The following is a 56,753-nucleotide window of genomic DNA, read 5'->3' as shown; positions in this document are numbered from 1 at the left end:
CGGACACGCAGGTGATCGCCACCGACCGGGTGCAGAACCGGGTCATCGTGTTCGACGCCACGACCGGCGCGATCGTCCGGACCTGGGCCGTGAACCAGCCCGGCGCCGTCACGATCGATCCGAAGAGCGGCGACGTCTGGGTGGTCTCCGGTGTCACCCGCGACACCGACGACGGGCACTTCTGGCACGTGACCGCGCCCGGGCCGGCGAAGGTCCTGGGGTTCACGAACACGGGAACCGCTTTGCCGGGCACCATTTCCGGGCCGGCCGCCACCTGGATCCCGACCTCGCTGGCCGTCGACGTCAACGGCAACCTGCTGGTCGGCGACAACGGCCCGCTGCGGCAGGTACACACCTATACCGGGCTCGCCTCGCCGAAGCCGACCCTGGCCAAGAGCCTCGGCCAGCCCGGCGGCATCGGCGCCGGGACGCCGGGGCAGCCGGCGGCGGGCAAGCTGTGGGGCATCTCGGGCGTCGGCGGCGACTCGGCGGGCAACGTGTACGTCGCGATGAACGAGTTCGGCACCTGGCTGCGCAAGTACAACCCGGCCGGGGACCTGGTGTGGCAGCTGGTCGGGCAGGAGTTCGTGACGTCAGGGGACTTCGACCCGGCGTCCAAGGCACTGGACGTCTACAGTCCGCACGCGCACTACCGCATGGACTACGGCAAGGCCCCGGGCAGCGACTCGACCTGGCTCGGCTACACCCTGGACTCGGTGAAGTACCCGCAGGACCCGCGGCTGTTCATGTTCGGGCACCACCACCACACGACCTCGGCGTTCATGCGCCGCCTGAACGGCGACCTGTACATGTACACGACCGGCATGTACAGCGGCGAGCTGGTGATCCACAAGATGGAGGGCGAGATCGCCAAGCCCTCCGCCGCGATCTTCAAGGCGCACTTCACCGACTACCCGGGCTGGCCCCCCTTCCAACCCGCCGCCGGCGAGTGGATCTGGCGCGACTCCAACGGCGACGGTGCCTTCACCGCCGACGAGTACACGGTCCCCGGCACCGGAGCGAGCTCGCCGAGCAACTGCTGGGTCTGGTTCGTCGACGACAAGGGCGACGTCTGGGAGGGCGGCGACCGCGACCTGCGCCGCTACCCGCTGCAGGGCTTCGACGGCCAGGGCAACCCGATCTACACCTACACCAGCATGGTCACGATCGCACTGCCGGCGCCGTTCAAACCGGTCCGGCGCCTGTACTACGACGTGGCCACGGACGTGATGTACGTGTCCGGATACACCGCCGCGCAGCCCTTCGAGAACGCGCACTGGAAGGAGTGCGGCAAGGTCCTGGCCCGCTACGACAAGTGGAGCACCCTCAACCCGGCCACGGCCACCCCGACCTGGCAGACCCTGCTGCCCTGGGACGAGACCGTCCAACCGGTGGCCACGACCCCGGTGAGCTGGCAGCCGGCCGGCGAGTACATCTTCGTCTGCGGCATCGCCACCCGCGGCCAGGTGTGGGTGTACAAGGCCGCCGACGGATCTGCGGTCGGCACCTGGCAGCCGAGCGCGATCGTCGGACCGCCCTCGGCGTACGGCCCGACGGGCTGGGTGGACATCCCGTACGGGCTGAACGCCGCGGTGGGGGCGGACGGGACGTATCACGTGACGGTCGAGGACGATCTGAAGAACAAGATTCTGGTGTACAGCTGGAAGCCGTGATGGCGGTGGCTGTCACCGGCACGGTGACGTTGCGTTCGGCACGGAACACAGATCCGCGCGCACCTGCCGCGCCGGCTCTACCCAAGTAGCTGCCAGCTGGCAGTTCATGTGTCGCCTGAGGCATCGGGCAGGCTCGGGACGAATTCGACGGGCACGATCGGCGACGCGGCGATGGGCGACGACATGAGGCTGAAGAAGGCTTTCGACGAACCGAGCCCGCCCACCGACCTCGGCGGGATCTCGTACGAGATCTTGCCCGCGGGCACTGATGGCACGATCACGGTTGTCGTCGCCTACCCCGATGAAGGGGGGACCCATAGCCTCGCGGATCCCGTCGGTATCCGGCCGGCGAGGACAAAGCAATAAGTGCAACGCGCGCGGCGCGGCAAGCCGTCCCCGGCCTGCCGCGCCGCGCGCGCTCGTTCCCTACAGCCCTACCGCGCGTCAGGCGCCGGCGCCCGGGCCGATCTGCTTGCGGGCCTCGCCGTCGGCGATCTCGTTGCGCAGGCGCGCCATCTCGTTCTCCACGCCGGGGCCCGCGGACAGGGCTTCCAGTTCGCGGGTGATGTCGTCCTTGCCGTAGCCGGTGGGGTCGTCCAGGACGCCGGAGGCGACCAGTTCGTCCAGGGCGGCGCCGCGGGCCTGGAGCTGCGCCGTCTTGTTCTCGGCGCGCTCGATGGCCATGTTGACGTCGCCCATCTCCTCGGAGATGCCGCTGAAGGCCTCGCCGATCTGGGTCGTCGCCTGCGCCGCGGCGTAGGTGGCCTTGATGGTCTCCTTCTTGGTGCGGAAGGCGTCGACCTTCTGCTGGAGACTCTGGGAGGCGCGGACCAGCTTGTCTTCCTCGGCCTGCAGCGCGTTGTACTGCTGCGTCATGTCCTCGATCTGCTGCTGGACCGGGGCGCGGCGGACCAGGGCCTCGCGGGCCAGGTCCTCGCGGCCGACCTCCAGGGCGCGCTTGGCCTGCTCGCCGCGCTTGTCGTAGTCGGCTTGGAGCCCCTTGAGCTGGATTTCCAGGCGCTTGCGGCTGGTCGCCACCTCCGCGACACCGCGGCGCACCTTCTGCAGCAGCTCCAGCTGCTTCTCGTAGGACAGGTCGAGTTGTTCGACCGGATTCTCGCGGCGTTCAAGGGCCGCGTTGGCCTTGGCCTCGACGACCAGCTTCATCCGCTTCATGACGCCGCTCATGGACGCACCCCGCCCCCTTCGATCCGTTTCATGGGATCAACGCTTCCGTGGTGACCGTGGTTCCCAGGATAGACCGGGCGGAATCCGCTTCGGTAACGGTGGTGTGCCCGATTCCGCGCTGGGCCAGGAAGGCTCCGGCCAGCACGATGGCGCCGCCGGTGATCTGAGTGGGCGTCAGGCGCTCGCCGAGGGTGAGCCAGGCCACGACGGTCGCCGAGGCCGGCTCGACGTACGCCAGGCCGGCCGCGACCGGGGCGTTCAGCCGCTGGACCGCTGCGGCGCCGGTGAGGTAGGACAGGATCGTGCTGATCAGCACGATGAACGCGGCCAGCGTCCAGCCCGGCAGGTGGTGCGAGCCCAGCGGCACCGAGTGCCCGAGGATGTGCCAGGGCGCGGACCACGGCGCGGCCAGCGGCGTCAGCAGCACCATGCCGACCGTCATGCCGCCGGTGGTGAGCGTCAGCGGGTCGACCGCGCCGGCGAGGCGGTCGATCAGCAGGAAGTACGTCGCGTTCCCGGCGCCGGCGCCCAGGCCCGCCGCCAGGCCGACCGCGTCCAGGTGCACGCCGGACCAGATCTGCACCACGACCGCCAGCCCGGCCATCGCCACCAAGACGCCGATCGCGGACTCCCGCGACACGTGCGCGTGCCGCACCAGCTTCTCCCACCCGACCACCAACACCGGCCCGGTGAACTCCAGCAGGATCGCGATCCCGACCGGCAGCCGCGAGGCCGCCACGAAGTACAGCGCCTGGCACGCCGCGACCGCCACCAGTCCGTAGACCACGATCGGCCACTTGTGCCGGCGCATCGTCGCCAGCTGTCCCGGCCGGCGGAGCACCAGGCACAGCGCCACCAGCACCACGACCGTCCCGACCAGGCGCACCCACACCGCCTGCATCGGACTGAACCCGGCCGCGATCAGGGCTTTGGCGAACGGGCCGCCGGCCCCGAAGGCCACCGAGGAGGTCACGCCGAACAGGACGCCGGCAGTGGTGCGGTTGACGGAAGCGGTGCTGGTCACCTCGCTGATGGTAATAGGCCCTGGTGCTATCCGTCCTTGACGTCCACGACTCGAAGCCGAGTCGTGATGAGGGCTACTCCGAGCCCAGCAGATGAACCGCCTCGGCGAACGCCCCCGGCGCCTCCTGCGGCAGGTTGTGCCCGACCCCGTCCACCTTGCGGTACTCGAACCGGCCGGTGAACAGCTCCCGGTCCCCGGACTCGGCGAACCCCGGCCCGCCGACGCCGTCCGCCCCGCTCTCCAACACCACGGTCGGCACCCCGATCTCGGTACCGAAAGCGAGCCGTTCCTCGATCGCCCGGTACCGCGGATCGCCTTCCGCCAGGCCGAACCGGTGCCGGTAGGAGTGCACGACCACCCCGACGAAGTCGGGGTTGTGCAGGCTCGGCGCGCTCGCCGCGAACTCGGCCGAGGCCGCCGTCCACGTCGGCGACCACGTCCGCCACAACAGCTCGCACAGCTCCTCGCGGTTCCGCTCAAGCCCGCGCCGCCCGCGATCGCTGTGGAAGTAGTACTGATACCAGTACGTCGCCTCCCACTCCGGCTTCGACGGCTCGCCGGAGTGCGCGATGTCCTGGATGTTGTACCCGTCGACCGTGACCAGCCCGCGCACCCGTCCCGGCCACAGCGCCGCGACGATGCACGCCGCCCGGCCGCCCCAGTCGTAGCCGCCGACGATCGGCCGGTCCAGCCCCAGCGCGTCGATGAAATCGAGCAGATCCTGGCCGATGGCGCCTTGCTGCCCGGAGCGCAGATCGGTCTCGGACTGGAAGCGCGTCTTTCCGAAGCCCCTCAGATACGGCGCGTATACGGAGTAACCGCCCACCGCCACCAATTCCGCGGCGACCTTGTCATAGGCGCGGACGTCGTAAGGGAAGCCGTGGAGCAGGACAACGGGAATCCCCGTCGGATCTCCTGCGTGCTCATAGGCGATGTCGAGGACAGGCGTCGCAATGTGATCCACCGCGGTGAAGGTCATGAAGAAATCTTGGCATATTCGTTCGCATGGACTTCGAAGAACGCAGCCTCGGCGAGCACGGAATTCCGCAGTTCAGACACCAGAAACCGCTCGTTGGGCCCGTGCAGCCGGCACCGCGTCCTCAGCGGTGAGCTGCGCGATGGCCATGCGGTCGGCAACTCACACCCGGCCCCGCCGCGCCGCCTCTTGTTGGATGACTCGCGCACGCCTACGATGAGCCTCCCGAGAACATGAAGATGCTTCACATATCTGGAGCGCGCCTTGTCCATAGAGACTTCGCACGGCCCGGGCACCACGTCCTCTCCGTTCGACGCGGAGCCCACGGAGAAGGTGCGGGCGCCCTGGATCACCGGGTTCGTGTTCGCGGGGCTCGGCTGGCAGGTGGCCAGCCAGGTGCCCAGCACGTTCACGGTGCCGCAGCAGATCAAGGACATCGACCCGGCCGGGCATGTCGCGGACTTCGCGTGGGTGAACACGATCGGCACGCTGTCGATCCTGTTCCTCGGCCCGCTGTTCGGGATGCTGTCGGACCGGACGGTCTCGCGGTTCGGGCGGCGGCGGCCGTGGATCGCGCTCGGCGGTGTCGCGGCCGCGGCGGCGTTGGTCTTCAGCGGGACGCAGAACTCGATATGGGGCGTCGGTCTGGGCTACCTGCTGCAGACGGTGTTCGTGGCCGCGCTGGCGGCCGGCATGGTCACGATCGTCCCGGACCAGGTGCCCTCCGGGCAGCGCGGCGTGGTGCTCGGCTGGGGCGGGGTGCCGCAGGCCGCCGCGCTGATCATCGGCGGGGTGCTGGTCTCGCTGTCGAAGGGGTACGTCGGGCAGTACGCGGCGCTGGCCTCGCTGATGGTGTTCGTGGTGTTGTTCGCGTGGCGCGTCGGGGATCCGAAGCTGCCGCGGGAACGGCGGGAACCCTTCAGTTTCCAGGCCTATCTGGCCAACTACCGCATCCAGGTGCGGCAGTACCCCGACTTCGGCTGGGCGTTGGCGACGCGGTTCCTGATGGTGCTCGGCTACGGCCTCGGGACGCTCTACACGCCGTACTTCCTGGACGACGTCCTCGGGTTCAAGAACACGGCGGCGGACAAGAGCAACGACAGCCACCTGCTGATCGTGGTCGCGGTGAACAGCGTCTCCACGGTCGCGCTGGTCGTGATCGCCGGCTGGCTGTCGGACCGCTGGGGGCGGCGAAAGCCCTTGGTGGCGGCCGGATCGGCGGTGATGGCGGTCGCGGCGGCGATGCTCGCGGTGCACCAGACCTGGGGGATGATGCTCGCCGCGGGCGCCGTGCTCGGGCTCGGATACGGGGTCTACCTGAGCGTGGACGGCGCGCTGGTCACGCAGACCCTGCCCTCCGGCGCCGACCGGGGACGCGACATGGGGTTCGCGAACTTGATGACCATCATCCCGTTCGCGCTGGTGCCGCCGATCGCGGCTCTGCTCATCAAGTTCGCGGGCGGGTACGCTGCACTGTTCTGGGCCTCGGCCGTCGCTTCGGTCGCCGGTGCCGTGTGTATCAACAGGATTCGCGGCGTTCGCTAGAGAAACAGGTAGATCGGTACCAATGACTTCACCTTCACGGGTCCTCGTGATCGGCATCGACGGGGTGCGTCTGGACGTGCTGCGCGCCGTCTCCACCCCGCACCTCGACGCGGTCGCGGCCGCCGGGTTCCTGGCGCCGGTGCGCATCGACGACGCCACGCCGACGTGGTCCGGGCCGTGCTGGGCGACGGTCGCGACCGGCGTGTCGGCGGCGAAGCACGGCATCATGCACAACGTGTTCACCGGGCACCGGCTCGCGGACCACCCGGACTTCCTGACGCTGTCCTCGCTGGCGGGCAAGCGGACGTACCTGTCGGTCGGGAGCTGGGAGCCGCTGGCGACGGCGGCGTGCGGCGGACCGCTGTTCGCGGCGCCGGACCGGGTGACGTTCACGTCCTACGGCCTGGACTGCGACCGCGGCGACGAGGCGGCGACGGTGGACGCGGAGCGCGAACTGCTGGCGGCGGACTACGACGTGGCCTTCGTGTACCTGGGCGACGTGGACGAGACCGGACACGAACTCGGTGTCGGGGACGAGTACCGCGCGGCGGTGGAGCGTGCCGACGCGCGGCTCGGGCGGCTGGTGGCGACGGTGCGTTCGCGGCCGGGCTATGCCCAGGAGCGGTGGACCGTCATCGTGGTGACGGACCACGGCCACGTCGACGAGGGCGGCCACGGCGGCGACAGCGAGGTGGAGCGCACGGCGTGGATCGCCGCCAGCGGGCCGGGCATCGCGGCGGGGGCCGAGATGGGGACGCTGCGGCATGTGGACGTCGCGGCCCACGTGTATGAGGCGATCGGGCTCAGCGAGGAGATGGCCGGGCTTCCCTTGGAGGGGAAGCCCTTCGCGGCGGTGTGACGCGGGCCGGGGTCAGGAGGCTGCTTCAGCCTCCTGCACTTTGGCGTCCTGAACTTCGGCCTCCTGCACCTCGGCGGCCTCCACCCGCTTCGGGAACGGGATCCGCATCAGGTCCTCGGCGATGTGGATCGGACCCTCGAACTCCTCGGCGGCCTCGGCCAGGTAGCGGGCCGGCGCCTCGTCGACCGGGTAGCGCTGCGAGAAGTGCGTCAGCACCAGCTCGCGCACGCCCGCGTCGGCCGCCAGGCGCGCGGCCTGCCGGGCGGTGAGGTGGCCGAACTGGCCGGCCTGCTCCTGCTCGGAGTCCAGGAACGTGGCCTCGACGACGAGCAGGTCCACGCCGGCGGCCAGCTGCTCGGCGCCGGGGCAGCGGCGGGTGTCCATCAGGAAGGCGAAGCTCTGGCCGGGCTTGGGGACGCTGACATCGGCCAGCGTGACGTCGCCGAGCCGGCCCACGGCCCGCAGCCGCGAGATGTCCGGGCCCTTGATCCCGGCCGCCGCGAGCTTGCGCGGCAGCATCCTGACGCCGTCGGCCTCGTCGACGCGGTAGCCCTGGCAGGGGATGCCGTGGTCGAGCGGGGCGACGCTGAGGGTCAGACCGCCGCCCAGGAGATAGGAGCGCGGGCCGGTCGCGGGCTGCGTCGCGATCTTCGCGCGCGCGTGGTGCGGCGTCGCGAAACGCAGGTGCTCGAAGTACTCCTCGTGCTCGCCGGGGAAGTGGCAGACCACTTCGTGCGGCACGTCGTCCAGCGACATGCGCTGCAGGATGCCGGGCAGCCCCAGGGCGTGGTCGCCGTGGAAGTGCGTGATGCACAGGCGGGTGATCTCACTGACCGACAGGCCCGCGAACTGCATCTGACGCTGCGCGCCCTCGCCGGGATCGAACAGGAAACCCTGCTCGTCGAAGCGGAGGAAGTAGGCGTTGTGGGAGCGGTGGCGCGTCGGCACCTGCGAGGCGGTACCCAGGATGACCAGCTCGCGCATCATCGGCGCGCCTCCTGTTCGACTCCGGCGCGGACGCGGTCCCACGACCAGCCGTCCGCGAGAAGGTGGCTGACCAGACTCGCATCCAGGAGCGCCAGAACGGTGTACGCACGGAACTCCGGATCCCGGTCCTCGGTGAACAGCATGGTCAGGTGCGTCTTCCAGAACTGGTAGACGCCCAGCCGATAGCGGGCCCCCGGCGCCGCGGTCTCCGAGGCGAGCAGCAGATCCAGATGCGCCTGCAGGTAGTCGAGATAGGCGTGGACGAAGGCCACACGGCGCTCGCCGTGCGTGGCATCCGGCCCCAGCGGCGCGGGACCCGCGATCATCGCGAGCTGGAGCTTCTTCTCCTTGTCATCCAGCAGCGCGGCCACCAGCCCGCTCTTGTCCCGGAACCGACGGTAGACGGTCCCCTTGCCGACACCCGCCTCCTGCGCCACCGCATCGGTGGTGAGCGCCTCGACACCGCCATGCGTGTACAGACGCCACGCGGCCTGGAGCACCAGGGCTCTGTTGCGCGCGGCATCGGCACGCTCGCGCGGCGGATCATCGGCGAGGGGCAGATCGGGCCGAGAAGGGTCGGGCATGAATCCATTCTAGACAAACGGACCGAGGTCCGCATACTCTTGAATCAGACAAGCGGACCGCAGTCCGGATCCACTGTTTCAGGAGGCACAGCCATGACCACCCTCATCACGCGCGACGACCTGAAGGCCGCGATAGCCGACGGCACAGCCACCGTCCTCGACGCCCTCGCCGGCACCTACTGGGAGAAGCAACACCTCCCCGGCGCCATCCCCCTGCACGCCGACGACCCGGAGCAGCTGTACCGCGACCTGCTGCCAGACCGGGACGCGCTGATCGTGACCTACTGCTCGAACGCGGCCTGCCCGAACAGCGGCCAGGTGGCCGCCAGGCTGGAGCGGCTGGGGTACACGAACGTACGGAAGTACCGGGAGGGCATCGAGGACTGGACGGCGGCCGGGCTGCCGGTGGAGTCGGGGGTGGCGGGGGAGTAGGCGAGGCGAGGCCGGGCGACCAGGAAGGCGCCGAGTCGGTTGGCCATCGCGAGCGTGGGGCAGCCGGTCGGGTGACCGCCAGGCTGGCTGTTGAGAGTGAGCCGTGCAGTGGGGCCGCAGATCCACCGGCGGGGAACTGGCGCGGTGAGAGGAGAACTGGCCGGGTGATCGCCGACCCGGTTGCCCATCGCTGGCGAATTCGCAGGTCAGCGCGGCGGGCGGGAAGTCGGGTGCCGCTTTACCCTGGGCACATGATCAGGATCTGCTTCTCCGGGGTCACCGGGTGGGCCGCTTCGGCGATCGTCGCGGGGATCGAGGCGTCGGCCGATCTTGTGCTGGTCTCGGGTGTCTCGCGGTCGGGGGCGGGGAGGTCGATTGCGGAGGTGGTCGGCGGGTCGGGGTCGGGGCGGGTGTTCGCGTCTGTTGGCGAGGCGCTTGCTGCGGAGTCGGCGGATGTGGTGGTCGACTACACGAGTGCGGCTGCTGTGAGGCAGAACGCTTTCGCGGCGGTGCAGGCTGGTGCGCATGTGGTGATCGGGTCGTCGGGGTTGACGGGTGCGGACTATGTCGAGCTGGATGGGGCGGCTCGTGATCATGAGGTCGGGGTGATCGCCGCCGGGAACTTCTCGGTGATGGCCGCGGTGCTTCAGAAGGCTGCGACGCTTGCGGCCGAGCATCTGGATCGGTGGGAGATCATCGACTATGCCAGCGCGGGTAAGCCCGATGTGCCGAGTGGGACTGCGCGGGAGCTTGCCGAGACGTTGGGGGCGGTTCGGCGGCCGGTGCCTGCGGTGCCGCTCGCGGAGCTGCATGGGCCGGTCGAGGCGCGGGGTGCCGAGGTGGGTGGCGCTCGGGTTCATTCGGTGCGGTTGCCGAGTTATGTGGTCAGTACCGAGATCATCTTTGGTGGGGCCGGGGAGCGCCTCGTCATGAAGCACGACGCCGGGCCCGATCCCGCGCCCTACGTCGACGGCACCCTGCTCGCGGTGCGGCATGTCGGCGATGCGGTCGGGGTTCGGCGGGGTCTGGACACCCTGCTGTTCGGCGGTTGAGCGCTGTGGGGCCTGAGCCCGCCTGAACCTGCCTGAACCCGCCTGAACCCGCCCGAGCCCGCCTGAGCCCGCACGTCCCCGGCGGCCCGCCGCACGGGCCACCGAGGACACCGCCCGCGCCGCGCCTATCCGCGCGGGCGGTCGAGCTCGACGTTCTCGAGCACGCCGAGCGCGTCGGGCACCAGGATGGCGGCCGAGTAGTAGGCGCTCACGAGGTAGCTGATGACGGCTTTGTCGTCGATGCCCATGAAGCGGACGTTCAGGCTCGGTTCGAACTCGTCGGGCAGGCCGCTCTGGTGCAGGCCGACCACGCCCTGCTCGTCCTCGCCGGTGCGCATGGCCAGGATGGAGGTGGTGTGGCCGGCGGTGACCGGGATCTTCGAGCAGGGGTAGATCGGGACGTCGCGCCAGGCGAAGACGCGGTTGCCGTCCACGGTGCCGGAGGTGGGGTACACGCCGCGCTTGGTGCACTCGCGGCCGAAGGCGGCGATGGCTTTGGGGTGCGCCAGGAAGAACTTGGTGGAGCGGCGCATGGAGAGCAGTTCGTCCATGTCGTCGGGGGTCGGCGGGCCGCTGTGGGTGTGGATGCGCTGCTCGTTCGCGGCGTTGGGGAGCAGGCCGAACCGCGGGTTGTTCAGCAGCTCGTGCTCCTGGCGCTCCTTGAGCGCCTCGACGGTCAGCCGCAGCTGCTGTTCGGTCTGGTTCATCGGGTCGTTGTAGAGGTCTGCGACGCGGGTGTGGACGCGCAGGACGGTCTGCGCCACCGAGAGCTGGTACTCGCGGGGCTGGAGCTCGTAGTCGACGAACGTGCCCGGCAGGCCGGTCTCGCCCTCGTGGCCGGCGGCCAGGGAGATCTCCGCCTCGCCCTTCTTGTTCACCGCCTTGGCGCGGCGGGCCGTGTGCGAGGCGATCTGCGTGCGCAGTGCCTCCGAGCGGTCCAGCAGTTCCTGGAACGCGCTCAGCGGGAGCGCCAGTAGGGTGCCGGCGGTGGTGGCGCGGGCGCCGTAGGCCCAGGGGACCGAGTCCACCACGCCGCCGTCCACCGCCTCGTCGCCGAGGTGGTCGCCGCCGGCCAGGGAGCCGATGACCGTCGTCTCGCCGTATTTGCCGGTGCCGACCTTGGCGACCTTGCCGTGTCCGACGATCAGGATCTCGGTCACCGGCCGGCCGGCCTCGGCCAGTTGCTCGTCGGCGGTGAAGCGGCGCTGGGTGAAGCGGCCGGCGAGTTCCGCCAGGAGCGCGTCGTCGTCCAGGCCGCGCAGGATCGGCAGCTCGGTCAGCGTGGCGGGCAGGACCCTGATGTCCTCGCCGGTCTGGTCGAAGGCGATCCGGCCGCGCCCGACGGCGTGCGTCAGGCGCCGGTTCACGCGGTAGGTGCCGCCGGAGACCTGCACGAACGGGAGCTTGCGGAGCAGCCACCGGGAGGTGATGCCCTGCATCTGCGGGACGGTCTTGGTGGTCGTGGCCAGGTTGCGGGCGGCGGCGGTGCTCAGGCTCAGCGGGTCGTCCTGGAGGAGGTCCTGCGGCATGGGATCGGTCGGCATGCCTCCACGTAACCAATGGTCTTCTCGCGTCCGCAATATGCGGCTTTGGTACTTCCTTACTTCGAGTGATTGGCGACTGGCCGGGATTGACGCGGCGCCCCGGCGGTCGCGGCCCTTGTGGGGCCGCTGATCGCCGGGACGCCGCGCGGGAGGGGAGGGAACCGGTCAGGAAATGGCGAAGTCGTCCGCGTAGACGTCGCCCTGGCTGTACCAGCCGTGGACGAACACCGTCACGTTCCCGGTGGCGTCGGTCGTGAACGGCACCGACAGCTTGGTCCAGCCCGACGCCGAGGTCCACGCGCTGCCGCTGGCCCCGCCGCTGACGCCGACGAAGGCGTAGTTGCCCTGGACGTAGGCGGTGAGCGTGTAGGCGTGGTTCGGCGTCAGGCCCGTGACCGCCTGGTCGCACTCGCCGGTGGCGCCCGCGGTCGGCGAGATCTTCGCCGCGTGCGAGCCGGAGTGCACCGGGCTGCCCACGACCGCGTCAGTGCTCTGACACGTCCACGGGCTGAACGACCCGGTCTCGAACCCGCCGTTGACGATCGCGCCGCCGCCCCCGCCGCCGGGACCGGTGACGGTCACGGTGAAGGTGGCGCTGTGGCTTCCTGAGGCCGCAGTGCCGGTGACCGTGATCGGGTACGTCCCGGCCGGGGTGGTCGAGGCCGTGGCCACGGTGAGCGTCGACGTGCCGCCGGCGGTCACCGAGGTCGGGCTGAGGCTGACGGTGGCCCCGGAGGGGGCTCCGCTGGCGGCCAGCGCGACGCTCTGCGCCGTGCCGTTGGTGACCGCCGTGGACACCGTCGCCGTGGCGGTCGCGCCCTGAGCCAGCGTGGCCGACGTCGGCGAGACGCCCACGGAGAAGTCGTTCGTCGGCGGCGGAGGCGTGGTCCCGCCGCTGGTGAACGGTTCGAAGGTGTTGCTGAAGTACCAGGTGCTCTGCGCGATGCCCGAGCAGGTGTCCGAGCCGCCGGTGCCCACGCAGCCGCCGTTGTCACGCTGCAGCGCCCAGAACGAGATCTCCGCGATGCCCTGGGAGTTGGCCCAGCTCAGCACGGTCGGCGCGTCCGAGGTCTGGAACGTCTCGGCCGCCCCGTAGTCGTCGATGCCGGGCATCTCGGTGACGCCGATCGTCGCCCACAGCTGGGCGGCGGTCTTGCTCGGGTACAAGGTGGCGAGCTGCTTCTCAAGGCCGGTGGCGGCGGTCTTGGTGTCGTTCGCCATCTCGTGCGTCGCGCCGTCGTAGTAGTCGAAGGTCATGATGTTGACGACATCGATGCGCGCGTTGTTGGTGACCGCGTTCTTCAGCACCGCAAGGCCCGAGGAGGCCAGGCCGCTGGTGGTCGTGGGCAGGGTGTAGCTGAACTGGACGGTGCGGCCGTTGGCCGCGGCCCAGTCCTCGACCATCTTGATGGCCTTGTTGCGCCGGTCGATGCCGGCCGTGTCGGTCAGCGAGTTGTCCTCGGTGTCCAGGTCGAGCCGGGTGACGTTGTACGTCGTGATGACGTTCTCGTACGCCGCGGCGATCGAGCTCACATCGGTGCAGCTGTCGGCGATCTCGGTGCCCCCGTCGTCGGCGGCGTACCCGCCGAACGAGGGGATCACGTCGCCGCCGTTGGCCCGGATCGTGGCGATCGAGGAACCGTAGGTGGACGACGAGATCGGCGTCGAGGTGTCGCCGTCCCAGTCGACCGTGCACGAACCCTTGCTGGCGGTCTGGATGAACGCCATCGTCAGGTATTTCGCGCCGGACTGCTGGCTCAGGGTCGCCGGGTCGTCGCCGTTGTAGGCCTCGAAATAGGGCGCGAACACGTGCGCCGGGATGGGGGTGCCGGTCGACGCGGCAGGCGTCGCCGCGGCGGCATGGCTTGCGGCGCTGGACGCCAGAACGGCGCCGGCGCTCGCGGCCAGTGTCGCCGCGGCTGTTGCGAGCACGCGGAGATGACGGCCTGTCCGTTTCATGATGCTCCCAGATGGCAGGGCGTTGATCAGGACTGGATCTGTATCGAACCTAAGAGCTCGAAGAGGCGGCCGCCCTGGGGGACATCATTGGACTAGACCAGAGGTCTGTCAAGGTTCCTAACAATTCGTTTTGCCGCAACCTGGGACGCGGTGTTTTCGGGAGTTCGGCGCCTGTCCGTAAATGCACTGAATGCAATAAGCAGAGCCTTGTGTTGCCTTTGTTCCTTTCGCAGCTTTCAGGGCGACCGCAGCGCGTCGACCGCGATGCGCGCCGCGGTGCCGATGACGGCGTCGGCGGCGGGCAGGATCGCGGCGGTCGAGGCGGCGCGGGTGAAGACGGCTACCGCGTAGCGCCCGCCGTCGGGGTACTCGACGACGCCGGCCTCGGCGCGGACCGTGGGCAGGGTGGCGGTCTTCCCGCTGACCCGGACGTCGTCGAACGGGAAGCCCGACGACATGCGATGGGTCCAGGCCTGCACCCCGAGCACGGAGCGCAGTTCCCCGGCGAGCTCGCCGGCGCAGACCTCGTCGCGCCAGATGGCGGCGAACAGCTCGGCCAACTGGCGCGGGGTGGAGCGGTTGGTCTGCTCAGGATTCAGAACACTGATATCTGCCAACGCCGCGGGATCGGCGAGGTTCGGCGTGGCCAGGAGCGCGTCCCTGATGGCCGCCATGTCGTGGACGGCGATGGTGTCGGGCAGGCCGAGATCGGCCATGGCGCGGTTGACCGTGTCGAGCCCGACCTCGCGCCACAGGACGTCCGCGGCGGCGTTGTCGCTGACCGCGACGACGAGGGTGGCCAGGTCGCGCAGCGAGAGCCGGACGGCGTCGCGCATCACGGCCAGACCGGACAGGCCGGGGGTGCGTTCGGCGGCGGGGACCTCGATCTGGCGGGTGCGATCGATGCGCCCGGCGGCGGCTTCGCGATAGAGGGTGGCCAGCAGGCACACCTTGTGGAGGCTGCTGGTCGGGACGAGGTGCGTGCCCGAGACCGAGACCGAGGCGCCGGAATCGATGTCGAGGGCGTGCAGTCGGCCGGTGACGCCGGCGTCGGAGAAGGCCGCGGCGATGCGGTTCACGGCGCGGCGGCCGGCGGTGGTCGACAGGGAGAGGGATGCGGGGCCGGATGCGGGGCTGGATTCGGAGACGGATGCAGAGCCGGAAGCGGAGGCGGATGCGGGGCTGGACGCGGGGCCGGATTCGGAGGCGAATGCAGAGCCGGAACCGGAACCGGAGCCGGAAGCGGAGAAGTATTCGGTCACAGCGCGAACTCCGTCTCCGGTCGGGCGGCGCGAGGGCGTTCGGCGGGTGCCGCGTACATCCCGGCATGCGCGCGCAGCGCGGCGTCGGCGGCCTCGGCGAAGACGCGCACGGCCGGGCCGTCGTGGCCCGCGGGCCAGGCCGTGGACGTGCGCCAGGACAGGGGGCGGCCGGCCAGCGGACGCCAGGCGGTGCCGGGTTCGGGTGGCGGTGCGGGCATCAGGGCGGTCAGGTCGGCGCCGGCCATGATGAGCGCGCGGGTGAAGTCCAGGCCCTCGGCGTCGCGGATCGCGGTCGGCGTGAAACCGTGGCGGGCGCACGCGGTCAGCGTCTCGTCGTGGAGCGCCGGGCTGTTCGCGCGCGGCGGCATGGCCAGAGCGCGGCCGCTCAGGGCTCTGAGTTCCACCACCGGGCCGGCGGCCAGCGGGTCGTCGGCCCGCAGCAGCACCCCGAGCGGCTGGTGCAGCATCGGCCCGAACGCCAGCCCGGCGGCCAGACAGGGATGCCGCACGATCCCGGCGTCCAGCGTGCCGGCCGCCAGCTCCGCGGTCTGCTCGGCGGTGGCGAGTTCCCGGAGATCGAGCTCGCCGCCGGGGCTGCGTTCCTGGAACGCGGTCAGCAGCGCCGCGACCGCCGCGCCGCCGAGGTGCGGCGGCACCGCCGCGCGCAGGGTCCCCATCTCGCCGTCCTGCAGCCGCCCGACCACCGAGCGCAGCCGGTCGGCGGCGTCGAGCACCGCCTGGCTCTGGGCCAGCACCAGGCGCCCGGCCGGGGTCAGGACCGCGCCGCTGCGGCCCCGGTCGAACAACCGCACCCCGAACTCGCGCTCCAGGCGCTGGATCCGTTGCGACAGCGAGGGCTGCGCGAGCCGCAGCCGGACGGCGGCCCGCCCGAAGTGCTGTTCCTCAGCGACCACGCGGAAGTAGCGGAGGTGCGTCAAGAGGTCCATGACATCGGATCATAGTCATATCGCTATGGATGTGTTTCCCATACGACTCTTGGACAGAGTCGCGGAGGGCGCGCTTTCCTTGCGAGCTATGGCAGGCAAGCAAAAGCGGGGAAACCGCAGGACACGGACCGTCACCGCGGCGGTCGTCTCAGTCGCGGTGGTGGCGGCGGCTTCCGTGGCCTTCTGGCTGCGGTCCGACCACCACGGCGCGTCGCCGACGGCGCAGAGCCAGGCGGGCGGCTCGGCGGCGTCTTCGGACGCCGCCACCGCGACCCCGGACGCGGTGGCGAAGGACTTCTTGGCGGCCTGGGCGTCGGGGGACTACACCAAGGCCGGCTCGCTCACCGACAACGCGGCGGCCGCCGGGCCCCGGTTGCAGGCGGTTATGAAGTCGCTGAATCCCAAGTCCACACAGCTCACACTGGGATCGCAGATCCCTGCGACGGGTGCTTCGCCGGATTCGGCGACCCGGTACAACTTCAGCGTCGTGGACTCCTTCGACGGCGGGTTGCAGTGGAGCTACAACTCCATCCTCGCCGTGGCCCCGGCGGCCGGAAACGCGAACGGTCTCCTGGTCCACTGGTCCTCGGCGGTCATCCATCCGCAACTCGGCGCGCAAGCGAACCTCACGGCGACCCCGCCGCCCGCGACCGTCGTCGACGACACCGGCCTGCCGCTCCAGGCGGCGGCGCATCCCAGCCTGGCGACCGTGCTCTCGCGCATGGCGACCGCCAAACGGCCCGGCGGCGCGGCGCCGACCGCGCTCCAGATCAACTTCGTCGACATCAACACCGGCGTGCCGATCGGCGGGAGCATGCCGGTCGCGCTCGGCACGACGCCGAGCGGGGCCACGGCGCAGATCCCTTCGACGCTCGACGCCCGCGTCCAGACCGCGGCCGAGCAAGCGCTGAACGCCTACCCGAACTCGGGCATGGTGGTCATCAAGCCCAGCACCGGCGGGGTCCTGGCGATGGCCAGCAACTCCCAGACCACCGCGGGGCTGGCGTATCACGCGCTGCGCGCGCCGGGCTCGACGTTCAAGACCGTCACCACCGCGGCCCTTCTGCAGACCGGTCTCAAGCCGTCGGACTCGGCGCCGTGCCCGCCGACCTCGACGGTCGGATCGCAGACGTACCACAACGACGAAGGCCTGAAGAACGGCTACCCGAACGCGACCCTGACCGACGCCTTCGAGCAGTCCTGCAACACCTCCTACGTCGGGCTGCGCGACCGGCTGTCGGGCCTGTCCGCGCTGGAGACCGAGGCGAAGACGCAGTTCGGCCTGAACCAGCCGTGGGACATGGGCCTGGGCTCGGCGACGTACTGCACGGCGGGCACCGAGCAGGTCCCCGCGGCCGACGGGCAGGAGCGGTTCGCCGCCGAGACGTTCGGCCAGGGCGACATCACGATGTGTCCGCTGACGATGGCCTCGGTCGCCGCGACGGTGGCCAGTGGCGGGTTCAAGCAGCCGATCCTGGTCCCGGGGCAGAGCCAGGTGGCGGCGACGCCCTTGCCGGCCGCGGTTGACAAGGACCTCAAGACCCTGATGCGCGGGGTCATCACGGAGGGCACCGCCACCTCGCTGCGCGGCATCAGCCCGACGCTCGGCGCGAAGACCGGCACCGCCGAGCGTCAGAACGAGGACCCGGACAGCTGGATGATCGCGATGGATCCGCAGCATGACATCGCGGTGGCGTGCGTGGTGCTGAACGGCGGGTTCGGCAACGACAAGGCGGGACCGGCGATCAAGGCGATGTTGAACGGGATCGGGATCGGCTGAGCGGAGCGGGAGCGAACCTGACGCTAGTACGGACGCTGTCATAGGGCGGTTATCCGCCCTATGGCGGTTCGGCTTTCACGAGCGGTGAAATGCCTGGTAGCACGGTGGTTCGCGGGGTGCGTGCGTTGCGAGGATCGAGGTGTCCGAACAACGCAACGCCGCATCATAAGGAACCCTCATGCGCAGCTCCCGTCTCGTCGCCGCTTCTCTGGCCGGGGTCGCCGTTTCCGGTCTCGTTCTCTCGAACGCCGTTCCGGCCTCGGCCGTGTCCGCGACCCACAGCGCGCCGGCCCTGTCCACGTCATCGGCCCCTGCGAATGGCCGGACGCTCACCCTTCCCGCGCCGCACGGCCGCTACGCCACCGGCGAGTCGACCTTCCGGCTTGTCGACGACAAGCGCGCGGATCCCTGGGTGCCGAACCAGTCCTACCGCGAGCTGATGATCAGCGTCTTCTACCCGGCGGTGCACACGGCAGGCAAGCCGTATACGACCCAGTACCCCGCCGCGGCCGCCGCCGAGATCGGTGCCTCGCTCGACGGCGGCAACGGCCTGCCCGCAGGTCTGGTGAACTGGGCCGCGACCAAGACGCACTCGGTGCGGGACGCCGCCATGGCGCCGGGCCGTTTTCCGGTCGTCCTGTACTCGCCCGGCGCCGGGGACCCGCGCGACTCGAACATGACCCTGGTCGAGAACCTGGCTTCGCAGGGCTATGTGGTGGTCACCATCGACCACACCGGGGAAGCGCCGGCCACGGAGTTCCCCGACGGCCACGTGGTCGGCAACGGGCCGCTGCTGGCGGCTTTCGGCCAAGTCGGGGACGACCAGGCGGCGGCGACGGTCCTGCTCACCAAGGTGATGGACGTCCGGCTGGCCGACACCCGGCTCGTGCTGAACCGGCTGTCGAGCCTGCCGAACCGGCTGACCGCCGGCATGGACCTGAACGACATCGGGATGTTCGGCCACTCCGCCGGCGGGTTCGAGGCGGCGGAGACCATGTACGACGACCCGCGGGTCAAGGCCGGCGTCAACCTGGACGGCACCATGGAGTTCACCGAGAACGCCGACGGCACCCACCTGAGCGACGTCGCGCTGCACGGGCTGAAGCAGCCGCTCCTGCTGATGGGCAGCACCGGCCGCTACCCCAGCAGCATCCACGTCGAGCCGTCGTGGGCGTCGTTCTGGCAGAACCAGAAGGGGTGGAAGGCGGACATCACCCTGAACGACTCGCAGCACCAGTCGTTCACGGACGCCGAGCCCCTGCTGGCGCAGCTGGCCGGCCAGATCCCGGCCTCGACGCTGACCTACGACAACGGGACGGTCGACGCGCGGCGTGCGGTGGCCGCCGACCGCGCGCTGGTGGACTCGTTCTTCAACCGGTTCCTGAAGGGCCGCGACGACCACCTGCTGGACGGCCGGGGCGCGTCGCAGTACCCGATCACCTTCGTGCAGTAGCCCTCATCCGCGGTACGGAGGGTGCCCGCCCCAGTTCCACTTCGGCATCGGGGCGTTGTACTCCTTCACGCCGGGCTGCGAGTTGATGACGGCCAGCCGGGTGCCCCACTCGATGTAGCCGGTGAAGGCCGCGCGGAACTCGGGGTCGTCCGGGAGGCCGACCTCGTCGGCGGCGTCCATCAGGAGGCTGACCCAGCGGCGGCGCTGCTTCTCCTGGATGCCGCGGCCGAGGTGCTGCCGGATCATGTGGCGGTAGCCGCCGTGGGAGTCGGTGTAGGTGCTCGGGCCGCCGAAGACCTCGCCGAGCCAGAGCGCGACGTGCTGCGGGTGCTCCGGGTTCATGCCCGCGAACAGGGGATGGAGCAGTTCGTCCTTCAGGACCTCGCGGTAGAAGGCTTCGGTCAGCCGCAGCAGGGCCTCCTCGCCGCCGAGCCATTCGTACAAGCTCGGGACCGCACCGCCGTCGCCGCGGACGGCGGTCTGCTCGTAGGTGCGCCGGTCGGTGATGTCGCCTTCGTAGCCCTTGAGGTGGTCCTCGCGCTGTTGCTCGGGGCTCTGGGGCTTCGGCGCGTTCCAGGTGGTGCGGAAGACGTACTGGTCCGGTTCGTCGATGCCGCGGACCAGCTCGTAACCGACGCATTCCGGGGCGGCGGCCAGGGCCTCGGCAGCGTCGGCATAGGCGGCTTCGAACTCGGCGGCGCGCTCGGCGGGGATGCGGTAGCGGATGTCCTCGACGGTCATGTGATCAGTTTTCCACGGCGCCTCCTGCTGAGGGCCGATCCTGGGCGGTAATATTCGTCGCGGCGTTGTGCCTGTGACGCCCCGCCTGGTGTCCCGTCCACTGTCTCGCCGACCCCGGGGGAGCCGATGACTTCCGAGCACAGCTTCCGCCCGACGGCCGAGGACGCGCGGCTGCTGAAGCTGGCGCTGCCGGCTTTGGGGAACCTGGTCGCCGAGCCGCTGTTCCTGCTCGCCGACTCGGCGATCGTCGGGCACCTGGGGACGCCGCAGCTGGCTGGGCTGGCTGCGGCGAGCGCGCTGCTGGCGACGCTGACGTACCTGTGCGTGTTCCTCGCCTATGGGACGACGGCCTCCGTGGGGCGGCGGATCGGCGCCGGGGACCTGCCGGGGGCGGTGCGGCAGGGCGTGGACGGGATGTGGCTCGGCGTGATCCTCGGCGTGGTGCTGGGACTGGCCGGGATCGTGTTCGCCGCGCCGCTGGTGCGGCTGTTCGGGGCGTCGCCTGAGGCGGTGCCCTACGGAGTGACGTACCTGCGGATCGCCTCTATCGGGCAGCCTGCGATGCTCTTGGTTCTGGCCTCCACGGGAGTCCTGCGAGGTCTGCAGGACATTCGTACGACACTTGTAGTTGCGGCGACCGGCGCCACCATGAACGTGGTGCTGAACCTGGTGCTGGTCTATCCGGTGGGCATGGGGATCGCCGGTTCGGCGACGGGGACGGTGCTCACGCAGTACGGCATGGCGACTGCTTATGCGGTGGTCGTCTATAAGGCGGCGCGCAAATACGAGGCACCACTGCGACCGGACCGCGAGGGGATCAAGCAGGCCGCGACGGCCTCGATCCCCTTGCTGGTCCGCACGATACTGCTGCGGATCGCGCTCCTGGCCGGGACGATCCTCGCCGCGCGCTATGGGACCGAGGCGTTGGCGGCGCAACAGGTCGCGTGGTCGCTGTGGGGCTTCCTGGGGCTGGTGCTGGACGCCCTCGCCATCGCCGGACAGGCGTGGATCTCGCAGCTGCTCGGGGCCTCGGACGTGACGGGTGCGCGGCGGGCCACCCGGCGCACGATCGAGTGGGGCGTGGTGGTCGGCGTCGTGCTCGCCCTGATGGTGCTGGCGACGCGGCAGGCGTTCATCCCGCTGTTCACCGACGACCAGACGGTGCGGAACCTGCTGGAGGACGTTCTGCTGTTGGAGGCGTTGTTCCTGCCGGTCGCAGCGCCCGTGTTCGTGCTCGACGGCATCCTCATCGGGGCCGGCGACGGCCGGTTCCTGGCGTGGGCCGGGATCGCGACCACCAGCGCCTACCTGGCCGCCGCGCTCGGTTCCTACCACCTGGACCAGGGACTGCTCGGCCTGTGGTGGGCGCTCGGGGTGTTCATGCTGGCGCGGCTGATCGCGCTCGCGGCGCGGATCCGCACCGACCGCTGGATCGTGACCGGTGCCGAGCGCGGGGCGAGCGGCGAGGGGACGGATGACGCGACGGCCGCCGCGGAGGTCGCGGCGGTTACGCAGACGCCTTAGTCAGCGCCGAGGCCCGGGGTGGAAGAAGTCGGCGGAGCCGCGGTGCCACAGCATGGCGATCACGCCGAGGCCGATGAGCCAGCTCAGGACCCGGCACGTGTCGTGCTACTTCGCCCCGGGCACCTGGATCGCCTTGGCCAGCCAGGGCAACTCCTGTACGAAGGCCGCTTGCCCGAAGACCCACGAATGCTTGCCGGATCCGGTCCAGATCTGGTTCGGGACGTGGTCCTTCTTCAGCGCGGCGGACAGTTGCTGCGCGTGCTTGGGCTGCGCCGTCTCCTGGTTGCCGACCGCGAACATGCCGGAGAAGTACCTGGGCCACTTCTTGTGCTTGCTCAGGATGGTCAGCGGGTCGTCGGCGGCGTACTCGGCCGCGTCGCCGCCGTACAGGGTGGCGATGGTGGAGTTCTTGTCGCCCTTGTTGGGGCCCAGGTCGCCGCTGATGTCGAGGAAGTGGCCGAAGACGGTGGGATGGGTCAGGGCCAGGGTGATCGCGCAGGTGCCGCCCATGGACCAGCCGGCCACGGCCCACTTCGCCGGGAGGGTCGCGGTGCCGAAGGTCTTCTCGACGTAGGGCGGGATGTCCTCCACCAGGTGGTCCATGGCGTGGCCGGCGGGGCCGTTCACGCATTCGGTGTCCACCTTGAAGCCGCCGGAGGCGTCGACGAAGACCATGACCGGCGCGAAGCCGTGGTGCGCGGCGGCGTAGGCGTCGGCGGTCTTGATGGCGTTGCCGGCGCGGATCCAGTTGTCCGGCTCGGCGAACTCGCCGCCGATCATCTCCACCACCGGCAGCTTGGGCCGGTGCGTGGAGCGGAACCAGGCCGGCGGCAGGTAGACGTATTCGCTGCGGTGCTGGAAGCCGCTGGCGGTCTCCGGGATGTCCACCTCGACGATGCGGCCGGTCTTGGTGTTGCCGTGGATGGTGCCCAGCTGCGCCAGGCTGACCTGCTGCGGCAGCGCCTGGTTGGTCAGCTCGCCGTACATGTCCGCCAGCGTCGGGTAGTAGCCGAGGCTGATGTCCAGCGCGTCGCCGGCGGTGAGCAGCGCCAGCAGCATCGCCAGCGGCGCGGCCGTGCGCTGCCACCACCGCGACCCGCGCCAGCACGCCACGGCCAGCCCGGTCGCGAGGGCGAACACCGCGAGCCAGAACCAGAGCCCGAACGGCAGCGGATCCGACACCCCCATCGCCGTCCGCACCAGCACCGCGCACAGCACGCCGAACAGAACAGCTCCCCCGAGCACGATCGGCAGGCGCTTGAGCAGGAACTCCCGGTCCCGCAGCCGCGCCCGTCCGATCGTGACGACGACCAGCGCCACGGTGAGCACCCGGAGGGCCCAGGGCAGCCAGCCGTCCAGCAACGACACGTCCACGGTGCCGATCTTGGCGGGAGGCGCGTCAGCTCGCGGTAAGGGTCGCCTACGTTCCCGGGTGCGGGCCGCGACGCCGTCCGGCCCCGGCGCTGGCACAATGACCGCATGGCGGTGACCGACGAGGCGATCGAGAAGATCAAAGAGATGATCATCAAGGGCCGGCTGCGGCCCGGCGATCGCCTGCCCAAGGAGGCGGACCTGGCCGCTGAGCTGGGGCTTTCGCGCAGCTCGCTGCGGGAGGCGGTGCGGGCGCTGTCGCTGATCCACGTGCTGGACGTGCGGCAGGGCGACGGGACCTACGTCACGAGCCTGGAGCCGGCGCGGCTGCTGGAGGCGATGAGCTTTGTCGTCGACTTCCACCGGGACGACACGGTCCTGGAGTTCCTGGAGGTCCGCCGCATCCTGGAGCCGGCCGCCACCGCCATGGCCGCGCAGCGCGTCACCGACGAGGAGGTGGCCGACCTGCGCGCGCATCTGGCGCTGATCGGCAACGCCCCGACGGTGGAGGACCTGGTGCGCAACGACCTGGAGTTCCACAGCCGGATCGCGGCGTGCTCCCGGAACGTGGTGCTGGGCTCGCTGCTGGACAGCCTTTCGGGGCCGACCACGCGGGCGCGGGTCTGGCGCGGGCTGACGCAGGAGGGGGCGCTCACCCGGACGCTGATGGAGCACACGGCGATCCTGGACGCGCTGGCCGAGCGGGACTCCGAGGGCGCGCGGGCGTGGGCGACGATCCACATCGTGAGCATCGAGCAGTGGCTGCGGAACACCTTGAGCGAGAAGCGGTCGACGCAAGGGGGCTGAGGGCTGACATGGGCTTGTTCCGCCGGCGGGAGCCGCGGGTCGGGGAAGCGGTGGACCGGCCGCCGGAGCCGTGGGACGACGACCCGGAGCCCGACTATGCGGCCGGAGTCCACGAGCTGACCGTGCTCTCCGAAGGGGTCACGCTGGCCGAGCCGCTCAACTACCCGCGTGACGCGCGGCTGGTGCTCGCCGGCGCGACCGAGCCGTTCGGGCCCGGTCAGCTGCTCATGCTCGGTGGTCAGGGCTGGAGCACCTTCGAGATGGTGCAGGTCTGGGACGACGGCCAGGTTCCGCGACGGGAGTCGTGCCCGGTGTGGCGCCAACGACTCGGGAGCGCTTGCGCGTCCCATCCCGTGGGCACGCCGGTCACGCCGGTCACGCCGGTGACCGCGGAGAGCGGCCGGGTGCTGGTTCTGGTGGAACCAGAACCTGAACCAGAACCCTGACCTGGCCGCCCCGCCTAGTCTTGCGCGGCGCCGGAGGTGTAGCGCGAGACGATCAGCGCCACCAGGATCACCAGGCCGTCGAAGAACTCGATGTCGTTTGCCGACACGTGGCCGAACACCAGCACGTTCTCGATCAACTTCAGCGTCAGCACGCCGGTGAGCGCGCCGAACAGGGAGCCGCGGCCGCCGTTCATGCTCACGCCGCCGATCACCGTCGCGGCGAACACCTTGAAGATCAGGCCGGTGCCCACACTGGCCGAGGCCGCGCCGAGGCGCCCGGTGTAGAGGATGCCGGCGAAGGCGGCGAGCATCGAGCCGATGATCAGGACGATCCAGACGGTGCGCTCCACGCGGATGCCGGCCGCCTTCGCGGCGCCCGGGTTGCCGCCGATCGCGTACAGGGCGCGGCCGTGGCGATACCAGCCGAGGACGGCAATACCGACGGCGAACAGGATTCCGCAGATCCAGACCGACGCCGGTTGGCCGGCCCATTCGGTGTGGCCGAGGTAACTGAAGGAGGAGGGGACGGTGGTGATGGTCTGGCCGCCGTCGACGACGATCACCAGGCCGTGCAGCATCGTCAGCATGCCCAGGGTGACGACGAACCCGTTCAGGTTCATCTTCAGGATCAGGAAGCCGTTGATCGCCCCGACCACGGCCCCGACCAGCAGGCAGATCGGGATCGCCATCCACTCGGCGCCGAAGCCCAGGCCGTTGAAGCGGTTCCCGGACGTCGGCAGCACCATCCACAACGCGATCACCGGGGTCAGCGTCACCGTCGACTCCAGCGACAGGTCCATGCGGCCGCTGATCAGGATCACCGCTTCGGCCAGGACCAGAACGCTGAGCTCGGTCGACTGCTGGAGCATCCCCAGGAAGTTGGCCGTGGTCAGGAAGTCCGGGGACTCGATGAACCCGATCAGAATCAGCAGCGCCATCGCCGGCAGCAGCGAGAACTCGCGGAGCCAGCCGGTGCCGGGGCGGCGGAACCACGCCGCGGTCTCGGCCGGGGCGGTTTCGGCCGCGTCGGACATCGTCGTGGCCTCACTCATGGCCGGACCCTTCCATCTCGTTCAGTCCTTCGATAGCGGCGATGAGGTCGTTGTCGCCCCAGCCGGCCGGGAACTCCGCGACGACCGCGCCCTTGAACATCACCAGTACCCGGTGCGCGATCCGCAGGTCGTCCAGCTCGTCGGAGACCAGCAGGGCGCCGCAGCCCTTGTCGGCGGCCTGGCGCACGGTGCCCAGCAGCGACTCCTTCGACTTCACGTCCACGCCGGCGGTCGGCCGGATCAGCACCAGCGCTTTCGGGGAGTTCGCCAGCGCACGGCCCATCACCACCTTCTGCTGGTTGCCGCCGGACAGGGCGCCGACTGGCTGGTCGGGTCCCTCGGCCTTGACGTCCAGCCGCTCCATCAGGGCACTGCCGGCGCTGCGCAGCGAGTCATGGGTGAAGAATCCGTGGCTGCCCAGGCGATCCATGGCGGTGAGCGTGATGTTCTCCGCGATCGGCCGCATGGGGACCACCCCTTGCGCGTGCCGGTCTTCCGGGACGAAGCCGAGCCCGGCGTGCAGCGCGGCCGGCACGCTGCCGGTCCGCACCCCGCGTCCGGCGACCGTCACGGTCCCGGCGGTCGGCCGGTGCAGTCCGGCGACCGTCTCGCCGAGCGCCACGACGCCGGAGCCGCCCGCGCCGGCCAGGCCGACGATCTCGCCCTCGCCGACGGTGACCGAGAAGTCCTCGTAGGCGCCGGGCAGGGTCAGGGCCTTGATCTGCAGCGCCGGGGTCGACGTCTCGGCCGGTGGTGAGTACGTCGCGACCTCGGCGCCGAACGTGGCCCGCTCCGAGCGGTCCTCGCCGGTCATCGCCTCGATCAGGGCCTCCTTGTCCAGGCCGGCGACCGGCGCGGTGAGGATGTGCCGGGCGTCGCGGTAGACCGTGACGCTCTGGCAGACCTCGTACACCTCGGACAGATGGTGCGAGATGAACAGGAACGCGACGCCCGACTCCTGCAGGCGCCGCAGCCGGTCGAAGAGCCCTGCGATCTTCGCGCCGTCCAGCTGCGCGGTGGGCTCGTCGAGGATGATGAACTTGGCCCCGAACGACAGCGCGCGGGCGATCTCCAGCACCTGCCGCTGGTCCACGGCCAGCGTCGAGGCGGCCGCGGCCGGGTCCACGTCGATCTCGTACTCGGCCAGCAGGTCGGCCGCCCGGCCGCGCAGCGCCTTCCAGCTGATCCGGCGCAGCCCGTCGGACTGCCGGTTCAGGAACAGGTTCTCGGCCACCGACAGGGTCGGGATGATCGTCGACTTCTGATAGACGCAGGCGACCCGCGCCTGCCAGGCCGCGCGGTCGGACAGCGCCGGCGCGGCCTCGCCGTCGAACATGATCCGCCCGCCGTCCGGCCGGGCCAGCCCGGTCAGCAGCGAGACCAGCGTCGACTTGCCGGCGCCGTTGCGCCCGACGAGCGCGTGCGCCTCGCCGGGGGCCACGGAGATGTCGACGTCGATCAGCGCGCGGGTGGCGCCGAAGCTCTTGGACACGGCGATCGCCGTGGCGACGGGGCGGCCGGTGGTGCCGGCCGCCCTCAGGTCGTGCGTCGTCATCGCGGGATCACTTGCCTACCTGGTTGCCCCACAACGACGGATCGTCGACGTTCGCCGCGGTCACCAGCGGTGCCGGCAACTGGTCCTCCAGGCCGTTGGGCAGCTGGATGATCGTGGAGCCGTGGTCGGTCGGGCCGGGGGAGAAGGTCTTGCCCTCGGCGGCGGCCTGGGCGTAGAAGAGCCCGTACTTGGCGTAGAGGTCCGCCGGCTGGGAGACCGTGGCGTCGATCTGGCCGGCCTTGATGGCCTGGAACTCGGCCGGGATGCCGTCGTTGGAGACGATGAAGATGTGCTTGGGATCGGTCGGCGGGACCAGGAGGTTCTTCTGCTGGAGCAGGGACAGCGTCGGCGCCAGGAAGACGCCGCCAGCCTGCATGTAGATGCCGTTGATGGTGCCGGCGTTCAGCGCGTCCTGCAGCTTCGCGGCTGCGACGTCGCCTGCCCAGTTCGTGGCCTCGGCCTCGACCTTGATGTTCGGATAGTTCTTGCTCATGCAGTCGCCGAAGGCCTGCGAGCGGTCGCGGCCGTTGATGGAGGTCAGGTCGCCCTCGAACTCCACGACGGTGCCGGTGCCCTTGAGCTTGTCGCCGAGGAACTGGCAGGCCTTGGTGCCGTACGCCTTGTTGTCGGCGCGCACGACCATGTAGACCTTGCCCTTGTCCGGGCGGGTGTCGACGCTGACCACCGAGATGTTCTTGCTCGCCAGGTCGTCCAGGGTGCTGGCGATCGCGCCGGTGTCCTGCGGGGCCATCAGGATGACCTTGGCGCCCTGGCCCTCCAGGGCCGTGACGTTGGCGATCAGCGCGTCGATCTTGTTGTTGGAGTTCGTCGGCGGCAGGGCGTTGAGGGAGCCCGACTTGATGTCCGAGTTCACGTACTTGGCATAGCTGTTCCAGAAGTCGGAGTCCGACCTGGGGAAGTCGATGCCTATCTTCTTGCCGCCGGAGGCCGACTTGGAGCCGCCGCGCCCGCAGGCGGCGGCGCTCAGGCCGAGCGCCACGACGGCCGTGAGGGCCAGAACTGTTCTCGACGTACGGTGCAGCCTCATGTCGTCCTCGCTGGTGAGGGTGTGCGGGGGGAGAGTGTGGTCTGTATCACGTGCCGTTCAGTCATCCGATGTATAGCCGGAGGATCGAGGCCTGTAAAGACTGTGGAACGCAATCGTTACGCCGGTTTACTAGATCCAATCGAAGAAAAGGCAGGCCGACCCCGGTCCGCGGATCGAGAAGGATCTTGATTCCCTTGACGATAGATCCGATGTTTGCCTAGAGTCCCGGAGCGTGAGACTCCTCCGCTTGGGCGAGCCCGGCCGCGAGCGCCCTGTGCTGCTCGCCGCCGACGGCCGCCACTTCGACCTGACCGGTGTCATCGGCGACCTGGACCGCGCGTTCTGGCTGGAGCGGGGTGCGGACGCGGTCCGCGCCGCGGCCCAGGCCCGCACGCTGCCCGAGATCCCGGCCGCCGAGGTGGCGGGACTGCGCGTGGGCGCGGCCGTCGCGCGGCCGGGCAAGGTGGTGTGCATCGGGCTGAACTACCGCGACCACGCCGAGGAGACCGGCGCCGCGATCCCGCCGCGGCCGGTGGTCTTCATGAAGGACCCGTACACGGTCGTCGGCCCGAACGACGACATCCTCATCCCGCGCGGCTCGGTGAAGACCGACTGGGAGGTGGAGCTGGCCGTCGTGATCGGCGCGCGGGCCCGCTACCTGGACTCGCACGAGGCGGCCCTCGGCGTCATCGGCGGCTTCGCGGTCAGCAACGACGTCTCCGAGCGCGAGTTCCAGCTGGAGCGCTCGGGGCAGTGGGACCTGGGCAAGTCGTGCGAGGCGTTCAACCCGCTCGGGCCGTATCTGGTGACGGCCGAGGAGGTCGGCGACTTCCAGAAGCTGGGCCTGCGCCTGAGCGTCAACGGCGAGCAGCGGCAGGACGGCAACACCGAGAACATGATCTTCGGGGTGGCCGAGGTGATCCACTACCTGTCCCAGCACATGGTGCTGGAGCCGGGCGACGTCATCAACACCGGGACGCCGGCCGGCGTGGCGCTCGGCATGGCCGGCCAGCCCTACCTGCGGGCCGGCGACGTGGTCGAGCTGGAGATCGACGGTCTGGGGTCGCAGCGCTCGAATCTGGTCCGGGCATGAGCCGGATCGTCTCGGTCGAGACCTTCGACGTCCGCTTCCCGACCTCGCGCGAGCTCGACGGCTCGGACGCGATGAATCCGGACCCTGATTACTCCGCGGCGTACCTGATCCTGCGCACCGACGCCGAGGACGGGTTGTCCGGCCACGGCTTCACCTTCACCATCGGCCGCGGCAACGACGTGCAGGTGGCGGCGATCGAGGCGCTGCGCGAGCACGTCGTCGGGCTGGACGTCGAGGCGGTCTGCGCCGACCCGGGCATCGTCAACCGGGCCCTGATCGGCGACAGCCAGCTGCGGTGGCTGGGGCCCGAGAAGGGCGTCATGCACATGGCGATCGGCGCCGTCGTCAACGCGGTCTGGGACCTGGCGGCCAAGCGCGCCGGCGTCCCGCTGTGGAAGCTGCTGGCCGACGCGGACCCCGAATGGCTCCTCTCACAGGTCGACTTCCGTTACCTCACCGACGCTTTGACCGCCGAGGAAGCGCTGGAGTTGTTGCGGCGCGGCAAGAGTGGGGCGGCTGAGCGGGAGACACAACTGCGCGCCGAGGGCTATCCCGCCTACACGACCTCGCCGGGCTGGCTCGGCTACTCCGACGAGAAGCTGACCCGGCTGGCGCACGAGGCGGTGGCCGCCGGCTTCCGGCAGATCAAGCTGAAGGTCGGCGCGGATCTGGCCGACGACGTCCGGCGCTGCCGGGCCGCGCGCGCCGCGGTCGGCCCGGACATCCGCATGGCGATCGACGCCAACCAGCGATGGAACGTCGGCGAGGCGATCGAGTGGGTCAAGGCGCTGGCCGAGTTCGACGTGTACTGGATCGAGGAGCCGACCTCGCCGGACGACGTCCTCGGGCACGCCGCGATCCGGGCCGCCGTCGCGCCGGTGAAGGTGGCGACCGGGGAGCACGTGCAGAACCGGATCGTGTTCAAGCAGCTGCTGCAGGCCGGGGCGATCGACTTCGTGCAGCTGGACGCGGCGCGGGTCGGCGGGGTCAACGAGAACCTGGCGATCCTGTTGCTGGCGGCCAAGTTCGGGGTGCCGGTCTGTCCGCACGCCGGCGGGGTCGGCCTGTGCGAACTGGTCCAGCACCTGTCGATGTTCGACTTCGTGGCGCTGTCGGGCACGCGCCAGGACCGGGTCGTGGAGTACGTCGACCACTTGCACGAGCACTTCGTGACGCCGACGGTGGTGACCGCAGGGGCGTATCAGGCCCCGATCGTGCCGGGCTTCTGCGCCGAGATGTTTCCGGCGACGCTGGAAGCGTATTCGTTCCCCGACGGCTCGTTCTGGCGTGCGGACCGAGGAGAGGTGTGAGGCGGACATGCAGGACATGCGGGACTTCGAAGGGCTGAAGGCGGTCGTCACCGGCGGCGGCTCGGGCATCGGCGCGGCCACCGCGCGGCTGCTGGCCAACCGCGGGGCGGCGGTGGCGGTGCTGGACCTGGACCCGGCGGCGGCGGTCTCGGCCGGGCTGCACGGGTTCCGGGCGGACGTCTCCGACGACGCCTCGGTGCGCACGGCCGTCGCGGCCGCGACGGAGGCGCTCGGCGGCCTGGACGTGCTGGTGAACAACGCCGGCATCGGCGCCGCGGGCACGGTCGAGGACAACCCCGACGAGCAGTGGATGAAGGTCTACGACGTGAACGTGGTCGGCATGGTGCGGGTGACCCGTGCTTCGCTGCCGGCCCTGCGCGCGTCGCGGCACGCCGCGATCGTGAACACCTGCTCGATCGCCGCGACCGCCGGCCTGCCGCAGCGCGCGCTTTACTCGGCGACGAAGGGTGCGGTGCTCTCGCTGACTCTGGCGATGGCCGCGGACCATGTGCGCGAGGGCATCAGGGTGAACTGCGTGAACCCGGGCACCGCCGACACCCCGTGGGTCGGCCGCCTGCTGGACGCCGCGGACGACCCGGAGGCCGAGCGCGCGGCCCTGGAGGCACGGCAGCCGATGGGGCGGCTGGTGTCGGCGGACGAGGTCGCGGCGGCGATCGCGTACCTGGCCTCGCCGACGGCGGCCTCGGTGACCGGGACCGCACTCGCCGTGGACGGCGGAATGGCCGGATTGCGCCTCCGTCCCGTGGGACAGTGAAGCCATGGCAAACACCATCGGCCGGGGTGTCCGGCTGACTGATCTGGCCTTCGGCGCCGCGGCCATCGGCAACCTGTTCACCGCGGTCACGGACCAGGACGCGCGGGCGACCGTCGATGCCGCGTGGGACGCGGGCATCCGCGTGTTCGACACCGCGCCGCACTACGGGCTCGGCCTGTCGGAGCGGCGGCTCGGCGCGGCGTTGCGGGAGCGGCCGCGGGACGAGTTCGTGGTGTCGACCAAGGTCGGGCGGATCCTGGAGCCGGTGCCGGCGGCCGATCAGGTCGGCGAGGACCCGGACGGGTTCGCGGTCCCGGCGGCGTTCCGGCGGGTGTGGGACTTCTCCGGGGACGGCGTGCGCCGCTCGATCGAGGACAGTCTCGAACGCCTGGGCTTGGATCGCGTCGACAGCGTCCTGATCCACGACCCCGACCAGTACGAGGAGCAGGCCATCGGCGAGGCGTTCCCCGCCTTGGCGAAGCTGCGCTCCGAGGGCGTGATCGGCGCGATCGGCGTCGGCATGAACCAGACCCGGATTCCCCAGCGCTTCGTGCGGGACACGGACATCGACTACGTCCTGCTCGCCGGCCGCTACACGCTGCTCGACCAATCCGGTGCGGAGCTGCTCGACGAAGCGGCCGAGCGCGGTGTCGGCATCATGATCGGAGGCGTGTTCAACTCCGGCCTGCTGGTCGATCCGCAGCCCAGCTCGACCTACAACTACCTGACCGTGCCGCCGGAGATCCTGAACGCGGCGTTGCGGCTCAAGGGAATCTGCGAGCGGCACGGAGTTCCGCTGCGGGCCGCGGCGCTCCAGTTCCCGCACCGCCATCGGGCGGTGAGGTCGGTGCTGATCGGTGCGCGGTCGCCGGAGGAGGCGCGGGACTGCGTCGAGATGGCGCGGCTGCCTGTTCCCGACGCGTTGTGGGCGGAGATCTGAGATGGGGCACAGATCTGAGATGGAGCACAGATCTGAGATGGGGCACAGATCTGAGATGGGGCACAGATCTGAGATGGGGCACAGATCTGAGATGCGCATCGCCCTGTTCATCGCCTGCTACAACGACGCGCTCTTCCCCGACACCGGCAAGGCCGTCACGGCCGTGCTGGAGCGGCTCGGGCACACCGTCGAGTTCCCGATGGCGCAGACCTGCTGCGGCCAGATGCACTACAACACCGGCTATCGGCGCGAGGCGGATTCGCTGGTCGGGGCGTTCAATGACGCCTTCCGCGGCTACGACGCCGTCGTCACGCCGTCCGGCTCCTGCGGCGGCCACGTCCGGCACCACCACAAGACCGAGACCGCGCCGAACGTGTACGAGTTCTCGGAGTTCTTGGTGGACGTCCTGGGGGTGACCGACGTCGGCGCCTACTACCCGCACCGCGTCACCTACCACCCGACGTGCCACAGCCTGCGGATGCTGCGGGTCGGCGACAAGCCGCTGCGGTTGCTGCGCGCGGTCGAGGGCATCGAGCTGGTGGAGCTGCCGGAGGCGGAGTCGTGCTGCGGCTTCGGCGGGACGTTCGCGATGAAGAACTCTGAGACCTCGGTGGCGATGTTGCAGGACAAGATGGGCAACGTGCGCACGACCGGCGCGCAGACGCTGTGCGCCTCCGACAACTCCTGCCTGATGCACATCGGCGGCGGTCTGGGACGGATCAAGTCGGGTGTCAGGACCCTGCATCTGGCCGAGATCCTGGCGGCGACGCGATGAGCCGGGACGAGGTGAACGTCGTCTGGCTCGGTTCGCCGACGTTCCCCAAGGCGGCGCACGACGCGCTCCAGGACGACCAGCTGCGCCGCAATCTGAAGCACGCGACGACCACGATCCGTGACAAGCGTCTGCGGGCGGTCGCAGAGCTCGATGACTGGGAGACCCTGCGGCTCGCCGGTTCGCAGATCAAGGACCGCGTGATGCGGCACCTGGACACCTATTTGCTCCAGCTGGAGGCCTCGGTCACCGCGGCCGGCGGCGTCGTGCACTGGGCCGAGGACGCGCGCGAGGCCAACTGGATCGTCACCGAGTTGGTGCGGGCCAAGGGCGCGACCGAGGTCGTGAAGATCAAGTCGATGGCCACCCAGGAGATCGGGCTCAACGAGGCGCTCGACGACGACGGGATCGAGGCCACCGAGACCGACCTGGCCGAGCTGATCGTGCAGCTGAACCACGACCGGCCCTCGCACATCCTGGTGCCGGCGATCCACCGCAACCGCACCGAGATCCGCGACATCTTCCTCCGGGAGATGGGCAAGCACGGTGTTCCGGCGCCGGACGACCTCACCGACGAGCCGCGCGCGCTGGCCGAGGCGGCGCGCGTGCACCTGCGGGAGAAGTTCCTGCGGGCGAAGGTGGCGATCTCGGGGGCCAACTTCGCGTGTGCGGACACCGGGACCGTCGGGGTCGTGGAGTCCGAGGGCAACGGCCGTATGTGCCTGACGCTGCCGGAGACGCTGATCACGGTGATGGGGATCGAGAAGGTCCTGCCGTCGTTCACCGACCTGGAAGTGTTCCTGCAACTGCTGCCGAGATCGTCCACCGCAGAGCGTATGAACCCTTATACGTCGCTGTGGACCGGCGTCACACCGGGCGACGGCCCGCAGGAGTTCCACCTCATCCTGCTCGACAACGGCCGCACGAAGACGCTGGCCGACACCGCGGGACGGTCCGCACTGCACTGCATCCGCTGCTCGGCGTGCTTGAACGTGTGCCCGGTCTACGAGCGGACCGGCGGGCGGTCATACGGTTCGGTGTACCCGGGGCCGATCGGGGCGGTGCTGACGCCGCAGCTGGTCGGGGTCGGGACGTCGGACCACGCCGATTCGCTGCCGTTCGCCTCGACCTTGTGCGGTGCGTGTTACGACGCCTGCCCGGTGCGGATCGACATCCCCGAGATGCTGGTGCACCTGCGGGCGAAGGTCGTGGACGCGCACCGGGGCGGGGTGCCGAAGCCGGAGGCGCTGGCGATGAAGGGCGCGAAGGTGGTGTTCGGGTCGCCGCGCCGACTGGCTGTGGCCGAGCGGCTCGGGGCGATCGGCGGCCGGATCGCGGGCATCGGCGGCGGACGGTGGCTGCCGGGGCCGGCGAAGAAGTGGACGGGAGCGCGGGACGTGCCGGTTCCGGCGTGGGAGTCGTTCCGGACGTGGTGGCGGAAGGCGGGACGGGGATGAGCGCGGTGACACCGGCCGACACGGCCCAGGCGAAAGCGGCGATCCTCGGGCGCATTCGGTCTGCGTTGGGCGATGTCCCGGGCGACGAGCGTAGTGAGGATGTCGAAGTCACCCGCGACTACGTCGACAGCCATGCGACCGGCGACGTCGTCGAGTTGTTCGTGGAGCGCGTCGAGGACTACCGCGCGACGGTGATCCGCACTTCCGAGGCCGACGCGCCGGCCGAGATCGCGCGCGTTCTCAGTGGGCACGGAGTAGGCAATCTCGTTGTCCCGCCTGGCTTTCCGGACGCGTTGTCAGCTCGGTATGAAGGCTTGCGCCTGTCCGACGACCCGCCGCTGACCCCCGCGGAGCTGGACGCGTCCGACGGCGTGATCACCCTCGCGGCGCAGGGGATCGCGCTGACCGGGACCATCGTGCTCGACGCGGGGCCGGGGCAGGGGCGCCGGGCGCTCTCGCTGGTGCCCGACCTGCACGTGTGCGTCGTGCGGAGCTCACAGGTGGCCGCCGACGTGCCGGTGGCGGTGCGGGCGCTGGTGCCGGGCCGGCCGACGACGTTCATCTCCGGGCCGTCGGCGACCTCCGACATCGAGCTGGACCGGGTGGAGGGTGTGCACGGGCCGCGGACTCTGGTGGTCGTGTTGATTTCTGGGTGACTCTGTTTATTTCTGGGAATTCCGCTAGGCTAGGGATCGTCCAACCGGTCTTAGCGGAGGTCAGAGGAAACATGCGTTTGCTGGTCATTGGGGGCGCGGGGTACGTCGGGTCGGTCACCTCCGCGGTGCTCGTCGAGGCCGGCCACGACGTGACGGTGGTCGACGACCTGTCCACCGGGCACCGGGACGCGGTGCCGGCCGGGGCGGCGTTCCGGCACGCGGACGTGCTGGACCAGCGGCAGCTCGGGGACGTGCTGCGCGCCGTCACCGAGCAGGGTCCGATCGACGCGATCCTGCACTTCGCGGCGCGCTCGCTGGTCGGGGAGTCGGTGGCCGAGCCGGCCCGGTACTTCCGGCACAACATCACCACCACCGCGAACCTGCTGGAGGCGATGCGCGACCACGGCATCGGGACGATCGTCTTCTCCTCGACGGCCGCCTGCTACGGCGAGCCGGAGGCCACGCCGATCACCGAGGACATGCCGACGGTGCCGACGAACCCCTACGGGGCCTCGAAGCTGGCCGCCGACCAGATGCTGACGTTCGCCGCCCCGGCCTACGGCATCGCGGCGGTGTCGCTGCGGTACTTCAACGTCGCCGGCGCGTACGGCCCGCAGGGCGAGCGGCACGAGGTCGAGACGCACCTGATCCCGCGGCTGCTGGACGTCGCCGCCGGGAACGCGCCGGAGGCCTCGGTGTTCGGCACCGACTACCCGACGCCGGACGGGACCGCGATCCGCGACTACATCCACGTGCGGGACCTGGCCGAGGCGCACCTGCTGGCGCTGACCGCGGCCAAGAAGGGCGAGCACCTGATCTGCAACCTGGGCACCGGGACCGGCTTCTCGGTCTACGAGGTGCTCGAGGCGGTGCGCAAGGCCACCGGCGCGGAGGTGCCGGCGGCGGAGAAGCCGCGGCGCGCGGGCGACCCGGCGCGGCTGGTGGCCTCCGCGGAGCGGGCCAAGACGGTGCTGGGCTGGAACCCGGAGCGGACCGAACTGGCCGAGACGGTCGCCGACGCCTGGGCCTTCTATCGCCGTTAGAGGGTGCGCGGATTGGTGGCCGGTCTGGCGAGGCGGCGGCGCCGCCGCAGCGCACGGAAAACTCGTCGGGAACGAGGCTGGGCGTGCCGGACGACGGCCCTCAGCCCGGTGTTGGCTGTGGGCAGTCGGCTTGCCGTAAGCGCAGCGCATGGCAAGGCACCGGTGCGGCCAGGCTCGGAGCTCCGGCGATCTTCCGCCCGGCCACCGATCCGCGCACCCTCTAAGTCGCCCATATCGGCCCTTGGGCGATTTCCGGGGCTGATATCCGCAGATGTTTTTCCACGACAACAAATAAGCCGCATTCGGAAGGGGTTCCTCCGAATGCGGCTCGTTATTTCCGAGCGGATTGCTCAGACCGGGCGGACGTCCTCCGCCTGCGCGCCCTTCGGGCCCTGCGTGACTTCGAACTCGACGCGCTGGTTCTCCTCCAGCGAGCGGTAGCCGCTCGACTGGATGGCGGAGAAGTGCACGAACACGTCCGGGCCGCCCTCATCCTGCGAGATGAAGCCGTAGCCCTTCTCGCTGTTGAACCACTTGACTGTCCCCTGAGCCATCCTGCTCTCATTTCATGCTTGAAGAACCATTGTCGGCCTCGGCGGCTTGAGACGAGAAAAGCCCGGCGGAATGTGTTCCGCTGGGCCTTTAACACCGCGAACCTATGACCTTGGCTGCGAGTGTACGCGATCATTCCGGCCCCGGCGAGGGTGTGGATCACGCAATAGATCACGATGCAGCTACGACTCGATCACGTAGCGGACGCCATGAAGCGGGTTTTGCTCGCCCACCCGTTTCCCACCACCGCCCGTCGAGGAGACGCTACGCGCCGCTGTTTTGTTCATAATGCGCACGTCGAACCCCGCCATCCATGCCCCGGGCGCAGGGCGGATGCGTCTACCCTTGACATCAAGAAAGCTGGCTGTCCAAAGGAGAACCGCCCGTGTCCGCGTCGCCCAGTGTGTCCTATTCGATCACCGTCCGTCTGGAGGCTCCCTCCTACGGCAACGCGGTGAGCGGGATCACCAGGGCGGTGGAGGACGCCGGCGGTGTGGTGACCGGTCTGGACGTGTCCGGCTCGGGCCGGGACCGGCTGCGGGTCGACGTCACCATCGCCGCCAGCAGCGAGGAGCACTCCCGGGCGATCACCGAGGAGCTGGCCAAGATCGAGGGGGTCGAGGTCGGCAAGGTCTCCGACCGGACCTTCCTGATGCACCTCGGCGGCAAGATCGAGATGAGCTCCAAGGTCGCGCTGCGCAACCGCGACGAGCTGTCCATGGCCTACACCCCGGGCGTCGCGCGGGTGTCGCTGGCGCTGGCCGAGAACCCCGGGGACGCCCGGCGCCTGACCATCAAGCGCAACACCGTCGCCGTGGTCACCGACGGCTCGGCGGTGCTGGGCCTGGGCAACATCGGGCCGATCGCGGCGCTGCCGGTGATGGAGGGCAAGGCGGCGCTGTTCAAGCAGTTCGCCGGCGTCGACGCCTGGCCGCTGTGCCTGGACACCCAGGACACCGAGGAGATCATCAAGGTCGTCAAGGCGATCGCGCCGGGCTTCGCCGGGATCAATCTGGAGGACATCAGCGCGCCGCGCTGCTTCGAGATCGAGCGCCGGCTGCGCCAGGAGCTGGACATCCCGGTCTTCCACGACGACCAGCACGGCACCGCGATCGTGGTGCTGGCGGCGCTGACCAACGCGCTGAAGGTGGTCGGCAAGAAGCTCCAGGACGTGCGCATCGTCGGCTCGGGCGCCGGAGCCGCCGGCACCGCGATCCTGAAGCTGCTGATCGCCGCCGGGGCCACCGACATCACCGTGGCCGACTACCACGGCGTGGTGCACGCCGGCCGCGCCGACACCCACGGCGACGGCGACGGCGACCTGCGCTGGGTCGCCGAGCACACCAACCCCGGCAACCTCACCGGCACCCTGAAGGAGGCGCTGGCCGGCGCCGACGTCTTCATCGGCGTCTCGGCCCCGCGCATCCTGACCGGCGACGACATCGCCACCATGGCCCCCGGCGCGATCGTGTTCGCGCTGGCCAACCCCGAGCCCGAGGTGGACCCGGACGACGCGCTGGCGCACGCCGCGGTGGTGGCCACCGGCCGCAGCGACTACCCGAACCAGATCAACAACGTGCTGGCCTTCCCCGGCGTCTTCCGCGGCCTGATCGACGCGCAGTCGAACAACGTCACGCCCGAGGTGCTGGTGGCCGCCGCGCGCGCGATCGCCTCGACGGTGCCCGACAGCGACCTGAACCCCAGCTACATCGTGCCGAGCGTGTTCCACAAGGACCTGGCCAAGACGGTGGCCGAGGCCGTGGTCGCGGCGGTGAAGGGCGACCCGGCGGAGTAAGAGCGGGCAACGCGCGGCGCGGGTAACGCGGGTAGCGCGAAACGTGGTCGTGGTGCGGACGCCGGAGTAGCGTCCGCACCATGGGTACTGGGACTACGGGGACCGAACCTGCCGGACGTGCTCCGGGGCGCGCTCAGACGCTGCCGATGCAGGGCTTGGTGAACGCCTTCACACGCGCGGCCTTGAACACGCCGGGAGTGGCCAAGGGGATCGGCAAGAAGCTGATCCTGCTGTACGTCTTCGGCCGCAAGAGCGGCAAGCGGTACGCCATCCCGATCGCCTACATGGCCCACGACGGGAAGGTGCTCATCGGCACTCAGTTCGCCTGGAGCCGCAACCTGCGCACCGGCGAGCCGATCCAGGTCAGGTACAAGGGACGGCTGCGTTCGGCGGACGTCGAGGTGGTCCGGGACGCGGACCGGGTCGCCGCCCTGTACACGCTGTTGTGCAAGGACAACCACGCCTTCGCGAAGTTCCACAACATCGGCTTCGACGCCGAGGGCGAGCCGGACCCCGCGGCCGTGCGGGAGGCGGTGCGGCTGGGGGCGCGGGCGATTCTGCTGACGCCGCAGGCGGGGTGAGGCGCCGCTCCCACTGGTGAGTACGGCCGGCCTCAGCCCCGAGTACGTCAGCCCCGATTACGTCAAGCCCGAGTACGTCAAGCCCGAGTACCGCCGGACGTCAGCCCGGGATCCCCAATTCCACGTCCGCGCCCAGCGCCGAGAGCTTCGCCTCGAAGTCCTCGTAGCCGCGGCGGATCAGGCTGATGCCGTGCACCGTGGAGGTGCCCTGCGCCGCGAGCGCCGCGATCAGGTAGCTGAAGCCGGCGCGCAGGTCGGGGATGGTCAGTTCGGCGCCGTGCAGCTTGGTGGGGCCGGAGATGACTGCGGAGTGCATGAAGTTGCGCTGGCCGAAGCGGCAGGCGCTGCCGCCCAGGCACTCGCGGTAGAGCTGGATCTGCGCGCCCATGCGGTTCAGCGCCTCGGTGAAGCCCAGGCGCTGCTCGTAGACCGTCTCGTGGATGATCGACAGGCCGTGGGCCTGGGTCAGCGCCACCACCAGCGGCTGCTGCCAGTCGGTGGACAGGCCCGGGTGCACGTCCGTCTCCAGCGCCAGGGCGCGCATCTGGCCGCCGGAGTGCCAGAAGCGGATCGAGGGGGTGCCGCGGGTGTCGTCGACCTCGAAGTCTCCCCCTATGCGGCGGAAGACGTTCAGGAACGTCATCATCTCGCCCTGGGTGGCGCCGATGACGCGGATGTCGCCGCCGGTGGCCAGGGCCGCGCAGGCCCACGAGGCGGTCTCCAGGCGGTCCGGGATCGCGCGGTGGGTGAAGCCGTCGAGGCGGTCCACGCCGATGATGCGGACGACCCGGTCGTTGTGGACGGAGATTATGGCGCCCATCTTCTGCAGCACCGCGATCAGGTCCACGATCTCCGGCTCGGTGGCCGCGTTGGAGAGTTCTGTCACACCCTCGGCCAGCACCGCGGTCAGCAGCACCTGCTCGGTGGCGCCGACGCTGGGGTAGGGCAGCCGGATGTGGGTGCCGCGCAGCCGCTCGGGCGCGGTGAGGAGCAGGCCCTCGGGGCGCTTCTCGACCACCGCGCCGAAGGCGCGCAGCGCGTCCAGGTGGAAGTCGATCGGCCGGTCGCCGATCTTGCAGCCGCCCAGGTCCGGGATGAAGGCGCGGCCCAGGCGGTGCAGCAGCGGACCGCAGAACAGCACCGGGATGCGGCTGGTGCCGGCGTGCGCCTCGACGGCCGTGTCGCTGGCGGCCTCCACCGAGGCCGGGTCCAGGACCAGCGTGTCGGGGTCCTCGCCCTGGGTGACCGAGACGCCGTGCGCCTCCAGCAGCCCGGTGACGATCCGGACGTCGGAGATCTGCGGGACGTTGTGCAGCACCGACGTGCCGTGTCCGAGCAGCGCGGCCACCATCGCTTTGGGGACCAGGTTTTTGGCGCCGCGGACCCGGACCTCACCGGACAGGGCGGCGCCGCCGTGCACTGTCAGGACGTCGGAGGCGGTGCTCTGGGCCATGGTTCTCCATCAATGTGTGCGTCGGACCGCGATCCGGTGGGGCTCCGGGCGGGACGATCAGTCAGTGGCGCTTGCGCCTCCACGCGGGGCGGTGGCCGGGCGACGGGTGGGGGGCCGGTCCAGGGTACTCGAACAATGGGCGCATGCGGCCGAAGCTGGCGAAGATCGCACTTGGTGCGGGCGTGGTCCGCACCCGAAACCCGTGCCGCTTCAACGGGCTGTGCCGGTTCGAACGCTGAGGGTCGCCGACGGGTGGCGGACGCGCGGGCCTTGGGGCAAAAGGCGCCAGCGGGGGTCCGGGTGCGGGATCATGTGTGCCATGACGGACGCAGGGCGCGACGCGGGGGAGCAGGACGGCGGCAGGGCGCCGCTGGAACGGCTGACCGGCAAGCTGCTGGTGGCCACCACGGTCCTGGTCGACCCCAACTTCGACCGTACGGTGGTGCTGGTCGTCGACCACGACGACGACGGCACCCTGGGTGTGGTCCTCAACCGGGCCGGGAGCCTGGACGTCGAGGACGTGCTGGAGACCTGGGCGCCGCTGGCGGCCGAGCCCCCGACGGTGTTCCTGGGCGGCCCGGTCGCGCTGGACTCGGCGCTGGGCATCGCCTGTGTGCGCCCGGAGGCGGCCGTGCCCGGCGAGGAACCGCTGGGCTGGCGCCAGTTCTCCGGCCGCCTGGGGCTGGTGGACCTGGACGCCCCGCCGGAGGTGCTGGCCCCGGACCTGACGGCGCTGCGGATCTTCGCCGGGTACGCCGGCTGGGGCCCCGGGCAGCTGGCCGGCGAGCTCGCGCAGCGGGCCTGGTACGTGGTGGAGCCGGAGCTGGCCGACGTCTTCACCACCGAGCCGGAGGACCTGTGGCGGCGGGTGCTGCGCCGGCAGGGCGGGACCATGGCGATGGTGGCGAACTGGACCGAGGATCCTGATCTCAATTAATTGATATAGCGCCCGGAGTGCCCGCCGCCGCTCCGCCGCCGGTCCGCAGCCGGGCAGGCCCGACGCCGCCGCGCCGGGCCTGTCGCCAGTACCCGCTATTGCGACGAGGACGAGCTGAGTCCCGCCGAGATGTCCTTCAGGCTCGGGATCTCCGACCCGACCGCGCCGGTCTTGAGCAGGATGCCGTAGAGCAGCACCGCCAGCCCCAGCACCAGCGCCGCCTGCGCGAACGAGCGCGACCGCAGCTTGTTCCTGCTCGCCGTCCACAGGGCCAGCACCACCAGTGCCAGCAGCACCGCGACCAGGCCCAGGATGATCATCGCCCAGGACTGGTAGTTCACCCAGTCGCGCTGCAGGCCGAACGGGTCCTGCTTGGTGCGCGGGACGTTGTTCTTGAAGTCCGACCAGGTGCGGGCCGCGTCGTGCGCCTGGACCAGCGGGTTGACCAGCAGGAACGAGCCGGCGCCGAGGGCGGCCACGATCAGCGCCAGGAGCGAGCCGGCGTCGATGCCGGGCAGGAAGGTCGCCGCGATGCTCGTCTTCGGCGCGTTCGGGTCGATCGGCTCGCCGAGTCCGAGTTCCTCCTCGTCTGAGGGCGCGACCCAGGGGTTCTCGGCGAAGGTGCCGGTCGCCGGGGCTTCCGTGCCGGGCTCGGCGGGCGTGGCGGGCTCCGTGGCGGCGGTCGGCTCGCTCTTCGCGGCCTCGGCCGCCTCGGCTGCCCGGGACGCCTGTGCCGCCCGGCCGGCCTCGGTGGACCCCGTGGTCCGGGCGGAATCGGCCGGTCCGCCGCTCTGAGCGCCCTCGCCAGGCGGCTGGCCGGCGTTCGGGTCCGGCTGGGTGTTCGGGTTCTCGGTCACAGCATCAGTCCATTCATAACGGTTCGCACCATTGTGACCTTTTGGTCGCCGTCAACCGGCGGCGGCGCGCGGCGCCCGAAGAAGCCCCTTGTTAGCTACCCGCAGGTAAGTCATATTTGAGGAATCGTCATGTTCCACCTCCGTAGCACCCCCTCACCTGCTGGGAGCACCTGTGAACAGAACGCGGCGCAGACCTCTCATGGCCCTTTTCGCGGCCACCGCTCTGACCGGAGCCCTGGTTTCGACCTGGGGCGGTACCGCACAAGCCACCGCCTCCGCGACCCCGGCGGCCACCCACACCGGCCCCGCGGCCATCGTCGCGATGGGCGACAGCGCGATCTCCGGCGAAGGCGCCGGGACCGACACCAGCGACAACTACGTCGCCGGCACCGACGGTCCCAGCGACTACTGCCACCGCAGCACCAAGTCCGAGATCTTCGACACCGGGCTGTCCGGCCTCACGCCGTTCGACGTCGCCTGCTCCGGCGCGCAGACCGGCGACATCGCCTCGCTGCCGCAGTACTCCGCGGTCACCGGCAGTGGCGGCGGCGACTACGGCGAGGCGAAGCAGGACACGCAGCTGGCCGCGATCGCGAAGACGAACAGCGTGAAGATGGTCGTGCTGACCATCGGCGCGAACGACGACTTCGACTTCACCGGGATCATGGAGGCCTGCCTGGACCAGTACTTCCCGATCCCGCAGTCGAGCGGCTGCCGGGACACCATCGGGACCGCCGAGATCCAGCGGCGCGCCGCGGCCGTGCAGCCGAAGGTGATCGCGGCCATCCAGGACGTCCGGCAGACCATGCGCAACGCCGGGTACGCGGACTCCGACTACCAGCTGGTCTTCCAGTCGTACTTCACGCCGATCACGCCGGACCTGCGTTCGGGGATCGACAACTACGCCAGCAAGGTCTCCAACGGCTGCCCGGCCTTCACCGAGGACCTGGCCTGGGGCCACAACCTGGTGGTGCCGCTGTTCTCCGACGCGCTGCGGCACGCCGCCGAGCAGGTTCCCGGCGTGCGCTACCTGGACGAGCGGCGGGTCAGCTACGGCCACGAGGTCTGCGCGGAGTTCACGTCCTCGCCGTACGAGTACACCAACGGCGACGTCATCGACACCTCGGAGATGACCCGCAACGGCTGCGACCAGAAGGTCCTGTTCGGCGGGCTGATCTGCATGGACGAGATCCGGCAGTCCTACCACCTGCGGGTGGCCGGCTACGAGGGCGAGGGCGCGTGCCTGGGCGACTTCTACGGGACGGCGAACGCTGAGTCGTACTGCACTCTGGACCAGCAGGACGGGACGACGATCAAACCGCTGACCCCGGGACAGCCGTGGATGGACCAGGTCGACGACGGCGGGTGGTTCCAGTTGACCAGCAAGGCCAGCGGGAACGTCTGGGACTTCTCCGGCGGCGGCACCGACGGGGACTCCACCAACGGCCGGCCGCTGATCACCTACGCGGCCACCGGCGGGCTGAACCAGTCCTTCGTCACCGAGATCAAGTCCGACGGCTCCTACGAGGTCGACTTCAGCGGCAACCGGAACATGTGCCTGGACGCCACCGGCGGGCAGGCCGCGGCCGGGGTGAAGCTGGAGCAGTGGGGCTGCAACGGCGGCGCCAACCAGCACTGGTTCTTCAAGCCCGAGGGCGGCGGCTACTACGCGGTCGCCTCGGCGCAGAACCAGAACCTGGTCGCCACGATAGGTGGTTCGACCGACGGCGCCGGGAACCCGGTGATCGAGCTCCAGCCGTACACCGGCGCGTCGAACCAGCTGTGGCAGCTCAACGAGCTGGGGATCGTCTACCTGCACGGCTAGCCGGTGACCAGCGGGTAACAATCCAGTGCCGCGTCGTTCCGCTCCGCGCCTCGCGGGGGTGCGGCGCGGCATAGACTCAACAGCATGAGCACGCCGACTTTCGAACCGGACACGGTCGGCTCGACGATCGTCGAGGAACGCGTCGAGTCCGACTACCGCTACGACCCGGGCGACGAGGAGCGCTTCGCGCACTACGCCGAGCGCGACAAGATCATGGAGGCGTCCGTGTTCGGCACGCCCCTGACCGCGCTGTGCGGGAAGGTGTGGGTGCCCTCGCGGGACCCCAGCCGGTTCCCCGTGTGCCCGGAGTGCAAGGAGATCTTCGAGGGCCTGGAGCCCGGCGGCGGTGACGGCGACGCTGGGGACGGCGGGACGAGCTGACCGGGATGATGGGGCCGGACGGTTTCGGGCCGTCCGGCGACGGGGGATTCGGGGGCGGTACCGGCGGAGCCGGCGGCGCGATGCCGGCCGGCGGCCACGCGCTGCCGGTACGGACCGCCGGGAGCCCGGAGGGTGCGCTGGTCTTCGGCGGCGAGGGCGAGCGGCCCGGGTTCGAGCTGGGCGCTTTCGAGGGCGATGAGGGCGGCGAGGACGAGATAGCCGCCGGTCTGGCGCGCAGGGCTGAGCTCGGCGGCGAGGATCGGGGACAAGCTCAAGGACAGGCCCAAGGACAGGCCCGAGGACAAGCGGGCCGGCAGCAGGCCCGCGGCGCGTTCGACCGGGCCGACGCGGCCGCCCACCAAAGCGCCGCGGCACCGCCGCCGCCGATCGGCACCGGCCTGGCCGGCTCCGCCGTGGCCGCCCCGCGCTCCCTGTTCGGTCCGCTCAGCGTCGTCGAGGCCGTCCAGGTCCTGGCCGCACACCCGGACGCCGTGATCATCGCCGGCGGCACCGTGGCCATGCCCGACATCACCGCCGGCCGGCGCCATCCCGGCACCGTGCTGACCCTGCACCGCTGCGCCGAGCTGCGCGGCTGGTCGACCGGGGCCGGCGAGGTGCTCCTGCACGCCGGGCTGACGCTGGCCGAGATGCAGCAGCGCGAGCTGCGCGAGCAGGTGCCGGCGCTGAACCAGGCCGCGCGCACCATCGGGGCCCCTCACCTGCGGTCCGCCGCCACGCTCGGCGGGAACCTCGTAGTCGGTCCGGCCTCGGCCGACCTGCCGGTGGTGCTCGCCGCGCTCGGGGCGTCCGTGCTGGTGGCCTCCGCCGACGGCGTGCGGACCGTGACCGTCTCCGACTTCTACGACCGCGACGGCGTGCCGCAGCTCGGCCCCGGCGAGCTGGTCGTCGGCGCGCGGGTGCCGGTCGTGCAGGGCATGCAGGGCTTCATGAAGATCGGCGTCCGCGGCGGCATCTCGCGGGCGATCCTGTCGATCATGCTGGCCGTGGATCCGGCGCGGCGCAGCGCCACCTGCGTCGTCGGCGCGATGGCGCTGGCCGGGCTGCCGACCGGGACCGGCCGCGGCGGGCTGCCGACCCTGCTGCGCGCCGACCACGCCGACCGCTGGCTGGCCGAGCAGGTGGACTGGGACGCCGGCGCGATCGCCGACCCGACCGTCTATGAGACCTTCGGCCGCCTGGTCGCCGACTCCCTCGTCTACGGCGACGGGGGCGGCACGCTCGGCGGGGGAGGCGACCCGTATCGTCGCAAGGCCGTGGAGATCTGCGCCCGCCGGGCCCTGCTGCGCGCGCTGCCGCCGCTGGGCTGGCTGGACCAGGTCCGCGAGCTGCAGAAGCGGGCCGACTTCCAGCGCGCCAAGCAGCGGGTCGAGCGCGCCGAGCAGGCGCGGAACCAGGACCGGTAGCCGGTAGTTCAGTAATCGGGGCGGGTGCGGCAGTTCAGGGGTTCAGCAGTTCGGCAGGTTCGGCAGGTTCGGCAGTTCGGCAGGTTCAGCAGTTCGGTTGGGTGGAGGGTGCCGGTTCGGCCGGCACTGTCGGGCAAGGGGATGGACCAGTGAGCCACAGGTGAGCGAGTCGTCGGCCGAGTGGCCGGCTGTGGGCCTGACGCTGCGCGTCGACGGGCACGAATATCCGGTGCCGCAGGTGTGGATCGGCGACTCGCTGCTGGCCGTGCTGCGCGAGCGCCTGGACCTCGACGAGCCGCGCGACGGCTGCGGGGTCGGCGAATGCGGGGCCTGTCTGGTGACGCTCGACGGCCGTCCCGCGGCCGCGTGCCTGATCCCGGCGGTCGCCGCGGCCGACCGGGACGTCCGCTCGCCCCAGGACGCGGCCTTCGAGATCGCCCGCGACGCCGTCGCGGACGCCGGCGCCAGCCCCTGCGGGTTCTGCGCCCCCGCGCTCACCGTCGCGATCACCGATCTGCTGCGCCGCACCGCCGATCCCGGCCCGGCGGCGATCCGCGAGGCGCTGGCCGGCATCGTGTGCCGCTGCGCCGAGTCCGGACGCTGGATCGAGGCGGTCGCCCGGGCGAAGGAGGCCGGCATCGAGGACGCCGGCGCGCGCCCCGGACCCGGGGACTCCGGCGAGATGCCGATGCTCGTGTTCGAAGCCGGGGAGCCCGCGTGACCGAGCCGAAGTTCCCGGCGGACCTGCGGGCCGAGGGCATGCTCTGGATGGGCGCCACCCGCTCCCCGCACGCCAGCGCGGCGATCCGCGGCCTGGACATGCGGGCCGCGCGCGCCATCCCCGGCGTGCACGCCGTGCTCTCCGCCGCCGACCTGCCCGGCTACAACTTCCACGGCCCGCGCTCCATCGACCAGCCGGTGCTGGCCGCGGACGTGGCCCGGTACATCGGCGAGCCGGTCGTGGTGGTGGCCGCCGAGCATCCGGCGCTGGCGCGCGCCGCCGCCGAGAAGGTGCGCGTGGTCTGGGACCCGCTGCGGCCGCTGCACGATCCGGACCAGGCCGCCGCCGCCGCGCCGATCCACCCGGACGGCAACGTCCTGCACAGCACCACCCTGGCCTTCGGCACCGAGCCGGCGACGCTGGCCGATCCTGCCAGCGCCGCCTCCGCCGGGCGCAAAGTGATCGAGGGCGAATACGTCCTCGACGCGGTGCCGGTGCGTCCGGCCGCCCCGGCCGTGGTGATCGCGGTGCCGAACGGGGAGCGCGGCATCGAGATCTACGTGGCGACCGTGTCCCCGCGCGGCGACCGCGAGGTGGTCGCGCAGTGCCTGGGCCTGCCGGTGGAGAAGGTGCACGTCATCCCGACCCGGGTCGGCGGCGCCGACACCCACCGCGAGGACGTGGGCCTGCAGGTGCAGGCCGCGCTGCTGGCGATGGCGACCGGCCGGCCGGTGAAGGCCGTCGTGCCGCGCGACGCCCCGGCGCATCCGGGCCGCCCGGCGGCGCAGCTGCGCTACCGGCACGTGGTCGCCGACGACGGCGCCCTGGTCGCGGTCGAGGCCGACATCCTGCTCGACGGCGGCGCCTACGCCTCCACCACGATCGACATCCTCGACGAGGCCTGCCGGCTCGCGGTCGGGCCCTACCGGGTGCCGAACGTGCGGGTCACCGGCCGGGTGGTGCGCACCAACAACCCGCCGGCCGGCCGGGTGCGCGGCGGCGGCGGGGCCCTGACCTGCGCCGCGTACGAGGCGCAGATGGACGCCGCGGGCTCGGCGGTGGGCCTGGGCGGCCTGGAGGTCCGGCTTCGCAACCTGCTGCGACCCGGCGACCTTGTGCCGGACGCCGGCGACCCGCTGGGCAAGCCGGCCGCCGCGCCGGTGCCGATCCCGGACTGCCTGCACGAGGTGCTGGACACCCCGATGCCGAGCTTCCCGCCGGGACCGGACATCCGCGAGTACCCCGGGACCGTGGGCCGCACCGGGGAGCTGACCCGGATCCGGCGCGGGGTCGGGGTGGCCCTGGGCATGGCGGACCTGTCGAACCCGACGCAGCTGGGGGAGTACGCGACCGCCGTGGTGCTGGTCTCGATGTCCCCGGACGGCCCGGCCGCGACCGTGGCCTGCTCGGCCGTGGAGACCGGCTCGGGCCTGCACGACCTGATCCGGGTCTCGGTCGAGCGCACCCTGGGCATCCCGGCGGACCGGGTAGCGGTGCGGGCGCCGGAGGACCCCGGGTCGCTGCCGTCGTCCTCAGCCGTCACGCATCCGGCGTGGGTGCACGGCAGCGCGGTCGAGACCGCGGCGAAGCAGGTCCGTGCCAAGCTCTTCCAGGCGCTGGCCGAGCAGATCGGCATCGACGGCGGCCTGCTGAAGGTCGTCGACGGATACCTGGTCTCCCACGACGACGTCTTCCACCTCCCGCTGGACGACGCCTACCGGCAGTGCCTGCCGGCCGGCCGCGTGGTCCGCGGCGACGGCGAGTTCCGCATGCTCACCATGCCGACCCTGACCGGCACCTCCGACGCGGCCAGCGTCGCGGTCGGCGCGGTGCGCGCGGTGGTGGACGTGGACACCGAACTCGGTCTGGTGAACGTGGTCCAGGTGGCCATCGCGCAGGACGCGGGCCGGGTCGCGGTCCGGGAGCGGGCCGAGCACCGCGTCGCCTCCGGGGCCGTGGCCGGCGCCGGCTTCGTCTTGTCCGAGGGCGCGGACCTGCCGTTCGGCTGGGGCGAGCCCTCGGCGATGGACGCGCCGGAGGTCGTGGTCGCCGCGCTGCTGGAGACCGCCGAGGAGGCCAAGGAGGAGATCGGCCCGGACGGCCTGCCGGTCGCCGCGCCGCCGCTGGGCGGCATGAAGCCGGTCGGCGACCTGTCGGTGATGGCGACCCCGGCCGCGGTGCTGGCCGCGATCCGCGACGCCGTCGGGGATCCGCGGGAGGGTTCACCGCTTCGACTGCCGTTGCGACCCGATCGGGCGTGGTGGGTTCTTGCGTGAGGTAATCTCGGGGGTCGGTCCTTACGGATCAGACGTTCGGCGGCACAACAAGCGGGTGGAACAAGAGGAGAAACCGTGAGCATCTCGGCGGCTTCCCACCTATCCCCGTCCTACCCCGACCGGGCCGCACGCGGCACCGCGGGGCGGCTGCGGGCCTGGCAGCAGGCGGCACTGGACGAGTACATGGGGCGCGAGCCGCGGGACTTCCTGGCGGTCGCCACGCCCGGCGCCGGCAAGACCACCTTCGCGCTGCGGATCGCCACCGAGCTGCTGGACCGGCATGTGGTGAACACCATCACGATCGTGGCGCCGACCGAGCACCTGAAGACGCAGTGGGCTGAGGCGGCGCACCGGGTCGGGATAAGGATCGACCCGAACTACAGCGGTGTGACCGGCGGCACTTCGCGGGACTACCAGGGCATCGCGGTGACCTACGCCGGCGTGGCCGCGCACCCGATGCTGCACCGGAACCGCGTCGAGGGCCGCAGGACCCTGGTGATCCTGGACGAGATCCACCACGCCGGCGACTCCAAGTCCTGGGGCGAGGCGGCCTACGAGGCGTTCGAGCCGGCGACGCGGCGGCTGGCGCTGACCGGGACGCCGTTCCGGTCGGACACCAACCCGATCCCGTTCGTCACCTACGCGCCGGACAACGAGGGCGTCCGCCGCAGTATCGCGGACTACTCGTACGGCTACGGCTCGGCGCTGGCCGACGGCGTCGTGCGCCCGGTGGTGTTCATGTCCTACGCCGGCCGGATGCGCTGGCGCACCAAGGCCGGCGACGAGATCGCCATGCAGCTCAACGAGCCGATGACGAACGACGCGGTGAAGCAGGCCTGGCGCACCGCGCTGGACCCGGCCGGCGACTGGATGCCGCAGGTGCTGCGGGCCGCCGACCGGCGCCTGCGCGAGGTGCGGCGCGGCATCCCGGACGCCGGCGGTCTGGTGATCGCCACCGACCAGGGCGCGGCCCGGGCCTACGCCGACATACTCAAGGACATCACCGGCAAGCGGCCGACGGTGGTGGTCTCGGACGACCCCTCGTCGTCGTCGAAGATCAGCGAGTTCACCGACAACGACGACCGCTGGATGGTCGCGGTCCGCATGGTGTCCGAGGGCGTCGACGTCCCGCGCCTGGCGGTCGGCGTCTACGCCACCGGCATCTCCACACCGCTGTTCTTCGCCCAGGCCGTGGGCCGCTTCGTGCGCGCCCGCCGCCACGGCGAGACCGCGTCGGTCTTCGTCCCCTCGATCCCGATGCTCCTGGAGTTCGCGAACGAGATGGAGCGCCAGCGCGACCACGCTCTGGACAAGCCGACCGGCGCCACCACCACCGAGGACGTCTGGGGCGAGGAGGAGGCGCTTCTCGCCGAGGCCAACCGCACCGAGAAGGAGCAGGGCTACGAGGAGGACCTGTTCACCTTCCAGGCGCTGAACTCGGAGGCCGAGTTCGACCGGGTTCTCTACGACGGCGCCGAATTCGGCCTGCCCGCGGACCCCGGATCGCGCGAGGAAGCGGAGTACCTGGGACTCCCGGGCCTGCTCGAGCCGGAGCACATCAAGGTCCTGTTGGCCAAGCGCCAGCAGATGCACCTGAGCAGCGCCCGCAAGAAGGCACTCCTGCGCTCGCAGGCCGAGGCCATCGTCGGTGCCGAGGAGCGCCCGGTGATGACCCGCAAGCAGTTGCTGGAGCTGCGCAAGGAGCTCCAGGGTCTGGTCGGCGCCTGGCACCACAAGACCGGCAAGCCGCACGGCACGATCCACGGCGAACTGCGGCGCACATGCGGCGGCCCGGCGGTGGCCCAGGCGACGGCGACGCAGTTGCAGAAGCGGATCGACATGGTGCGGCGGTGGGCTGCCGAGGGCGGGAACTAGCCCGACACGGGATAGCCCGCCAGACTCGCGACCTTCGCCACCTTCGTGAAGTCGGCATCCGTGTTCAGCGCTCGAACCAGCTCGGCCGTCAGCGCCTCACCGGCCAGGATCGCCCGCACGGCGTCCCCGTCGATCTCCCGCTCGAAGTAGTACTCGGCGTGATCGAGGTAGGAGTGGACGCTGCCTTCGACGACGGCGTTGAACAACCACCCCGAGCCGTCGTCGGACGAGGCGTCGCCATCGAACTCGACCGGTCCGCAGTGCCAGGCGGTGTCGCCGGTCTCGCGCCAGATGCACACGGTCGCGTCGAAGAAGCCCTCGAACTGGAACTCCTCTGCCTCGGTCCAGCGGGCCAGCGCGACCGGGAGGCCGTCGAGCAGGCCGGGCCAGTGCGCGCGGGGTTCGTCGCGCCAGGGGGTCGCTTCCGACTCGTGGTCGAAGCCATAGAGGAAGACGCCGGCGGGCTCGAAGACGATGTCCCAGTGGTCGCCGCCGCCGTTGTCCATGTGGGCGAGGTCCGTTCCCTCGCGCCATCCGGCCGTGAAGTGGTGCTTCGCGTACTCGATGTCGAAGACGGCATCGAGCACGCCGAACGCGCGGCAGGCGGTTCGCAGCGCGGCGGGCTCGGGGAGTCGGGCTGTCAGGTCCTGGACGGTCACGTGCTCAGTGAACACCACGGACCCGACAGCCTCACCGCCCCACTTCACGGGCTCTCGGGCCCCCGCGGCTCGCGCAGCAGCAGCCCGAGTACGAGCCCTGCGATCGGCACCGCGCACAGTACCGTCAGCACGCCCTGCGGTCCGCGATGCTCGGCGATCAACCCGAAGACCGGTGCCATCAGCCCGCCGGCGCTGACGCCCAGGCCGAGGGTCACGCCGGCGGCGGTGCCGGGGCGGCCCGGGAGGTAGTCCTGGCCGAGTTTCACCAGGACGGCGAACGGGATGTTGAGGGCCAGGCCGGTCAGGACCGCGAAGGCCAGCGGGGCGACGGCACCCGGGCAGAAGCGCAGTGCCAGCAGCATCGGGACGGTCAGGGCGCCGCCGAGCTGTACGGTGCGCACCATGCCGATGCGGTCGGCGATGCGGCCGCCGAGCAGGGTGCCGGCGACGCCGCCGACGAGGAAGCAGGCCAGGGCCGCGCCGGCGAGGGTGCGTGAGGCGTGCAGGTGGTTGAGCCAGTAGAGCTCGATGAAGGTGTTGATGCCGAAGAACGCCGCCGAGCGGACCACCTCGATGCCGGTCAGTGCGGCGAAGGGGCCCCAGCGGTCTTGGCCGGTGGCGGCTCGCGCGTGGTGCGCCGTGCCCGCGGTGCGATTCCTGAGCAGGACCAGGGCGATCAGCCAGGCCGGCGGGATGAACAGGGCCGTCGCGCCCACGCCCCAGGCGTCCAGGGCCGGGGTCGCGAGCACCGGCGCCAGGAAGAAGCCGACGCTGCCGCCGGCGGCGAAGACGCTCATCGCCGACGCGCTGTCCCCGGCGGCCTCGCGGGCCGAGCGGCCGGCGGCCGGGTGGAACATCGCGACGCCGAGCCCTGACACCAGGATGCAGAGCCAGACCAGCGCGTACGGACCGGCCAGGCCCGACAGGCCCAGGCCGGTGCCGGCCACCGCCACGCCCACCGCCGCCATCCGCGGCAGCCGCCAGCGGTCCACCGCCAGGCCCACGGCCGGCTGGGGGAGGGCGCTGCCCAGGGTCGCGGCCAACGTGAGGCCGGAGGCGGCCAGGTAGCTGTAGTGCCGCTCCAGCACGAAGTAGGGGACGCTGGCCGGGACGAGTCCCTGGTACATGTCGTCGACGGCGTGCGCCGCGCCCCAGAGGGCCATGCGGCTGCGGACGCTGCGCGGGTTCGGGGTGCTCGGCTGGGTGCTTGGCGGGCTCGGGGCGCTCGTCCGGCTCGGGCCACTGGTCAGGCTCATGGAGTCCACCATCGTGCCGCGCACCCCTGTCCGGCTTCCGATATCCTGCCGATTGATGTCGGAAAACCGCCTGATCCTCACCGGCCCCACGCGGCACCCGCTGCTGCCCGGCGAGCAGGTGGAGCGGCACCACCACGACGTGAACCAGCTCGTCTACCCGTTGCGGGGGATGCTGGAGGTGGCGACGTCGGCCGGGGTGTGGATGGTGCCGCCGCACCGCGCCGCGTGGATCCCGGCCGCCGTCCCGCACGCGCACCGGGCCCACGGCCCCACCGAGATGCGGACCCTGATATTCCCGGCCGCGACCAACCCCCTGCATCTGGACCGCCCGACCGTCCTGGCCGTGGACCCGCTGCTGCGCGAGGTGATCGCCGCCCTCACCACCGAGGAGCCGGGGCCGCGGCAGCGCCGGAACCTGGAGCAGGTGGCGCTGGACCGGCTGCGCACCGTCGACGAACTGCCGCTGTGCCTGCCCTGGCCGCACGACGACCGCCTGGCCCGCATCGCCCGCACCCTGGCCGACGACCCGGCGGACGACCGCACCCTGGCGGCCCTGGGCCGCGAGGCCGGCGCCGCCGAACGCACCCTGAGCCGCCTGTTCCGCGCCGAGACCGGCATGACCTTCCCGCAGTGGCGCACCCAGCTGCGGCTCCAGCACGCGCTGGCGCTGCTCTCGACCGGCGAGCCGGTCACGACGGTGGCGGGCGCGTGCGGCTTCGCGACCCCGAGCGCGTTCATCGAGACCTTCCGCAAGGCCCTGGGAACGACGCCGGGCCGCTACCGCTCCGGCGCGGTTCCCCCGAACGGGCCGCATCTCCGGCCGGACCTTCTCTGATGGCACGTCAGATGCCATACTCCGCGCCATGACGCCCAAGGCACTGAAGCGCACGGCCCAGACCCTCGCCCGCCAGCCCTGGTTCGTGGCGGTCGGGAAGCACACGATCCCGCGCGTGGACCGCGTCCTGTACAAAGTCAGCCGCGGCCGCGTCGGCGCCATGAGCCCCTCCGGCCTCACCGGCCTCCTGCTCACAACCGTCGGCCGCAAAACCGGCAAGGAACGCTCCGTGCCCCTGCTCTACGTCGGACACGAGGGCAAGTACTACCTCACCGGCTCGAACTGGGGCCAGGAACACCACCCGGTGTGGACCCTGAACCTGATGGCGAACCCGGAGGCGACACTGACGGTGAAGGGCAAGAAGATCCCGGTCACCGCGCGCCTGCTGGAAGGCGAGGAGCGCACGGCGATCTGGCCGGTCCTGACCACGACCTGGCCCAACTTCGACGTCTACACCGAACGCAGCGGCCGGGAACTGCGGGTCTTCGAGCTGACACCGCGCTGAGCGGTCGCGCTGGTGGGGCGCTGCGGTTTGTTCGTGGGTGGATAGTCAAAGGCGTTTCTACGGCTTCGCGTATGGTTTGCGGGATCCGTGGGTGGCGCGGTTTGGTTGAGTGCCTCGTGTCGTGCTGGCGGCCGGCGGCCGGCGGTTGGCGTGGACACGGTCAAGGGCAGGGCCTCCGGCGGGCCTCTACAGCGGGGGTGGGGGTGCGGGCCTGCTGTTTGCTGCCGGTCCGGGAGTGGTCGCCTTGCTTTTCGTGCGTGGTGCGCGGCGTTGCCTGCTGGCGGTGTTGCTTGTGGTCGCCAGTGTTCCGGGTCCCCCGCCGCGTCGTCGCCTGAAGGAAGCAGACCGGTCCGGTGGTATCAAGTCGGATCACACGCTGCTGTGGTCCGATTTCGTCCGACTTGACACCACCGGCCCGGCCAGCTTGGCTGCGCCCGCCGACGCGGCGGGGGACCCGGAACAAAGACCCCTCTATGGGGTGCGGGATCCACCTGTCACAGGTGGTCGGCCGCGACTGGCCTGCTTGCGTGAGCACGGTGTGACACGTGGATCCTGTTTCCCATACAGGTGGGGTTGTCTCGGTTCCCTCGTCGCTGTCGGCGGGCTCTGCCAACCATTCCGGACTGACGGTGTCAAGTCGGGCGAAACTAGACCACAGCAACGGCGATCCGACTTGATACCGCCAGGCCGGGATGGTTCCGTTTACGGCGACGACAGCGACGAGGGAACCGAGACAGTGGCGACCAACACTCGGACCGCCACCTGCGCGGGGTCTGGTGATCCCTCAGAGCCGAGGCCGCTCGCCGCGTAGGCGCTGCCGGAGGCGCCTTTCAGTTCTTGACCTTGCTCTTGACTGTGGCCTGTGGCCTGTGGCAGTAAACCCGACCACCTGCCCACACCACCGCCGCCTACACCCGACCCGACCCACCACCGAACCGCGCCACCAACGGATCCGTCTTCAACCCGCGCGAAGCCGTAAGAAAACGCCTTTGCCCGTCGCCCTACTTCAAAGCCGCCGAGATCTCCGCCGCGGCCTGAATCACCCGCGGCGCGACGGCCCCGGTGTCCAACGGCGCGAACGACACCACGCCGACGCTCGCCTCCAGGCCCGGCACCTCTCGGATCGGCGCCGCGATCCCGTGGGCGCCGGCTTGCAGTTCGCCCTCGCTCGCCGTGTAGAGCATCGCAGGGTCCTTGGTCATTGAGGGCGGACGCCCGGCCGTCGACCGGCCCAGCAGGATCGCCTTGCCCGCCGCGCCCTGTGCCAGCCGGTGGCGCGATCCGACGCGGTAGGCCATGTGATAGTCGGTCCAGGTCGGTTCCACCACCGCGATCGCCAGGGCGTCCGGGCCCTCGGCGACCGTCAGGTGCGCGGTGGCGCCCACGGCCTCGGCCAGCCGGCGCAGTGGTGGGGTCGCGGCTTCGCGCAGCAGGGGGTGCACGCGTGCGGCCAGGCGCAGGACGCCCACGCCGAGGTGTACGCGGCCGTCGGGGTCGCGGCGGGCCAGGCCGTGCGCCTCCAGGGTGGCGACCAGCCGGTAGCCGGCGGTGCGGGGGGCGCCGACGCGTTCGGCCAGTTGGGCGACCGTCAGGCCGGCGGTGGCGTCGGCCAGGGCTGTGAGCACGCGGATCCCCCGGTCCAGAGTTTGGCTGGTCTCCGGTTCCGGGGCGGGATCGGTGCGGGTCATACGCGCAGCTTAGATCGTGGGTGGACCATACTCGAAGGATGGGCATCGACGAGGAACTGTTCCGGCGGCAGCGGCTCCTGCAGGGTGAGGCGGAGGCGGTCCTCGATGACCTGGATCTGGTGGCCGGGCTGGAGGCGGTCGGCGATCCGATCCGGACCGGCAGTTCCGCGCTCGGTGTGATGGTGAAGCCGGACATCGACGTGACCACCGCCTGTGCCCGCCTGGACCTGTCGGCCTTCGACGCCGTCGGGCAGCTGGCGACCAAGCTGGCGCGGCACGATCGGGTGCGGCAGGTGACCTTCCGCAACGACACCGGCGCCTGGAACACCGAGCCCGACAAGTACCCCGACGGCCTGTTCCTCCAGGTGAGCTATCGCTCGGTGCGGCCCCGGGACTGGAGTCTGGACCTGTGGTTCGTCGACCAGCCCGAGCGGCAGCCGGACCTGGCGCACCTGCGCACGCTGCTGCCGCGGCTGACCGACGAGACCCGCGAAGCCATCCTGCGCGTCAAGGAGGAGTGGACGCCGCGCCCCGAGTACGGCCGGACGGTCAATGGGACGCTGATTTATGAGGCTGTGCTTGATGGGGGAGTACGGACCCTTCCGGACTTCGCGGAGTGGCTGGAGCAGGACGCGCCCGCTTTGAAATCAGATACAGCCCGGGCCTAGGCAGCCGCGCCAGCTGCTCGCGCACCTTCCTGCCGACCCACAGCCACAGGCTCGTCGGCAGGAACACCGCGTCGCCGACCATCATCGCCGCCGAGAACATCGGCAGCCCCATCACGACCGCGATCGAGAAGTGCATCCCGACCAGCATCACCAGGCACGGGTACTTCAGCCACTTGCTGAACACGGCGAACGGGAAGGCGATCTGCACGAACACCGTCAGATACGCCACGATCGCGATCATGACGCTCTGGCCCGCGAAGAAGTCGGACAGCCCGGGCCAGGGCCGGAACCAGTCCAGTTTCAGCGTGTAGTACAGCGCTGTCCCGTTCTGCCAGTAAGAGCCCTGCGACTTGTACAGGCCGGCCGCGGCGTAGACCACGCAGGTCTGCGCGGCTATCACCAGGGCCGCGGCGTTGTGCAGGAAGGTGACGATCTCCTCGCGGGTCCGGTCGAGCTCGGCGACCGCCTGCCAGCCCGGAGTGTCCGGCCAGCCGAACTCGGGGATGCCGCGCTGCTCGCGCTTGGCGGCCTGACGCCGGCGCCGCCGCGCGTCCAGCGACCAGCGCGCGCCGCAGCGGCTGAAGGCCAGGTAGATGGCCATCAGGCCCAT

52 protein-coding genes (2 of these 52 only partly in view) are annotated in these 56,753 nt (G+C 70.8%); 30 read left to right on the top strand and 22 right to left on the bottom strand.

Going from position 1 to position 56,753, the window contains the following annotated elements; all coding sequences use genetic code 11:
- Positions 1-1,673, top strand: the 3' portion of a protein-coding gene (locus tag ABIA35_RS15990; RefSeq protein ID WP_370358378.1) for a hypothetical protein. Its footprint begins 472 nt before the window's first position; the window shows 1,673 of its 2,145 coding nt (coding positions 473-2,145); its start codon lies off the left edge, out of view; it ends in the stop codon at positions 1,671-1,673.
- 104 nt (positions 1,674-1,777) lie between these two features.
- Here the strand turns inward: ABIA35_RS15990 and ABIA35_RS15985 are convergent, their stop codons facing one another.
- From ABIA35_RS15985 to ABIA35_RS15970, 4 genes are all read right to left on the bottom strand, one after another.
- The gene (locus ABIA35_RS15985; RefSeq protein ID WP_370358377.1) at positions 1,778-1,939 is read right to left on the bottom strand and encodes a hypothetical protein; all 162 of its coding nucleotides are present in this window, start codon (positions 1,937-1,939) and stop codon (positions 1,778-1,780) included.
- A 178-nt stretch (positions 1,940-2,117) separates the two neighbouring features.
- On the bottom strand, positions 2,118-2,861 hold the full coding sequence (locus tag ABIA35_RS15980; protein WP_370339465.1) for a PspA/IM30 family protein: 744 nt from the start codon (positions 2,859-2,861) through the stop codon (positions 2,118-2,120).
- 28 nt (positions 2,862-2,889) lie between these two features.
- Positions 2,890-3,885, bottom strand: a complete 996-nt coding sequence (locus tag ABIA35_RS15975) for a DMT family transporter (RefSeq protein ID WP_370339467.1) — start codon at positions 3,883-3,885, stop codon at positions 2,890-2,892.
- Between the two features lie 73 nt (positions 3,886-3,958).
- Entirely contained in the window at positions 3,959-4,864 is a 906-nt protein-coding gene (locus ABIA35_RS15970) for an alpha/beta fold hydrolase (protein WP_370358376.1), read from the bottom strand.
- A gap of 261 nt (positions 4,865-5,125) precedes the next feature.
- On the opposite strand from ABIA35_RS15970, the gene ABIA35_RS15965 reads away from it, so the two are divergent.
- Positions 5,126-6,406, top strand: coding sequence for an MFS transporter (locus ABIA35_RS15965; RefSeq protein WP_370339471.1), 1,281 nt, complete (start codon positions 5,126-5,128; stop codon positions 6,404-6,406).
- 22 nt (positions 6,407-6,428) lie between these two features.
- Entirely contained in the window at positions 6,429-7,265 is an 837-nt protein-coding gene (locus tag ABIA35_RS15960; RefSeq protein ID WP_370339473.1) for an alkaline phosphatase family protein, read from the top strand.
- A gap of 12 nt (positions 7,266-7,277) precedes the next feature.
- On the opposite strand, the gene ABIA35_RS15955 is transcribed toward ABIA35_RS15960, so the two are convergent.
- Together ABIA35_RS15955 and ABIA35_RS15950 are read right to left on the bottom strand one after the other, a co-directional pair.
- Positions 7,278-8,252, bottom strand: a complete 975-nt coding sequence (locus ABIA35_RS15955; protein ID WP_370358375.1) for a ribonuclease Z — start codon at positions 8,250-8,252, stop codon at positions 7,278-7,280.
- Positions 8,249-8,836, bottom strand: a complete 588-nt coding sequence (locus ABIA35_RS15950) for a TetR/AcrR family transcriptional regulator (protein WP_370339477.1) — start codon at positions 8,834-8,836, stop codon at positions 8,249-8,251. The genes ABIA35_RS15955 and ABIA35_RS15950 overlap by 4 nt, the downstream gene beginning before the upstream one ends.
- 93 nt (positions 8,837-8,929) lie before the next feature.
- On the opposite strand from ABIA35_RS15950, the gene ABIA35_RS15945 reads away from it, so the two are divergent.
- Both ABIA35_RS15945 and dapB read left to right on the top strand, forming a co-directional pair.
- The gene (locus tag ABIA35_RS15945) at positions 8,930-9,268 is read left to right on the top strand and encodes a rhodanese-like domain-containing protein (protein WP_370339479.1); all 339 of its coding nucleotides are present in this window, start codon (positions 8,930-8,932) and stop codon (positions 9,266-9,268) included.
- Between the two features lie 251 nt (positions 9,269-9,519).
- On the top strand, positions 9,520-10,320 hold the full coding sequence (gene dapB, locus ABIA35_RS15940) for a 4-hydroxy-tetrahydrodipicolinate reductase (protein WP_370358374.1): 801 nt from the start codon (positions 9,520-9,522) through the stop codon (positions 10,318-10,320).
- Between the two features lie 125 nt (positions 10,321-10,445).
- On the opposite strand, the gene ABIA35_RS15935 is transcribed toward dapB, so the two are convergent.
- The 4 genes from ABIA35_RS15935 to ABIA35_RS15920 form a co-directional block, all read right to left on the bottom strand.
- Positions 10,446-11,864 (bottom strand): family 2B encapsulin nanocompartment shell protein, encoded by a 1,419-nt coding sequence (locus ABIA35_RS15935; RefSeq protein ID WP_370358373.1) that lies wholly within the window; start codon positions 11,862-11,864, stop codon positions 10,446-10,448.
- A 165-nt stretch (positions 11,865-12,029) separates the two neighbouring features.
- Positions 12,030-13,823: a glycosyl hydrolase family 18 protein gene (locus ABIA35_RS15930; RefSeq protein ID WP_370358372.1), complete on the bottom strand. Its 1,794-nt coding sequence runs from the start codon at positions 13,821-13,823 to the stop codon at positions 12,030-12,032.
- A gap of 236 nt (positions 13,824-14,059) precedes the next feature.
- Positions 14,060-14,902 carry a serine hydrolase gene (locus ABIA35_RS15925; RefSeq protein ID WP_370358371.1) on the bottom strand — a complete coding sequence of 281 codons (843 nt, stop codon included), beginning with the start codon at positions 14,900-14,902 and terminating at the stop codon, positions 14,060-14,062.
- Positions 14,903-15,081: 179 nt separating this feature from the next.
- Positions 15,082-16,032, bottom strand: coding sequence for a LysR substrate-binding domain-containing protein (locus tag ABIA35_RS15920; RefSeq protein WP_370358370.1), 951 nt, complete (start codon positions 16,030-16,032; stop codon positions 15,082-15,084).
- A gap of 88 nt (positions 16,033-16,120) precedes the next feature.
- Here ABIA35_RS15920 and ABIA35_RS15915 point away from each other — a divergent pair, with 88 nt between their 5' ends.
- Positions 16,121-17,812, top strand: coding sequence for a penicillin-binding transpeptidase domain-containing protein (locus ABIA35_RS15915; protein ID WP_370358369.1), 1,692 nt, complete (start codon positions 16,121-16,123; stop codon positions 17,810-17,812).
- A gap of 178 nt (positions 17,813-17,990) precedes the next feature.
- Positions 17,991-19,265 carry an alpha/beta hydrolase family protein gene (locus tag ABIA35_RS15910; protein ID WP_370358368.1) on the top strand — a complete coding sequence of 425 codons (1,275 nt, stop codon included), beginning with the start codon at positions 17,991-17,993 and terminating at the stop codon, positions 19,263-19,265.
- A gap of 3 nt (positions 19,266-19,268) precedes the next feature.
- Here the strand turns inward: ABIA35_RS15910 and ABIA35_RS15905 are convergent, their stop codons facing one another.
- A complete protein-coding gene (locus ABIA35_RS15905) occupies positions 19,269-20,006 on the bottom strand; it encodes a group II truncated hemoglobin (RefSeq protein WP_370358367.1) in 738 nt (245 codons plus the stop codon).
- A gap of 126 nt (positions 20,007-20,132) precedes the next feature.
- Here ABIA35_RS15905 and ABIA35_RS15900 point away from each other — a divergent pair, with 126 nt between their 5' ends.
- On the top strand, positions 20,133-21,530 hold the full coding sequence (locus ABIA35_RS15900) for an MATE family efflux transporter (RefSeq protein ID WP_370358366.1): 1,398 nt from the start codon (positions 20,133-20,135) through the stop codon (positions 21,528-21,530).
- Positions 21,531-21,635: 105 nt separating this feature from the next.
- Here the strand turns inward: ABIA35_RS15900 and ABIA35_RS15895 are convergent, their stop codons facing one another.
- Positions 21,636-22,904, bottom strand: a complete 1,269-nt coding sequence (locus tag ABIA35_RS15895) for an alpha/beta hydrolase (protein WP_370358365.1) — start codon at positions 22,902-22,904, stop codon at positions 21,636-21,638.
- 105 nt (positions 22,905-23,009) lie between these two features.
- On the opposite strand from ABIA35_RS15895, the gene ABIA35_RS15890 reads away from it, so the two are divergent.
- A complete protein-coding gene (locus ABIA35_RS15890) occupies positions 23,010-23,708 on the top strand; it encodes a FadR/GntR family transcriptional regulator (protein WP_370339499.1) in 699 nt (232 codons plus the stop codon).
- An 8-nt stretch (positions 23,709-23,716) separates the two neighbouring features.
- On the top strand, positions 23,717-24,154 hold the full coding sequence (locus tag ABIA35_RS15885) for a hypothetical protein (RefSeq protein WP_370358364.1): 438 nt from the start codon (positions 23,717-23,719) through the stop codon (positions 24,152-24,154).
- 14 nt (positions 24,155-24,168) lie between these two features.
- On the opposite strand, the gene ABIA35_RS15880 is transcribed toward ABIA35_RS15885, so the two are convergent.
- The 3 genes from ABIA35_RS15880 to ABIA35_RS15870 are packed head-to-tail and all read right to left on the bottom strand — an operon-like array spanning position 24,169 to position 27,809.
- Positions 24,169-25,206, bottom strand: a complete 1,038-nt coding sequence (locus tag ABIA35_RS15880; RefSeq protein ID WP_370339502.1) for an ABC transporter permease — start codon at positions 25,204-25,206, stop codon at positions 24,169-24,171.
- Positions 25,199-26,761, bottom strand: a complete 1,563-nt coding sequence (locus ABIA35_RS15875; protein WP_370358363.1) for a sugar ABC transporter ATP-binding protein — start codon at positions 26,759-26,761, stop codon at positions 25,199-25,201. Before ABIA35_RS15875 ends, ABIA35_RS15880 begins: the two co-directional genes overlap by 8 nt.
- Positions 26,762-26,768: 7 nt before the next feature.
- The gene (locus tag ABIA35_RS15870; RefSeq protein ID WP_370339506.1) at positions 26,769-27,809 is read right to left on the bottom strand and encodes a sugar ABC transporter substrate-binding protein; all 1,041 of its coding nucleotides are present in this window, start codon (positions 27,807-27,809) and stop codon (positions 26,769-26,771) included.
- A 232-nt stretch (positions 27,810-28,041) separates the two neighbouring features.
- On the opposite strand from ABIA35_RS15870, the gene ABIA35_RS15865 reads away from it, so the two are divergent.
- The 8 genes from ABIA35_RS15865 (at position 28,042) to galE (ending at position 35,855) form a co-directional block, all read left to right on the top strand.
- Positions 28,042-28,902, top strand: a complete 861-nt coding sequence (locus ABIA35_RS15865) for a fumarylacetoacetate hydrolase family protein (RefSeq protein ID WP_370339508.1) — start codon at positions 28,042-28,044, stop codon at positions 28,900-28,902.
- Entirely contained in the window at positions 28,899-30,212 is a 1,314-nt protein-coding gene (locus ABIA35_RS15860) for an L-fuconate dehydratase (RefSeq protein WP_370358362.1), read from the top strand. Before ABIA35_RS15865 ends, ABIA35_RS15860 begins: the two co-directional genes overlap by 4 nt.
- Positions 30,213-30,228: 16 nt before the next feature.
- A complete protein-coding gene (locus ABIA35_RS15855) occupies positions 30,229-30,987 on the top strand; it encodes an SDR family NAD(P)-dependent oxidoreductase (RefSeq protein WP_370339850.1) in 759 nt (252 codons plus the stop codon).
- A gap of 4 nt (positions 30,988-30,991) precedes the next feature.
- Positions 30,992-31,927 (top strand): aldo/keto reductase, encoded by a 936-nt coding sequence (locus ABIA35_RS15850; protein WP_370339512.1) that lies wholly within the window; start codon positions 30,992-30,994, stop codon positions 31,925-31,927.
- Between the two features lie 91 nt (positions 31,928-32,018).
- On the top strand, positions 32,019-32,702 hold the full coding sequence (locus ABIA35_RS15845; RefSeq protein ID WP_370358361.1) for a (Fe-S)-binding protein: 684 nt from the start codon (positions 32,019-32,021) through the stop codon (positions 32,700-32,702).
- Positions 32,699-34,156, top strand: a complete 1,458-nt coding sequence (locus ABIA35_RS15840; protein WP_370358360.1) for a LutB/LldF family L-lactate oxidation iron-sulfur protein — start codon at positions 32,699-32,701, stop codon at positions 34,154-34,156. Before ABIA35_RS15845 ends, ABIA35_RS15840 begins: the two co-directional genes overlap by 4 nt.
- Positions 34,153-34,812 carry a lactate utilization protein C gene (locus tag ABIA35_RS15835; protein ID WP_370358359.1) on the top strand — a complete coding sequence of 220 codons (660 nt, stop codon included), beginning with the start codon at positions 34,153-34,155 and terminating at the stop codon, positions 34,810-34,812. The genes ABIA35_RS15840 and ABIA35_RS15835 overlap by 4 nt, the downstream gene beginning before the upstream one ends.
- Positions 34,813-34,883: 71 nt before the next feature.
- A complete protein-coding gene (galE, locus tag ABIA35_RS15830) occupies positions 34,884-35,855 on the top strand; it encodes a UDP-glucose 4-epimerase GalE (RefSeq protein ID WP_370358358.1) in 972 nt (323 codons plus the stop codon).
- 350 nt (positions 35,856-36,205) lie between these two features.
- Here the strand turns inward: galE and ABIA35_RS15825 are convergent, their stop codons facing one another.
- The gene (locus ABIA35_RS15825) at positions 36,206-36,409 is read right to left on the bottom strand and encodes a cold-shock protein (protein ID WP_370339520.1); all 204 of its coding nucleotides are present in this window, start codon (positions 36,407-36,409) and stop codon (positions 36,206-36,208) included.
- 383 nt (positions 36,410-36,792) lie between these two features.
- Between ABIA35_RS15825 and ABIA35_RS15820 the strand changes: the two genes are divergently transcribed.
- A complete protein-coding gene (locus ABIA35_RS15820; RefSeq protein WP_370339522.1) occupies positions 36,793-38,202 on the top strand; it encodes an NAD-dependent malic enzyme in 1,410 nt (469 codons plus the stop codon).
- 80 nt (positions 38,203-38,282) lie between these two features.
- Positions 38,283-38,783 (top strand): nitroreductase/quinone reductase family protein, encoded by a 501-nt coding sequence (locus ABIA35_RS15815; RefSeq protein ID WP_370358357.1) that lies wholly within the window; start codon positions 38,283-38,285, stop codon positions 38,781-38,783.
- 100 nt (positions 38,784-38,883) lie between these two features.
- Here the strand turns inward: ABIA35_RS15815 and murA are convergent, their stop codons facing one another.
- Complete coding sequence (gene murA / locus ABIA35_RS15810) at positions 38,884-40,236, bottom strand: UDP-N-acetylglucosamine 1-carboxyvinyltransferase (RefSeq protein WP_370339526.1); 1,353 nt, start codon at positions 40,234-40,236, stop codon at positions 38,884-38,886.
- Between the two features lie 319 nt (positions 40,237-40,555).
- Here murA and ABIA35_RS15805 point away from each other — a divergent pair, with 319 nt between their 5' ends.
- Entirely contained in the window at positions 40,556-41,173 is a 618-nt protein-coding gene (locus ABIA35_RS15805; protein WP_370339528.1) for a YqgE/AlgH family protein, read from the top strand.
- Positions 41,174-41,268: 95 nt separating this feature from the next.
- Here ABIA35_RS15805 and ABIA35_RS15800 read toward each other — a convergent pair whose 3' ends face one another.
- Complete coding sequence (locus tag ABIA35_RS15800) at positions 41,269-42,030, bottom strand: hypothetical protein (RefSeq protein WP_370339530.1); 762 nt, start codon at positions 42,028-42,030, stop codon at positions 41,269-41,271.
- Between the two features lie 199 nt (positions 42,031-42,229).
- On the opposite strand from ABIA35_RS15800, the gene ABIA35_RS15795 reads away from it, so the two are divergent.
- The 6 genes from ABIA35_RS15795 (at position 42,230) to ABIA35_RS15770 (ending at position 50,532) form a co-directional block, all read left to right on the top strand.
- Positions 42,230-43,855 carry an RICIN domain-containing protein gene (locus ABIA35_RS15795; protein ID WP_370358356.1) on the top strand — a complete coding sequence of 542 codons (1,626 nt, stop codon included), beginning with the start codon at positions 42,230-42,232 and terminating at the stop codon, positions 43,853-43,855.
- A gap of 84 nt (positions 43,856-43,939) precedes the next feature.
- Positions 43,940-44,236: a DUF3039 domain-containing protein gene (locus tag ABIA35_RS15790; protein ID WP_370339534.1), complete on the top strand. Its 297-nt coding sequence runs from the start codon at positions 43,940-43,942 to the stop codon at positions 44,234-44,236.
- Between the two features lie 5 nt (positions 44,237-44,241).
- Entirely contained in the window at positions 44,242-45,660 is a 1,419-nt protein-coding gene (locus ABIA35_RS15785; RefSeq protein WP_370358355.1) for a xanthine dehydrogenase family protein subunit M, read from the top strand.
- Positions 45,661-45,820: 160 nt separating this feature from the next.
- Entirely contained in the window at positions 45,821-46,381 is a 561-nt protein-coding gene (locus ABIA35_RS15780) for a (2Fe-2S)-binding protein (protein ID WP_370358354.1), read from the top strand.
- Positions 46,378-48,657: a xanthine dehydrogenase family protein molybdopterin-binding subunit gene (locus ABIA35_RS15775; RefSeq protein WP_370358353.1), complete on the top strand. Its 2,280-nt coding sequence runs from the start codon at positions 46,378-46,380 to the stop codon at positions 48,655-48,657. Before ABIA35_RS15780 ends, ABIA35_RS15775 begins: the two co-directional genes overlap by 4 nt.
- A gap of 75 nt (positions 48,658-48,732) precedes the next feature.
- Positions 48,733-50,532, top strand: coding sequence for a DEAD/DEAH box helicase (locus tag ABIA35_RS15770; RefSeq protein ID WP_370358352.1), 1,800 nt, complete (start codon positions 48,733-48,735; stop codon positions 50,530-50,532).
- Here the strand turns inward: ABIA35_RS15770 and ABIA35_RS15765 are convergent.
- Together ABIA35_RS15765 and ABIA35_RS15760 are read right to left on the bottom strand one after the other, a co-directional pair.
- On the bottom strand, positions 50,529-51,191 hold the full coding sequence (locus ABIA35_RS15765; RefSeq protein WP_370358351.1) for a hypothetical protein: 663 nt from the start codon (positions 51,189-51,191) through the stop codon (positions 50,529-50,531). The two genes, ABIA35_RS15770 and ABIA35_RS15765, sit on opposite strands and share 4 nt — an antisense overlap.
- A gap of 44 nt (positions 51,192-51,235) precedes the next feature.
- Positions 51,236-52,447: an MFS transporter gene (locus tag ABIA35_RS15760; RefSeq protein WP_370339545.1), complete on the bottom strand. Its 1,212-nt coding sequence runs from the start codon at positions 52,445-52,447 to the stop codon at positions 51,236-51,238.
- A gap of 55 nt (positions 52,448-52,502) precedes the next feature.
- On the opposite strand from ABIA35_RS15760, the gene ABIA35_RS15755 reads away from it, so the two are divergent.
- The gene (locus ABIA35_RS15755) at positions 52,503-53,282 is read left to right on the top strand and encodes a helix-turn-helix transcriptional regulator (RefSeq protein ID WP_370358350.1); all 780 of its coding nucleotides are present in this window, start codon (positions 52,503-52,505) and stop codon (positions 53,280-53,282) included.
- Between the two features lie 28 nt (positions 53,283-53,310).
- The gene (locus ABIA35_RS15750) at positions 53,311-53,787 is read left to right on the top strand and encodes a nitroreductase family deazaflavin-dependent oxidoreductase (RefSeq protein ID WP_370358349.1); all 477 of its coding nucleotides are present in this window, start codon (positions 53,311-53,313) and stop codon (positions 53,785-53,787) included.
- Positions 53,788-54,788: 1,001 nt separating this feature from the next.
- Here ABIA35_RS15750 and ABIA35_RS15745 read toward each other — a convergent pair.
- Positions 54,789-55,475: an IclR family transcriptional regulator gene (locus ABIA35_RS15745; protein WP_370339551.1), complete on the bottom strand. Its 687-nt coding sequence runs from the start codon at positions 55,473-55,475 to the stop codon at positions 54,789-54,791.
- A gap of 38 nt (positions 55,476-55,513) precedes the next feature.
- On the opposite strand from ABIA35_RS15745, the gene ABIA35_RS15740 reads away from it, so the two are divergent.
- Entirely contained in the window at positions 55,514-56,143 is a 630-nt protein-coding gene (locus ABIA35_RS15740; protein WP_370339553.1) for a hypothetical protein, read from the top strand.
- Here the strand turns inward: ABIA35_RS15740 and ABIA35_RS15735 are convergent.
- Positions 56,025-56,753, bottom strand: the 3' portion of a protein-coding gene (locus ABIA35_RS15735) for an HTTM domain-containing protein (protein ID WP_370339555.1). Its footprint extends 648 nt past the window's final position; the window shows 729 of its 1,377 coding nt (coding positions 649-1,377); the start codon falls outside the window, past its right edge; the stop codon is at positions 56,025-56,027. The genes ABIA35_RS15740 and ABIA35_RS15735 overlap by 119 nt on opposite strands.

Origin of the sequence: Catenulispora sp. MAP12-49, from assembly GCF_041262705.1 — a bacterium.
Classification (GTDB): Bacteria; Actinomycetota; Actinomycetes; order Streptomycetales; family Catenulisporaceae; genus Catenulispora.
This window is presented reverse-complemented; position numbering and strand designations above follow the sequence as displayed.

Coding starts and splice junctions, on each gene's coding strand:
- ABIA35_RS15915 (WP_370358369.1), top strand. CDS start 16,121: ATGGCAGGCAAGCAAAAGCGGGGAAACCGCAGGACACGGACCGTCACC.
- ABIA35_RS15740 (WP_370339553.1), top strand. CDS start 55,514: ATGGGCATCGACGAGGAACTGTTCCGGCGGCAGCGGCTCCTGCAGGGT.
- ABIA35_RS15960 (WP_370339473.1), top strand. CDS start 6,429: ATGACTTCACCTTCACGGGTCCTCGTGATCGGCATCGACGGGGTGCGT.
- ABIA35_RS15745 (WP_370339551.1), bottom strand. CDS start 55,475: ATGACCCGCACCGATCCCGCCCCGGAACCGGAGACCAGCCAAACTCTG.
- dapB (WP_370358374.1), top strand. CDS start 9,520: ATGATCAGGATCTGCTTCTCCGGGGTCACCGGGTGGGCCGCTTCGGCG.
- ABIA35_RS15855 (WP_370339850.1), top strand. CDS start 30,229: ATGCGGGACTTCGAAGGGCTGAAGGCGGTCGTCACCGGCGGCGGCTCG.
- ABIA35_RS15870 (WP_370339506.1), bottom strand. CDS start 27,809: ATGAGGCTGCACCGTACGTCGAGAACAGTTCTGGCCCTCACGGCCGTC.
- murA (WP_370339526.1), bottom strand. CDS start 40,236: ATGGCCCAGAGCACCGCCTCCGACGTCCTGACAGTGCACGGCGGCGCC.
- ABIA35_RS15755 (WP_370358350.1), top strand. CDS start 52,503: ATGTCGGAAAACCGCCTGATCCTCACCGGCCCCACGCGGCACCCGCTG.
- ABIA35_RS15885 (WP_370358364.1), top strand. CDS start 23,717: ATGGGCTTGTTCCGCCGGCGGGAGCCGCGGGTCGGGGAAGCGGTGGAC.
- ABIA35_RS15910 (WP_370358368.1), top strand. CDS start 17,991: ATGCGCAGCTCCCGTCTCGTCGCCGCTTCTCTGGCCGGGGTCGCCGTT.
- ABIA35_RS15955 (WP_370358375.1), bottom strand. CDS start 8,252: ATGATGCGCGAGCTGGTCATCCTGGGTACCGCCTCGCAGGTGCCGACG.
- ABIA35_RS15980 (WP_370339465.1), bottom strand. CDS start 2,861: ATGAGCGGCGTCATGAAGCGGATGAAGCTGGTCGTCGAGGCCAAGGCC.
- ABIA35_RS15795 (WP_370358356.1), top strand. CDS start 42,230: ATGGCCCTTTTCGCGGCCACCGCTCTGACCGGAGCCCTGGTTTCGACC.
- ABIA35_RS15930 (WP_370358372.1), bottom strand. CDS start 13,823: ATGAAACGGACAGGCCGTCATCTCCGCGTGCTCGCAACAGCCGCGGCG.
- ABIA35_RS15785 (WP_370358355.1), top strand. CDS start 44,242: ATGATGGGGCCGGACGGTTTCGGGCCGTCCGGCGACGGGGGATTCGGG.
- ABIA35_RS15880 (WP_370339502.1), bottom strand. CDS start 25,206: ATGAGTGAGGCCACGACGATGTCCGACGCGGCCGAAACCGCCCCGGCC.
- ABIA35_RS15850 (WP_370339512.1), top strand. CDS start 30,992: ATGGCAAACACCATCGGCCGGGGTGTCCGGCTGACTGATCTGGCCTTC.
- ABIA35_RS15920 (WP_370358370.1), bottom strand. CDS start 16,032: ATGGACCTCTTGACGCACCTCCGCTACTTCCGCGTGGTCGCTGAGGAA.
- galE (WP_370358358.1), top strand. CDS start 34,884: ATGCGTTTGCTGGTCATTGGGGGCGCGGGGTACGTCGGGTCGGTCACC.
- ABIA35_RS15890 (WP_370339499.1), top strand. CDS start 23,010: ATGGCGGTGACCGACGAGGCGATCGAGAAGATCAAAGAGATGATCATC.
- ABIA35_RS15875 (WP_370358363.1), bottom strand. CDS start 26,761: ATGACGACGCACGACCTGAGGGCGGCCGGCACCACCGGCCGCCCCGTC.
- ABIA35_RS15950 (WP_370339477.1), bottom strand. CDS start 8,836: ATGCCCGACCCTTCTCGGCCCGATCTGCCCCTCGCCGATGATCCGCCG.
- ABIA35_RS15790 (WP_370339534.1), top strand. CDS start 43,940: ATGAGCACGCCGACTTTCGAACCGGACACGGTCGGCTCGACGATCGTC.
- ABIA35_RS15840 (WP_370358360.1), top strand. CDS start 32,699: ATGAGCCGGGACGAGGTGAACGTCGTCTGGCTCGGTTCGCCGACGTTC.
- ABIA35_RS15760 (WP_370339545.1), bottom strand. CDS start 52,447: ATGAGCCTGACCAGTGGCCCGAGCCGGACGAGCGCCCCGAGCCCGCCA.
- ABIA35_RS15860 (WP_370358362.1), top strand. CDS start 28,899: ATGAGCCGGATCGTCTCGGTCGAGACCTTCGACGTCCGCTTCCCGACC.
- ABIA35_RS15750 (WP_370358349.1), top strand. CDS start 53,311: ATGACGCCCAAGGCACTGAAGCGCACGGCCCAGACCCTCGCCCGCCAG.
- ABIA35_RS15825 (WP_370339520.1), bottom strand. CDS start 36,409: ATGGCTCAGGGGACAGTCAAGTGGTTCAACAGCGAGAAGGGCTACGGC.
- ABIA35_RS15945 (WP_370339479.1), top strand. CDS start 8,930: ATGACCACCCTCATCACGCGCGACGACCTGAAGGCCGCGATAGCCGAC.
- ABIA35_RS15970 (WP_370358376.1), bottom strand. CDS start 4,864: ATGACCTTCACCGCGGTGGATCACATTGCGACGCCTGTCCTCGACATC.
- ABIA35_RS15905 (WP_370358367.1), bottom strand. CDS start 20,006: ATGACCGTCGAGGACATCCGCTACCGCATCCCCGCCGAGCGCGCCGCC.
- ABIA35_RS15835 (WP_370358359.1), top strand. CDS start 34,153: ATGAGCGCGGTGACACCGGCCGACACGGCCCAGGCGAAAGCGGCGATC.
- ABIA35_RS15815 (WP_370358357.1), top strand. CDS start 38,283: ATGGGTACTGGGACTACGGGGACCGAACCTGCCGGACGTGCTCCGGGG.
- ABIA35_RS15845 (WP_370358361.1), top strand. CDS start 32,019: ATGCGCATCGCCCTGTTCATCGCCTGCTACAACGACGCGCTCTTCCCC.
- ABIA35_RS15805 (WP_370339528.1), top strand. CDS start 40,556: ATGACGGACGCAGGGCGCGACGCGGGGGAGCAGGACGGCGGCAGGGCG.
- ABIA35_RS15900 (WP_370358366.1), top strand. CDS start 20,133: ATGACTTCCGAGCACAGCTTCCGCCCGACGGCCGAGGACGCGCGGCTG.
- ABIA35_RS15935 (WP_370358373.1), bottom strand. CDS start 11,864: ATGCCGACCGATCCCATGCCGCAGGACCTCCTCCAGGACGACCCGCTG.